This window comes from Gardnerella coleohominis, from assembly GCF_002896555.1.
GTDB lineage: Bacteria > Actinomycetota > Actinomycetes > Actinomycetales > Bifidobacteriaceae > Bifidobacterium > Bifidobacterium vaginale_F.
Genome location: NZ_MNLH01000005.1, coordinates 1 through 57,671 on the forward strand (window position 1 = coordinate 1; position 57,671 = coordinate 57,671).

Genomic DNA, 57,671 nt, shown 5'->3' on the forward strand with positions numbered 1-57,671 from the left:
TGGCTCATAGTTTTGCCAGTAAGAACTTGGTTAACCATGCAAAGCTCTTGCACGGGATCCCAATACCTATGTTTTTTAAAACGTGGTTTAAGCACTTCAAACCCGTTAGCTTCTACTAAACGCGTCCAATACGCGACAGTATGACGAAAATTATTCCTACTAACAGCGTCAGGTGTTGGTAATTCCAGATTTTGACGATATAGTTCAACACACTTCTTTTTAAACTCGTAACTATATTTACATTTTGACATGCGTTACTCCTTTGACTAGCAGTCCAGAAAAAGGGGTACATATCAACCAGATAAGTACACAAAGTCGGGGGAGTGTTCTTGGTTTTGTTTACTTAGGTAAATGTAGTTTCGGCGTGTCGCGAGAGAGTGGCGATATTGCAACGGTTTTGCAGATGGTTGGGGGAGCGCGGAAGAGTTTCCTGAGAGTTTCCTGGGAAAATTCTTGAAAATTCTTGAAAATTCATTTTTTAATATAAAAACAAGTTTGATACTGTATTTTTTACGGTTTAGGGTTTGTTTATCGTGTTTTATTAAAATATTTTATTTAAATTGTGGATAAGTGTGGGTTGATTGGCTCTTGACTTTTTCAAACGGGGGGGGGTATCTTAAAAGCAAACGTCAGCCGCCCTAGATTTTAAGGCTGGCGATACCGCGAATTGTTTCAAGACAATCGTGGTGCAAATTTTTCTTCGCATACCCTAGTGCGAAGGAGAAGAAGAAAGGAAATTATTATGTTAAATAAGAAGGCTATCGCCGCTCTCGCTGCTGGCGCCACCCTCGTTTCTGGTTTGGCTTTCGCCACACCATCTTTCGCTGCTGAGACTCCAAAGCAGGCAACCTGCACTGTTGACCAGGATAAGGTCGATGATGCTAATAATGCTTTAGCTGAGGCTTTGGCAACTAAGTCAGCTAAGAAGGTTGCTCTTAACAAGGCTAATAAGGACTTGAAGACCGGTAATGAGCAGCTTGGTAAGGTTAATAATCTTAAAAAAACTAAGGAAGATGCTGATAAGGCTAAGGAGGATGCTGATAAGGCTGTAGCTGCTTCTAAAGCTGCTGATACTTCTGCAGAGAAGTTGGAATTGAAGGCTAAGGCTGCCGCTGCTGCTGAAGCTGCTACTAAGGCTCAAGAGAACTTGACTAAGGGTTTGTCTGATGCTGCTAAGGCTCTTGGTGATGATACCTTGGATGCTGTTGAAAAGGTTAAGACTAAGGTTGCATCGCTTAAGACTGCTGTACATGATGCAAAGGTTTCGCTCGACGAGGCTGAGCAGGATGTTAAGGATGCTCAGGCTGAGCTTGCTAAGGCCGAGTGCAAGACTACCCCAGCTCCAGCTCCACAGCCTGGTCCACAGCCAGGTCCAAAGCCTCTTCCAGATGTTCCAAGCATTCCATTGCGTGATATGGATCATGATCAGATTCGTGCTTTGACTCGTCTTGAGAACGCTTACGTTGTGTTGAAGAAGGATCAGGCTGCTTTCGAGTCCCTTCATAGCGAATATTTGAAGTCTAAGGCTAATTATTACTCTGCTCTTGCTAAGTACCAGGCTGTTGATAAGGAGTATGTTGCTGCTCAGCAGAAGGTAGCTGATCTTAAGGCTGCTGGTAAGGAAGGTACTGACGCTTATAAGGCTGCTCTTAACGATGAGCAGGCTGTTAGCGCTCGTTACACTGCTGCTCAAGCTTCTCTCGATGAGGCTGCTGCTGACTTCCAGGCTAAGACTGTGGCTGTGAATGCTGCTGCAGATAAGTTCAATGCTGATTTGGTTCTTTACCGCAACGCTTACAACAATGCTGTAGCTGTTCGCGCTAATGTTTCCGGCTTCCCGAAGCCAGATGATGTTGCTAAGGCTCCTACTTTCGGTGTTCCAAACCAGGTGAAGGAAGCTGCTAAGAAGGCTGAAGCTAAGAAGGGTGCTGTTAAGAAGAGTGGCGCTGCTGCTCCATCTGGTGCAAAGCTTGATACCAAGGCTGCAGCTGCTGCTTCTGCTGCTCCTTTGAGCAAGACTGGTGTTACCGTGATGTTCACTGCTTTGGCTGCTTCCATGCTCGCTGGCATCGGTGCTGCTGTTCGCAAGTTCCGTCACTAAATAGTTTTCACATTCAACTTGTGGCGTGGAGCGTGTGTTTCACGCCACTGCTCGGACTGTTCATGTTTTAAGTGTTTGCTGGTTTGCCGTTTACCTTTTCTTACTGGCGAGTGTTTAGAGTGTGGTGGTTTGAGTGTTGAGTGTTGATACTGGTTTTGTTTTCCGCTAGGGACGGGTAATGATTCCAGGTTTTGAAAGGCTTACTTCGGTAAGCCTTTCTTGTTTATATGCAAGCTTTTTGCTTATAGTCCGGCTTTTACTTTTGGGCGAGTGTTGGTAAGCGTTAGTAGGCCTTAGTGAATTCCATTCAAGTATTTGGCGTGTTTTCATTCATGTATTTGGCGGAATTCTGTTCCGACGTTTGGCGGGTTTTTATTCCGATGATTGGTGAGTTTTCATTCCGACGTTTGGCGAACCTTGTTTACTTACTGGGTACATAAGCGCGATGACCTGCTTGAGTGATTAAAGTTCCTTTGATGAGTGAGCTGACATAGAGCGGAAGTCCAGTGGACTCCCGCCGTCAGCGAAGTAATTAGTTTTTACTGTGGCGGTGAGGAATAAGGATTACTTGTCTCGCAGACGTTACGCTCTCGTACAGTACATGGTTTTTATGCTTGTGCTACTAGTCTTTAGATTCTTAGTTAAGTTTTGATTCCAAATAGGATTGGATTATGTGAAGGTCTGTTTAGAATCGCTCCACTCTTATATTGCTCGACCAAGCAATCCTTATCCCTCACTGCTACTTGGTATGCACACATGGGCGAAAAATCTTAAATCTCTGCCTAACTAATAGCATTGCGCTCTTTAAGGGTTATTTTGGGAATTAACCCTTTTTTAATTACGTCTTTTTGCAATAAAAAAGACGATAGATTTTATCTACCGTCCATATTTAAAAATAAATTTACTTATTTTTTATAACGTCATTTAACTCTTTCTCGTATTCCTTGAGAGCATCGATGATTTTATCAAATGGTATCTTTTCCCCAAACAACATATTTTTCATGCTGTCATAGTCTTTTGAAAAGACTTCTAGTCCTTCTTTTGATGGTATTAACTTTAAATTACCATTCATAATATCGTCATATTTCGCCCAGTTACTTGCATAGAATTTTTTCTTAAAATCAATGACTGTCTTTAATAGTTTTATGTTTTCAAAACTCTTTTCCCTAATATCAGTTAGGAGCATTTTATAAACATCGTAAAAGTGTCTCGAATATCTTGCGGGATAATTTCCATTTATTCGATTTGCTTCTCTATGAAGTATAGTAATTTTCTCAAAAAAGGTTCTTAAACTATCTACCGCAACAACTTCTATATCTTCATTGAATGCTTCCGGGTATGCTTCTTCGATATAAGTTTTTATCTTTTTATTGCTTGCAGGAATTGGTTCTGCTAAACTTCCAATTTCTAATCTTATTACTTGTAGAATCGAGCTATCTTTATGATTTTTAGGATAGTTAAAACATATTGTCTGCCCGTCAAATTCGTCAATATAAAAACTATATGTTTTATTATCTAAAATTTTTTTAAAATCATTTTGTAGAATAGGAAGAAATTCATCGCGAAGAAAAACTTTTGTATCATCATTTAATTTATCATTGAATTTTTGTTGCTTTGTATTGCTTCTATCTTCATAAGGTTCTGTTTTTCCATATCCTAAAACCTTCCAATCCAACGCAAGGTCTATATCTTCTGAAAATCTTTCTATCAGTTTATAAACTTTAGATAGGCTCGTTCCTCCTTTAAAGAAAATAGAATTCCTGTACTTAAACTCGCTAAACAGGTATTTTAAAATCACACAAACCCACAAGTCCTTTTCTACAATAGCTTTTGACATGTTGAGTTTATCTGAAGTATTTTGTATAACAGAATCTAATTCATCATCTGATATCTCTAATAGTTTATTCATGGTTAACCTCCTGTATCTCTTCTAAAACTTCTTGTATCCAAAAAGGTAATCTTAAGGTATCTTCCTTTAAATCTTCTTTAATATTTTGGGAGAATGCAGCTAGTTTTTTAATATGTTTTTTATTGATATTATCTTTGCCCAATGTCTTAATTGCCTGTATGAGAATAGATAACTCTTTGGAATAAGATGTTATGTTCCTATTTGTAGTGTGTTTAAAGATAATCTTTTTTCCCCTATATAAATACTCTCTGTACGCTCCATCTGAAATATAAATATACTCGTTTGAAATTTGAGTTGATAGTCCTGTATAGTTTAGTGCTATATCTCCTGTAGGAGCTATTGTCCAAGAAAATTTATCTGCAAGTTTTTCAGCAACCTCGTTTGCATCCGGATAGGAATATTCTTTTAAAATCTTGCTATATTTTGGTTTGATATACAGTCCATCTATAAGCCTTGCAATTTGATTTTCTTCATTTAATCTATATAAGACAGACTTAATTGTGTTCTTTGTTCCAAGATTATAAAAATCATTAATAGAAAAGATTTTCCCCTGATTTTCTGACATAATATTTTCTATTTGATTGGTTATACGAGCCATATAAAACACCTCCTTGCACCCATAATTATACACTTTTGGGTGCAAAACTCAACTTTAAGTTACTCAGTAGGAAGAGATTTAAGATTTTCGCTCTGAATATGACTTTACTGACTTCGTCGCGCTTGATTTTGTGGACTTACATGCCGAATAAGTAAACGAATTCGGGGAAGGGTTCTTGATTTTGTGGACTTATGTGGCGTGTTGGTAAACAAATTCGGGGAAGGGGTATTACTTTTGTGGAACTACGCAAATGGGCTATCGTATGTTGCATAAAACGGCGATATTGCAAGGGTCTGAAGGAGTGATGAGCAGGGTTGGGGTGGGGGAGAATAAGAGAAACCTTAAAGAAAGCTGGGAAATTCATTAAAAAATTCTATGTACGGCGTGTTTTTAATAATTTCTTGTTTATTTAAAGAGATTCAATAAATTATAATGAAAATTAGCGTGCGTTCTATAAAATTTTGTAAAATATGCTAATTTAAAGCTGGAAGTAAGCTGGGAATTTCTGTTGAGTTTTCTTAAAGCATAGAGTATCTTATAACTCAGCAACCGGTTGAATCCCTAGTTCGACTGGTGCTAGCGGGAAACCGCAAAAGGCAAATTGTTCTTCGCATACCCTAGTGCGAAGAAGAAGAAGAAAAGGAAAAATATCATGTTAAATAAGAAGGCTATCGCCGCTCTCGCTGCTGGCGCCACCCTCGTTTCTGGTTTGGCTTTCGCCGCCCCAGCTATGGCTACTTGCCCAGTGCCTGCACCACTCATGAGTGTTGCTAAGGCTGCTACTAAGACTGCTTACGATAAGTATACTACCGCTAAGGCTGCTTTGGATGCTATGACTGTAACTCCTAAGCCAGAAGCGCTTGCTGGTGCACTTAACACTTACATTAATGTAACTCCTGATCCTAAGACTGGTTTAATTTCTCTTAAGCCAACCGCTACATCAAGTACTCTTACATACGATGTTTATGTAAAGGTTAGTGGATATGTTGAGGCTTTCAATGCTAACGTTAAAGAAACTAGGGCTAAGGAAGCTAAGCAGGCTGAGGTGAATGAGCTTCGTGATAAGTATCTCGAGGCTAAGGCTGCAGAGGCTTGCGCAACTCCAGATCCAACTAAGGATGAGCTTAATCGTGCTGAGATTAAGAAGGTTTACGACGCTAAGCAGGACTTGGATAATAAGGAAGATATCCTTAATAAGAAGCAGAAGGCTTTCGATGGTGCTTTCAAGGCTTTGAATGCTGCTACTGCTGAGTTTAAGGCTCGTAAAGCTGCTGTTGATGCTGCTAAAGCTGCTATCGATAAGTTCGATGCTTCTGGCGTGAATGATTCTGCTGCTCGGGATCATTTAGTTGATGTTTACAATCGCGCTGTCGCTCATCTTACTCGCGTTACTGCAGCCCTTGGAGATGCTCAGAATGCTTACGATGATGCTTTGAAGGATGTTAAGAAGGCTGTAGCTGATTACAATACTGCTTTAGAGTATTACAAGGCTGTTTACAATGAGGCTATTGCTATGGGTATTAACCCAGCTGCTTTGCCACCAGTTGTAACTGCTGATCCTTTGGCTCCAAACTTCCCAACCGTTCCAGGTGCTCGCGATCTTTATTCTAAGTCTTTGAGCGGCGAGTTCGGTAAGGATGTTCAGGCTGCTGCTAAGAAGACTCAGAAGGCTGCTCCTAAGAAGGGTGAAGCTAAGAAGGAAGCCGGTAAGAATGGTGCCGCTGCTCCAGCTGGTGCAAAGCTTGATACCAAGGCTGCCGCTGCTGCTTCTGCTGCTCCTTTGAGCAAGACTGGTGTTACCGTGATGTTCACTGCTTTGGCTGCTTCCATGCTCGCTGGCATCGGTGCTGCTGTTCGCAAGTTCCGTCACTAAATTTAATTATTGCAAACATAAACATTTAATTTATTAATTTACGTTTTGCGTTTGCTTTAATCTAATTAGCGTGTGGTATGAAACTATTCAGTTTTGTGCCACACGTTTTTATTATTTCCGTAGCCAAAGTCAGCATCCAAAGTGCGAATATCGCTCAGCCAAACTTCCAAGTCAAACTCCTCAATATCTCCCTATCTTGTGTTTTTATGATGTGTTAACAAAGATATTTTGTAGAATATATTTAATGCAGGCAAATTGTTGCGTAATAAAAATTGTTGCGTAATAACCCTGATAGACCGTTGAATCCGTAGCCCCTCGTAACTAATTGCAAGGAGGTCGTATTATGAGCAGAAAGCCTGTTGTGCCGCGTTTTACATTAACGCAATCTGAAGCTAATTTACTTATTGCAGAAACTAAGCGTGCTGTTGAGAAGGTTGTTAATATGCCTGCGCAGGGCGTGCATAATGCTGAGTTTCATGTTAAATCAAAAGAAAACTCGTTTACTATCGCTTTGTATAGGGGAAGAATAAATGCAAATAAGCATACTTTATCAGCGCGTACTTCATCAGCGCGTACTTTATCAGCGCGTATTAGTGTTTCTGGTATACCGCTGATTCGTTTGTGCGTGAATGGTTCTACGCATACTAATCCAGATGGAACAAGGGTTGGTGGCACGCATTGGCATATTTATCGTGAAGGATTTGATGATTCTTTTGCAGTTGCAGCGAATATAAATTCGCCTGACTTCGTTCGTGATACAATACTGTTACTCGATAAATTCAATGTAATTCAAAAGCCAAAGTTCCAAGGTGCATTATTATGAGTGCAAGTAGTGTAGCGTTTGATGTTCCCGCTCTTCTTGATGACTATACGTCATGGTTGCGTAAGTCTTCTGCCGTTGAGCGAGTTGGCGAATGGAATGAGGTCACCTTGCCTTTTCTTGATTGCTCTGGCGACGACCTTGTTTTTTATGTGCGTATTGATCGTAGTAACAGTGTTGCTTTTACTGACGATGGTTATACTTTTGCTACTTTGAATCATAAGGGTGTGAGTATTACTGAAAAGCGTTTAGAACGTATGCAGTGCTTGGCGCGCAGGTATGGTGTGAGTATCACAAATAAAGGTGAAGTTACTCTTGATGCTGAAGATAGTTACGCTAATGCTTTGAACCGTTATGCTCAGGCTCTTTTGTCGTTGAATTCTATGACTGAAGTTTCTCGTAGGCATGTGGCTGAGTATTTTGCTGATGATGTTGCTAAAGTGTTGGAATCTTGCAATGTTTATTGCACCGCAAATGTGATTATTCGCGGTGTTTCTGGATATGAACATAGTTTTGATTTTTTGTTCCAGCGTAGCGCAAAATATCCTACTAGATTCTGCCATGCTCCTAATAAGTTTGATAAAACTGCTGTTCGCGATATTATGTGGAGTTGGCAGGATACTTGTAAAGCAAAAGAACGTGAAGGTTCTAAGCTATTTGTGATTGGCGATGATAGGGATCATCCTTTGCAGACTGCTGCTTTGGAAGCTTTTGAAAACTATGGCGTGGAAGTTATTCCTTTTTCTAATCTTGAGGAACGAGCTTACTTATTGCGCGCGGCTTAATACTGCATTTTACTTCTACTCTAAACTTTAGGCTGTAACGCTGAACTTTAGATAAATAAAAACGCTGGCGGCTCAAAGCAACCAGCGTTGATTATTCTTAGTAACTATTTAAGTAACCATTTAATAACTATTTAAGTAACCATTTAAATAGTTACCCTATAATCCAAATATTTTAGCTAAAATTCTCAGCCTTCTACAATATCCGCATTAAGGCAAGTCTTAAAGTGACGCAAAGCCCATTCGTGACCTGCAGGATCAAAGCTTGCAACTGCATCTTTGTGAACCACAATCTTAAAACCAAGATTATACGCATCAACCGCAGTGTGAAGCACGCAAATATCCGTGCAAACTCCCACCAAATGCAGCTCCTCAATATGGCGTTCGCGCAGCTTAATCAGCAAATCCGTGCCATTAAACGAAGAGTAGCGAGTTTTATGAATGTAATACACGTTGCTTTTATCTTTATTCGCCTCATAAAAATCACCAAGCGTGCCATATAACTTCTGGCCGTGAGTTCCGGCGATATTATGAGGTGGGAAAAGCTTAGTTTCAGGATGATACGGATCGTTCAAATGATGCGTATCAATAGCAAAAACCACGAACTCGCCAGCGTCAAGAAATTCCTGTGAAATCTCAGTAATACGCTTCTCGAGCTTTTGCGCAGGCTCGCCTACAGTCAGCGAACCGTCGCTTGCCACGAAATCATTCGTATAATCAATGTTAATAAGGGCTTTATTCATACCTACTCCTTGTATGAAATTTGCAGAATAATCGCTAGCACAATTATCGCTAATAGCATTACTTCTGGCAGTATTACTGCAAATAGCACAATCGTTTTAGTTACAATATTCCGCATTCTTAATTGCTTGATTTTATTTCAATTGATAGCCCAATTATCAACTCAATTGTTGGCCCAATTGCAATCGGCGCAATCCTTAATACTCAAAGAATACTCAAAGCTCACTTGCTTCTGCGCCGATTACAATTATTTAATCACTACCTTGCGGCAAATGTTGCGCTTTAGCGATTTCTCGTCAGCTCGCTTACGACACGCTACCTAAGTACACAAAACCAAGCAACCCTTCTTGCTTTTGTTTACCAACACGCTACCTAAGTAAACAAAACCAAGAATACTTCCCCGACTTTGTTTACTTAGAGCACTGATAAGTACACAAAACCAAGAATACTTCCCCGACTTTGTTTACTTAGAGCACTGATAAGTACACAAAACCAAGAATACTTCCCCGACTTTGTTTACTTAGAGCACTGATATGTACCCCTTTTTCTGGACACATATCCCTTTTTACTTAATCATATCGTCTGCGTGGATGCTTTCCTGCATTTAACAGGAGGCACCCACCCAGTCTTCTTCTGTATTCTCTCGTTATTGTAATAATAAATATATTCCCTCATTGCTCGATCAAACTCTTCAAACGAAGCATACTCATGCTCATGCCCGTAATACATCTCGTTTTTAAGCCTACCGAAAAATGATTCCATAATACCATTGTCATAACAGTTAGCCTTACGACTCATAGACTGAATAACCCCATGTTTTTTCAAAACACTCCTAAAATAATCATGCCTATACTGCCAACCCTGATCAGAATGAAATATAAGCCCTTCAACCATTCGGAAACGTTTAAAAGCCTTATCTAACATGCGTCTAATCTGATTTAAATCAGGATGCAATGATAAATCGTAAGCAATAATCTCATTCGTATGCATATCAAGTATTGGCGAAAGATAACACTTACCCCACGAGAAATTAAACTGTGAAACATCAGTAGTCCACTTCTGCAAAGGAGCAGTAGTAGTAAAATCACGGTTAATAATATTATCCGCGACTCTACCAACCTCACCCATATACGAGTTGTACTTCTCTTTTGGCCTTTTTCCAACTAACTGCATGACATGCATTAAACGTTGAACACGTTTACGATTCACCTTATACCCACGGTTTACTAACTCCTTATGCACTCTTCTAACACCATACCTGCCTTTATGATGCTCGAATATTTGCCGTATAACCTTCATTAACTCTTTATTTCTTATCTCAACCGCGTCTACTTTCCCTATCTCGAAATAGTAAGTAGATTTAGCCATTCCAATGATAATAAGAAGATATTTTAATTTATGTCCTTGCTCACGGAGTTCTTTGATAACTTCTGCTTTTTCGCCTTGAGTAGAGCAGCTTGTTTGGCTCTCCTCAAGGCGCTTAATTTTTTTAGTACTTCAATCTCTGTTCTAATAAGCTCGTTTTCTTCACGAAGAGACTTAAGTTCTTCACGCTCACTCATTGTTAAAGGATCATCATTTTTCATGTTTTTACGGTTCATACAAGGCTCTTTTACTGGTTTTTTACGAGTATGTTTTACTAAACCACTATAACCTTCCGTTTCGTATATTCTCACCCATCTTCTTAATTGGCCTTCCAGTAACCCGTTCTCGATTGCGACCTGGCTCATAGTTTTGCCAGTAAGAACTTGGTTAACCATGCAAAGCTCTTGCACGGGATCCCAATACCTATGTTTTTTAAAACGTGGTTTAAGCACTTCAAACCCGTTAGCTTCTACTAAACGCGTCCAATACGCGACAGTATGACGAAAATTATTCCTACTAACAGCGTCAGGTGTTGGTAATTCCAGATTTTGACGATATAGTTCAACACACTTCTTTTTAAACTCGTAACTATATTTACATTTTGACATGCGTTACTCCTTTGACTAGCAGTCCAGAAAAAGGGGTACATATCAGGGTACATAAGTAAACAAATTCGGGGAGGTGTTCTTGGTTTTGTTTACTTAGAGGGTACATAAGTAAACAAATTCGGGGAGGTGTTCTTGGTTTTGTGGACTTACGGGGTACATAAGTAAACAAATTCGGGGAAGGGGAAGCTCGCTTGTAAGCCGATTTATAGGGCATTGGTAAAGGAATTTTTACGATTATTGTTATTTTTGAGAAAGTAATATTTTTTGTAAAGTATGTAGCGTTTTTTGGGTCATATAAGACTATTTTGTAATATTATACTGTCTTTACCTCATTGTTTCAACGGTAATAAGTATCCAAATAATGGAATTTTTTTCGTATATTAAGTAAATTAAATGTTAACAAAGTATTTTTTAATCATTTCTTAATTACATACATGTTAGTAGAAATTGGCTAAAATACGCCATTTTGAAGTAATAAATCCCGTTTAATGATATTTTTGCAATGACCAAATATTGGACTAGAAAATTTTCTTCTTAAAGATTGGTGCTATTGTTCCGAAAATATATTTTCATAACTGATGTGGGTGCGACTTTCGAAGTGTTGTTTAGGTTTTGTACGAGTAATGCGAAATTGTTTGCGATACTTCCGCTGGTTTCGCTGATTAAGCAAATAAGCCAGAATTAGCCTATAAGCCAGAGCTAGCTAGTACTAGTCGGAGTTAACTAGCTGTAAGTCATAGTTAGCAAATAAGCCAGCATTTCGTTATGAAAATATGTTCATACCCATTCGAGAGGAGATTGCTATGAAGTTCAAACGAACGTCATATCTGACTCGTTTAGCAGCATTAAGTGTGGCCGCGGCGACGCTTATGGTGCCGCTTGCTGGATCATCGGCTTATGCGGCAAATGCTAAAGACAATAGTGCTGAGAAAAATAATCTCACGCAAGTCGTAAACCAAAAAAATAAGAAGAATAAAACTACTAAATATCTTGATCCTAAGATTGTTAGCAGAATAGTTAATAATCCGTTTAATAGGACTGGTTCTTCTAATAAGCCTGTAACTGTTATTGTTACTTTGAAGAAACAGCCAGAACTTCCTTCGAAACAATCTGAAAGCAGTAATAAAGCTGACCAGAATCGTCTTATTGGAAAATGGTCTTCAAAATATGGCATGACAGTACGTCGCCAATTTGGTTACCTGATGAATGGTTTTGAAGCAACATTACCAGCTAACAAAGTTGCGGCTTTACGCCACGAACGCGAGGTAGCTTCTGTTGCGCAAGAACGTTTGTATTACCCTCTTGAAAATTACGCTCGCGGATTGCAGGGTGTGAATGAAGAATTTAAGAAGCGTGGACTTGATGGAACTGGAATGCTTGTGGCTATTATCGACACTGGTATTGATCCAAGTCACCATGATATGAAGCTTGATTTTAAAGCTGAAAAAGTTCGTAAGATTAAGAACACGTTCCCGTCTAAAGGTGTAAAGTTCACTAATAAAGTTCCTGCTGGCTTCAACTATGCTGATGAAAACTACACTATTACAGATAGTGGTGCAGAGCAGCATGGTATGCACGTTGCTGGTATTGTTGCCGCTAATGGTGATGATGAGAATAAGCCAGCTGATAAAAACGGTCATATTAACGGCATTGCTCCAAATGCTCAGTTGCTTGCAATGAAAGTATTTTCGAATAAGCCGGGAGCGCGCGGAGCTCGTGATGCTGATATAGTTGCTGCAATCGAGGATTCTGTAAAGCTTCATGCAGACGTTATTAACATGTCTCTCGGCTCAGATAACGGTTTCGGCGGAACTTCTAACGCTACATCTCTTGCTTTGAAGAAAGCTCGTGAAGCTGGTGTGCTTCCAGTTATTTCTGCAGGAAACTCCGGTTTAAGCTTCTCTACATCTGGAGGAACTAATGATGCGTTAGGAAAGTGGGATGATGCAACTCTTGGTTCACCATCTTCTTATCCTGCTGCTTTCAGCGTTGCTTCTGTAGAAAATTCTTATATTATTCAAACCGCTGGTTCATATACAGATAAAACTAATAAGAAAACTGAGATTCCTTACTCTATAGCTACAGGTAAAGCTGATGGTAAAGAACATGAGATTGTGAATATCGGTCTTGGTAAAAAAGCTGATGTTCAGAATTTGGATCTTCACGGAAAGTACGCTTTAGCTGAACGTGGCGAAATAACATTTACTGAAAAATTCCAGAATGCTATTGATAAAGGTGCTGAGGGTGTAATCGTTTATAACAAAGCTGGCGATTCAGCACAGTTCCTTGGCATGGCCGGAATTGAAAAGTTCAAATGCTTTGGAGCATCAATTCGTCGTGAAGATGCTTTAAAGATTGTTGATGCACTCAAAGCTACTCAAAGTGGTACAGTTAAGGTTTCCTTCTCTGATAATACAATGAGCATTGCAAATCCTGATAAGTTGCATCCTTCTAACTTTACTTCTTGGGGCCCAACGCCAGAACTTGATTTTAAGCCTCATATCGCTGGTATCGGCGGTAACGTGTGGTCAACTCAGAACAACAACAAGTACACCAATATGTCTGGTACTTCTATGGCTGCTCCAAACGTTTCCGGTCTTTCAGCGTTGGTAATGGAAAGCTATAAAAATCGCTTCCCTAATCTTTCTCCAAAAGATCGTGCTACTCGTGTTGAACAAGCCTTGATGAATACGGCTGAGATTCTTAATAATTCAAGCAATGTACCATTTGCTCCTCGTCAGATCGGCGCTGGTTTAGCTCAGGTCGATAAAGCTGTTGCTACTAATGTGATTGCAACAGTCGACGGCAATTCGTACGTGGCTTTACGTCAGGTTAATGGAAATCGTAAGTTCACTGTTAAATTGCACAATTATGGGGATAAACCTGTAACTTATGAAGTTCCTAAGCAAAATGTTGTTAATGAATCTAATAAAGCTGGTGAAGAAACTACTACTTCTATTAGCTCAGAAACATTAGTTTCTTCGACTAATACAGTTACAGTAGATCCTAAGTCAGAAAAGGAAGTAGAGTTTACATTAACTCCAGACGTGACTCGCGACCATTATGTTGAAGGTTGGGCGCGCTTCACTTCAAAAACTGACGGAGCACCAGATTTGGCTGTTCCATATCTTGGATTTGTTGGCAATTGGGTTAAGGAGCCAATTCTTGTAAAGCCTGGTGAAGAGTATCTTCAAGATGCAATTAATATGACTACTTCGCTTATTGCCGAAAGTTCTTTCGGTGATGTGCAAGTTAATGATGAAGCTCCTGGTCATTTAGAATTTTCTCCAAATAGTGATGAGTTTTTCGATAAGATACGACCATCATTAGCATTATTCCGTAATGCAAGTTTAATACAGTATTCTGTTTTGGATAATTCTGGTAAGACTGTTGCAGAAGTAGGTGAGGAACATAACGTTTCTCGTTCTAATTTCTCAGAATTATTACATGATCCAAGAACTTACGATAGTTCTATTGATTTTGATGGAACTATTTATAATAAGACATCTACTGATATTGCGCATTGGAGCAAGAATCTTCCTGATGGCAAATATATTTATCGAGTAAAAGCTTGCTTGACTAAGGATATGTGCCAGACGACTGATATGCATTTTAACCTTGATACTAAAGCTCCAACCGTTACAATTAGCGAGCCTGATCAAAATGGTGAAATTACCATTACAGCTCATGATGAATTAAGTGAAACGTTGAGTGAGCCAGGTGTAAGAGTTAATGGTAACAGTGGCTATGTCAAGGTTGATGAGAAAGACTGCAGTGAAACTCATGACGCAAATGGCTATACTCGCACTTGCAAAGTTAATGTAGGTAAGGATGCTTATTACGTCAATGTCAGTTCGCATGATGGCGGTTTCAATGAAACCAGCATTTCCAAAGTGTTCAAGGCATTTGCTAATAAAAAGATTCTCATAAATAATGAGGTTAATCTTAAGCATGTTGGCATTAGTGATGTTACTGCTAAAAAAGATAACGGTGTGACTAAATACAGCATCGGAATCTCTGGACGCATTGCTGATGGTTGCAAGGATGTGAAAGCTTATGTTCAATCAGGAACCGATACAGAAAAAGAATTAGCTGTTAACATGTATGGTTCTGAATTTAGCTTTACTGCTCCTATTAAACCGGGTGATAATACAATAAAAGTTAAGGCAAAAGGTTCTGATGATAAAGAAGTAGTTGAAACTCTTGTAACTAATTTCGACGAAAAAGCACCGACAATTAAACTAACTAATGCAGATAGTAATGGGAATGTAACAATTGACCAAACTGGTGCAGTAGAAGTTAAAGGTGAAGTTAAGGACGAAACTACTCCAAAGCAGAATCTCACGCTTACTGTTAAGTATAGTAAGGATGAGGTTGTTGGCGGTGAAGTCCAGACTGAACAAGTGGAAGATCCTGTAACTGTTGCTACTGATGGCTCATTTACTGTCAAAGTTATTCCATCTGCTACTACATATTCAGTTACTTTGGTTGCTACTGATGGAGTTAACACCACTACTCAGAATGTAGGTTTCGCTAATCGCGTTATGCCAACAAAGCCAAAGCCTTATAAGATTTCACTGAGTAATGCTAACAGCATAGGATCATACAACTGGATTGTTCCTGGAAATAGTGGTACTTCGCTCAATTCATTTACCGCAAAAGGTAAAGTAAGTAACAAAGCTACAGAACTGCTATTTACAAAAGCTAATCGCGTTAAAGATGATGGCTCTGGGTATGAGGATTATGATTCTATAGCGGCAACAATCACTAAGTCCACTAGTGCAAATGCTGATTCTACATTCACGGTAACTCTGCCAATGCATCCTGGAATAAATGACTTTAGGATGATTGTTAAAGAGGGAAGTGATGTGGTATTAGATACTCCTGTTGCTTTCTATTTCGACAGACAGGCTCCTGAAGTAATGTTTAGTACTCCAAAGTTGTATGGCGGAAGAATATTCACTAATAAAAACACTGTGAAATTCAAGGGTGTTATTAGTGATGATTTTGCTGGCTATACTCTTAAGATTAATGATCTTATTGCTTCAGACAACTTCAGTACTGACTCTAAAGGCAAAGAAACTAATTCTCAGAGCTTCGATAGAGATGTTGAAGTTAAAAATGGAGAGTTTGTGTTAATCCAAGCCATCGATCAGATGTCTAGTGCACTGTATGGTCGTGCTCCTGTTGTTGTTGATAAGGATGCTCCTTCTGTGACACTTGGAATAAAGGACAACGATCATGTTGAAGCAAATCGTAAGATTTCTGTGACAGCTAAAGATGATCATTTGAAGTTATTGCGAGTTAATGTTGATGGTAAAGAAGTAAATCATGCAAGTAAAGGTCTTAAAGAAACGGATATTAAGCTGAGTAAGAATAATCCTTACGATGCTACTTTTGCCAATCTGAAAGATCTGAAGGATCCGCTGAAGGTAGATGTTGATTTCAATTCACTTGCTGCCGGAAAGCACTTAATCACAGTTGAAGCTGTTGATTATGCTGGTAACGTTGCAACGAAGAATACTTCCGCAGAATTCGTCGTTGAAAAGAAGCCGAATGATAGTCATGAAAACGATCATGGTTCCTCTTCTGTAACTGTCAATCCTCCTTCCGCTTCAACTCCAGCGCCTACAGCTCCTGAGTCTACTGCAAAGCTAGATCAGTCGCTTGAGGGAAGCCTTGTTGCTGGTGAACATATGAATGATGTTGTTCGCGCTGGTAAGAGCAATCCTGTGAAGTTGTATTTCGCTGGCATGGATGCTGCTAAGGGTGATGCAAAGGCTGGCTCTAAGGCTGGCTCTAAGTCTCACAAGGTTAAGTCCTCTTCTGCTACTAGCGAGTTCATCAAGGAACTTCAGAAGAACAAGGTTGCCTACGCTTATGCTTACATGTATTCTTCGCCTGTGTTATTGAAGGGTGCAGATGGATCTAAGTATGTGAAAGTAACTTTGGATGAGAATGGTCAACCTCAGTTTAATGTTGTGATTCCAGCTGGTTACACCGGTAAGCATACGATTGTTTTGCTTAACGATAAGGGCGATCAGCTTGCTTGGGCTGATGTGTGGGTTGTTCCTTCGGATGCTACAGCATTTGATGAAACAGTTGCAGAGATTAACCTGAAGTATTCGGAGAATCATTTTGGAACTGGATCTGGTAACGGACTTGGAACTGGATCTGGTAACGGATTTGGTACTGGTTCTGGATTCGGCACATTTACTGGTACTACTTACGTTGGCACAGACGGCGATGCTTCTGACGGTTCCGCTGACGCAAACGGTACTGCCGCGAACGGTGCCAATGCTAATTCCGCTGACGCGAACTCTTCTGATGGTGGTAAGTCTGCTGCTGCTCAGAGCGCTAATAATTCTGCGATGGGCAAGACTGGTGTTGATTTGATTCCAGTGTGCATGCTTGTTGTAGCGTTGTTTGCTGCCAGTGCAGTTGCTGCGATTTCCCGCCGCGTGAAGGTTCATGCCGGTAGCGAGAAGTAATCAAATGGGTATGAACAGTTAATCAGATAATTTAATAAACTAAAATGCTCCCCACTTTCAATCGAAAATGAGGAGCATTTTAGTTTTGTTTTTGGAGAATAACCCGTTCTTGTTCCCGTTCTTGTTCTTGGTTTTGTTTACCAACACGCACCCTAAGTCCACAAAGTCGGGGGAGAAGCTTGTTTGTTCACTCGCTTACGAAACTCGCGTTGTAAGTCTAAATGTACCGCTAGTGTATTCGATCGCGTGTTACAGCGCACCACTAAGCAACAACAGTGTCTTTGTCTGGCTCTGGCTTCTTCGTTGGGTCAAATCCTGAAACAATAAACACAACCTGTCGCGCAGCTGCAACGCAATGGTCGCCAATTCGCTCAATAAATCGACTAAGCAGTACAACGTCAATTAGCTGTCTGCGTGTGCCGCTCCAATCTTTGCTTTCTACGAGTTCAAAAATCTTTTCATGCAACTTATCAAGCTTGTCATCGCCTGCAATAATCGACTCCGCTATTTTCACATCGCGCTTAGAAATCATGGTTGTTAAGCGTCCGGAAAGCTCTTTCAAAAAGTCAATCATCTCCACTATCGTTTCGCGCGATTCTTCTGAGATTGCAGAATCTGGCCATGTTCGTCTTGCAATTTGTGCTATGTGACTCGTTAAATCACCCATGCGTTCAAACGTCGCCGCCAATCGCATAGTAGCCACGACTTCTCGTAAATCTGTTGCAACTGGGTTCTGTCTTGCTAGCAAAACCAGGCATTGGTCAATAGTGTTTGCTTCCAAAGCGTCTAAATCTGCATCCCTGTCTATTACGGTTTGCGCGGCGTCCAAATCTTCATTGACTAACGCGCTTCCGGCATCATTCATAGCACGCGACACAAGCTCAGCCATTTGTTCGAGGTTTGTAGCTACTGCTTTCATCTCTTCGTTGAAAATCACTCGCATGGTTAGTCCTTTCTTTGGTTTGCAAACATCCTTATATGCAGACGTACTTATTCATTATAAACTAAGCTTGCAATATGCGACGTGTATTGCCATGACGCACATTACTATTCTGTACAATGTGATAGCAAGTGATAGCAAGTGATAGCAAGTGATAATTAATCAATAGCAATATGAAAAGAAATATGAGATTATTATATTATGCCTATTGATTCTTCTACATTGGTTTTCATAGCATTCGCAGTGCTTGCTTTATGCGTGCTGCTTGGGCTTTTTATGCTGATGGCAGATTACGTTGCTGGCATTTTCCGTGGCATTTTTTGTTGGATTTTTTGCAAATTCTCCAAAATTAATGTGCAGAATATAAAATTTAATAATTTATTTAGATTTATATCAGTTAGGCGCACTAAATTATCTGATCGCGATAATGTTTCAGATGATGTGAGTAATGATGCGCAATTTGTTCTCGCTATGTTGCATACGGCGACAATTGTTGTTGATTCAGATGATGAAGTTATTCGCGCTAGCTCCCAAGCTTATACTCTTGGAGTTGTGGTTGATGATGCTATCGTACAGCCGCGCGTTCTTGATGCAATAAGCGTTGTACGTAAGAAAGGCGGAAGTGAGCGTTTTTCGATTGTCACTTCTACTCCTGCTAAATATATTACGATTGAGGAAGATTCGACTTCTGCTTTCTTGTCTAATACGTCTAATTCTCCTAATTCTAATTCTTCAGATTCGTCTAATTCTTCAGATTCTTCTAACGCAGATTCTCCTTTAAATACAGCAAACTCCTTAAAAACTAGCGCTGCCACAATCACAAGACCTAATTGGCTTACTGTTACCGTTGGCGCGGTCGGCAAAGGTATTGTAGTCGTAATTATTGAAGATACGAGTGCAGAACATCGTTTTGCGCAAACACGCGAAGATTTCATTGAGAATGTTTCCCAGCAGCTTATTAGTTCAACGCGCACGCTTTCTAATCTGACTAATGTTTTACAAAATGAAAATGTTAGTACAGAAAAAATAAAGGATATCGCTCGTTCTACTGGCAAATCTTCTAAGCGACTTGAGCATATGCTGGAAGATTTACTGCTCTTAATGCGAGCGCAAAATCCTATAAATCCAGATGATTCCAATGTTTTGTCTATTGAAAACGAGTTGAATGAAGTTCAAAAGCAAGTTTCACCTTTGGCCTTAGATTGCAATGTAAAAGTGAAGATAGAATCTGATTCTTCTTTGAAAGTTTCAGGTTATGCTGATCAAATTTGTGCTGCTATTCGTAAATTAGTTGAGAATGCGATTATTTATTCTCGTGAAAATAGTGTTGTTTCTGTTTCTGCAAAGAAATCTAGCGATGGAAACTATGCTGTTATTAGAGTTGTTGATTGCGGAGCTGGTATTCCTTTAGAGGATCAATCGCGTATTTTTGAACGTTTTTATAGATCTAATAATCAAAATAATCGTAGTCAAGAAGGAGTTGGCTTGGGTTTGGCGATTGCAAAGCATGTAGCTTTAACTCATAACGGTAGCATCACTTTATGGAGTAGGCCTGGGCAGGGGACTACTGTGAGCCTTGCTTTGCCTTTGTATTCGCGATGAGTGAGATTGAGATTGATTCAAAAAAAGTAAGCTCAGGCAAGTTGGCGCGAGTAATTCGTGGGTGCTGCCCAAGCAGTTAGTATCATTTAGCTCAGGCAAGTTGGCGTGTATGTTTTTTATTTGCTACGCTATATCTTTAACAGATAGTCCAATGATGCGGTAGTCCAATGATTAGGGGACCCAATTGTTAGGTAGCCCAATGGTGGTAGCTGCTTAAAAGTTAGGAGGGTGATTGTGGCATTTGATAGCACGGATCTTAATATCGCGTCGGAAGATTTGCCTTTGTCTCATACCACTTTGTTTAAGCATGTTCCTTTGGATGAAGCTCGTGAGTTGTTCGAAAATTTGAGGCAATCTATTTATGAAAAAGGCGAAGTGATTTTTAGCGAGGGAGATAAAGATCACAGAATGTACTTGCTTGAGCGAGGTCGTGTTAAGCTAGTCAGACATTCTCGCGATAGTCGTGTCCAGTTATTGAGCATTCATACTAATGGCGAAATTATTGGTGAAATCCCGGTTTTTGATCCTGCTGGAGGTCCTAGAACTGCCTCAGCTATTGCTTTAGTGGATAATACGCGCGTATTGTGGGTGGAACACGATGTGCTTTTTGATTGGCTTGGCAAGCATCCTAAGGTTGCTGTGAGTATGTTGCAAGTTTTGGCAGCAAGACTTCGCGCTAATAATGAGCATATTTCAGATTTAGTTTTTATGGATGTTCCTGCACGTTTAGCTAAAACTATACTAAATTTGGCTTCTCGCTTTGGAAAGCCTGTTCGTGAAGGCTTGTTAGTTCCTTACGATTTAACTCAAGAAGAATTAGCTCAATTAGTTGGATCATCTCGTGAAACTGTTAATAAAGCATTGATGGATTTTGTTAATCGAGGATGGATTAAACGCAAAGGCAGGTCAATCATAATTTATGAGCCTGGAATGTTGATTCGTCGAGCTGAACGTTAGAGAAATTCAATGAAAGCGGAAAGTGGGCGATGAGGGACTCGAACCCCCGACATCCACCGTGTAAAGGTGGCGCTCTAGCCAGCTGAGCTAATCGCCCGCTTGAAATAAGATACATGAGGGTATGTACTAGAGTCAAGCTGGTGTCGAAATATTTTTTATTTCGTGTTTTGTTTTTAGTTTTATTTTTAGCTATATTTTTTACTTTTAGCTATATTTCGATTTCTATTTTTATTTATTACCTAATTTTTGAGCTGCAGGATGGAAGATTTTTCACATTTTTCCCAGATCTTATAGCTTCGAGAGCTTTCCACGCATCATCAAGTGTTGCTACTTTCACAACTCTTAATCCAGAAGGGATATGTCCTGCAACCTCATCGCAATTAGATTCTGGAGCCAAGAACCAAGTCGCACCGTCTCGTTTTGCTCCCAACATTTTTAATTGGATTCCGCCTATTGCTCCAACATTTCCTTTTTCGTCGATTGTTCCAGTTCCAGCGATTGTTTTTCCGCCAGTTATGTCGTATTTGTTTATTTTATTTAGTATTCCGAGACTGTATATCATTCCTGCTGAAGGTCCACCAATGTCTTCAATGTGTAAGGATATTTTCTTATTAGTAGTTGAAAGTCCTAATTTTTTCGCCTCGATTTTTGCCGCTTTTATTGCGGAATCTTGAGATGAAGTCATTTCTTCATTTGATTCTTTTTCATATTGCTCTTCTGTTTGACCGATTGGAACTATTGCTTCTCTAGGATCAAGTGTTCGTTCTGGATTCAGCCATGCTTTTATTGCGTTGAAAGTTGTTGTTTCGTATCCAGGAACTCCTGAAGTTCCAACTGTTACGAGTAATAATTTTCCAGTTTTTTTGGAATCTTCGATATAGGAATTTTTGATATCAGACTTTTTGGAGTCTGATTTTTTGGAATCTTTGATTTCTGACTTTTTTGTATCTGAATTTTCTATATCTATAATTTTTAATCCATTAATATCGCTTAAAACGTCTTGAGTTGGGCCAGGTTCTTCAATAACGTACGCGCTAGGAAGCATAAGAGCCAGTATTGCGACTGCTACAGCAATTATTCCAGCAAAATATCTAATTGAATGTTGAAAAATATATTGCGAAATTGATGTAATGCATGATTTAGCAATTATTATGCTTTTTTGCAATGCACGTTTAAAAATATTTACGAAAGACGGAAATTGAGCCATGCATACAATAATAGCCGACTGTGTGTTGTGGCGCGCGTCGAAACAATCGCGTAAAGTATAGCGATAGGATTATTTACGCAGGAGGTCAATCGTCGATGGCTCAGAAACCCAACACCGCTCGTAAGGTTTCAGGTATGGAACGAGTTGGAAAGCGTAAGTTTGGTTATAACGTATCTCAAGTTAATGAATTTCTTGAGCGTGCTCACAAATTGTACGTGAGCGACAATATGGACTTGACTCAGAAAGATATTCAAGAAGTATCTTTTGATTTAGAACGAGATGGTTATGTTATTTCGCAAGTAGACGCAACTTTATCTCGCTTGGAAAATGCAGTAGTCGATAAAGCTACAGAATACGATATTATGCATCGCGGCAGAGTCGTATGGAAGGCTGAGATTGAAGATATTTATAGGACTTTGCTTAAGCATGCTAAGCGTGCTGAGCGTCAACGTTTTGCCCCAGGCGAGCCAAAGCATCCTTCTTATGATCGCACTCAGGTAGATGAGTTAGTTAATCAAATCTTAGATAAGATTGCTATTTCATTAGGTCATCGCGCTTCGTGGGATACTGACGAGGATATTCTTAAAGAAATCACAGATGATTTTGTTTCAGATGTTGTTTTCACTCAGCGTGTTGGCAAGCGTGGATACGATGAGCGTCAGGTTGACTATTATTTGAATTCTTGCATTAGAGTATTAAGTAAGATTGAATCATATGAGCGCATTTCTAAAGATTTTGATATTAGTGCTTCTGATTTGCATAGTGCTTCTGATTCCTACAGCGCTTCTGATTCTGAAGAAAAACCGCAGTCTTCGTTTGATTTATCTTCTTTAGTAAAGAAAAATAATTCTTCTGATTTAGATTCTTTAGATTCTGATTTAAATAAAGCTAATTCAAATAATTCAGATTTACCATCGTTTGCCGCTACTCAAAGTGCTCAAAGTGCTGAAAGTAAGGAAAGTAAGGGTCATGCTGAGCCTACTATTCTCAGTACTTCTGCGCTTTTTGGTGATTCTGAATCCGACTTGTCTAAAGAAAATAATTCTGGTTCAGATTTGTTGAGCAGTTTTGCGCGTTCTTCCAGTGCTTCTGAATCTGCTTCTCCTGAAAAGCAAAGTATTTTTGCTCCAGTCAAACATGATGATGACGATTCTTCTGATACTGGTGATGACATGATTCAGAGCGCAACCGTTTTGTCTAATCTTCATAAAGCGTCTGCTCCGTTGCCTCCAGCATTCCCTCCAGCTCCTAAGAGGAGTTCAGTTTCGCATAATATTGATGAGAAAACTGTTAATAGAAATTCAGATTCTGCCGCAGCTTTGCCTCCTGAGTTTCCTCCAAGTTTCACTGCTGGTTCTGCTTTAGGTGCTGTTTCTGCTTCTAAGGCGGATGCTTCTAAGGATGCGTCTTCTGCTTCTGATGGATTGCATGATATCCCTGTTAGGAATTCCTTTGATTTTAACCAAAGTCAAAGTCTGAATTTAGATATTCCTGACTTGTCGTTCCCGATAATGAATAAGCTTGGATCATTTGATGATTCTTCTGATGATTCTGATTCAGATAGCGAGAACTGATAGGATTAAAGAATTCATATAGATTGGTATAGATTCATATAGTTTCCTAATAGTAATTGAAAGCGTTACTTAAGATAAAAAGTATTACTTGAGATAAAGCGTTACTTAAGAAGTAAGCAGAAAATATGCCATTATATAATGATGAAGCTGTAGTTCTTCGCACTTTTCCTCTTGGTGAGGCAGATCGTATTGTGGTTATGCTTACGCGCAATCATGGGAAAGTTAGAGCTGTTGCCAAAGGAGTTCGCCGCTTAAAATCGCGTTTTGGTGGAAGACTTGAGCCTTTTATGCGAGTAAATATGCTGATTGCTAAAGGCAAGTCTCTTGATGTGATTTCTCAGGCTGTTTCGTTATCTACTTACGCGGCGCCGATTTGCGCTAATTACGATTCTTATAAATACGCAAATTTAATGGTTGAAGTTATTGACTATATTGTTAATGATTCTTATCAAGATACGTCTTCGCAATATTCTTTGCTTATAGCTGCTTTGTCTGCACTTTCTAGAGGCGTGCATTCTCCTGAAGAAATAGGATTGTCATATGTAATGCGTGCATTATGTATTGCAGGTTGGTCGCCTCGTATTACTTCTTGCGCAGTTTGCGGAACGAATGAAAATCTTAAGTATTTTAGCCCAGCTTTAGGCGGTATTACGTGCGTGGCTGATTGTTCTGCTGAATCTTTGCGCTGTAGTGATGAGGCTCGTTGTAAAATTCGTGCGCTAATTCAAGGTGACTGGAATAATCTTGACGGCAGTGTTTTAGACGACGAAGTTGTTAATTGTGTGAAATGTTGGTGTGAATATTATCTCGAGCGTCCTATTCGTTCTATGAATTTTTCAGATAGTTTTTAGCGAAAATAGTAAGTAATAAGTAGTGTTTTCGCATGTTAAAAGTTTTGTATGTCATAAATTTACGTATTTTTGTGTGAATTAATTTATGCTTTGCTTACGTATAATATCTGACAGGTTCGTTAAACAATTTATGTCGGCTATCGCGTAGTCAGTTGTGCTGGCTGATTGTGCTGGCGATTGTTTATGTGTGATAGTTGATAGCAATATTTTAACGGTAAGTGTTAGGTTTGGAGGTTTGCTGTGAGTGATGTAAATAATGGTATTGGTGATTGTCAGAGCAAAATTTAGGTGAATAATAGTTTCGATGATAATATTGCGTACATCTTTTAATAATGCTTATAATGCATTGTTTCTAGTGTGTAGTTAGTTCTATGGAGTTGTTGAATTAATAATTATGGCTTTTGAAAATGTTGATTACGCTTCTCTGGAGATTCCTGCTGCTCCTTTTAGTGACACTTCTCGCATACCTGTTTTCCCTAAAAACAGTGTGCCACGTCATATTGGCGTTATTATGGATGGTAATGGTCGCTGGGCGCAAGAGCGAGGAATGGTTCGCACAGAAGGTCATAGAGCTGCAGAGCCTGTTGTATTCGATATTATTGCCGGAGCTATAGAAGCTGGGGTTAGATATTTAAGCTTGTATACGTTTTCTACTGAAAACTGGAAGCGTTCTCCGCAAGAAGTCCATTTTCTTATGGGATTTTCGCGAGATATTATTCGTAGGCGCGTTAAACAAATGAATGATTGGGGCGTTAGAGTTCGTTGGTCGGGTAGGCGCCCACGATTATGGAAGTCTGTAATAGACGAATTAGAATCAGCTCAAGAATATACGAAGGATAATTCCACTATCGACGTAGTGTTTTGCATTAATTATGGCGGTAGAGCAGAAATTGCAGATGCTTGTTCAGCAATTCTTAAAGAAGTACGCGAAGGAAAAATAAAAGGTGATCGAGTTACAGAAAAGATGATTGCCGATCACTTGTATAATCCGGATGTTCCTGATTGTGATTTAATGATTCGCACATCTGGCGAGCAGCGCACGAGTAACTTCTTGCCTTGGGAAGCATCTTATGCAGAGCTTGATTTTGTGCCTGAATTATTCCCAGATTTTAATCGTGAAGCATTGTGGCGTTCTATTGACCGTTATGCGCATCGCGATAGAAGATTCGGTGGAGTCGCAAATTAATGTGATTTGTTGATTTGCTAATTTGCTGATTCTTTGAGTTATTGAGTTGCTAAATTATTTGTGGATTGATTAATTTGTTAATTGATTAATTGATTGTCTTGTTGTTTTGTTGATTTGTTGGACTGAGAGTCGATATGTTAAATGCTTATAACACAAAATTTACAGTAGGAATTGTGGGATTAGGGCTTATCGGCGGATCTTTAGCAAAAAGATTAGTTAAACAAAATTGCACTGTTTACGCTTATAACAGACATACCGACATATATAGTCAAGCGCGAGAAGCTGGAATTATATGCGTAGATAGTGTTAAAGATCTAGCGTTAAAAAAACCTAATGTATTAGTTTTATGTAATTCGCTAGCGTCTATGCCAAGTGTTTTAAAACAATTAGAAAACAATATTGACCAATCTGTCACAACTCTAAGCGACGTTGGCAGCGTAAAAGATATAGTTCGAAATCAAGTTAAAGCTGCAAATCTTGGAGAATGTTACGTCGGCGCGCACCCAATGGCGGGAAGTGAGTTCACTGGATGGAAATCTTCTTATGCTGAATTGCTTGATAACGCTTTGTGGGCATTAACTGTTGATTCAAATACAAAGCTATGGCGTGTAGCAAACGTTTTACATATGATAACGAATGTTTGCAAAAATAGAGCAATAGTAATTAATGACGATATTCATGACAAGTCTGCAGCGCTAATTTCACACATGCCTCATGTTGTATCTACTGCGCTCGCGAACGTATTGTGTGATAATCAATACCGCAATATTGCAATTCAACTTTCTGCTGGATCTTGGAGAGATATGACGCGCGTATCTTTAACGGATCCTAATCGCACGCGTGCAATGGTAAGTGAAGATAGACATAATGTTGCAATATTATTGCGCTCGCTTATTAAAGAGTTAGATAAAGCTGCAACTATGTTAGAGGATTCTGCTGAGGATGCTGATAGCGCTGAAAAAGAATTCTTTGCGAAAGCTCAGCCGTGGCGAGAATATAAGTATGCTGTTAGGAATAAAGAATCTTCTTTGGATTCCGGGACTTCTGTGACTTTGGCTGATTCTGGTGATTCTGGGACTTTGACTGATTCTGCGGATTCTGCGGAGTATTCTGTGTATTCTGCAGATTCTGTATCGAATTGGCGTGAAAAACTTTTAGATTTGGCGAAAAATGGTGAGGAAATTATTGGAATTTCATCTAATTTAGATTATGAAAATGTCGATTTTTCTTCTGACAATGAATATTCTTATGATTTACGTTTGAAGAAAAATAATATTATGATGAAATTCATGGGTTAAATGGTGAATTTTATGCAATCTATGTGTGTTCCTATTGTTGAAGTGCCCATTCCGAATAAGATTCCTGCAGGATCTCGCATTGTGGTAAGAACTTGTAAAGTCAAAAAAACTTCAGAGAATACTAATTATGGCAAATTTGAATATTTTGATGTTATTGGGCATGTAATTGACTTTGATGGAATTACGCTTCATATAATGCGCGATCCGGCTGCGAATGGTTCCAGGGCTGCTCAGGAAATGTATATAAATGCGTCTGATATAGTTCGTTGGAAACCGATTCCTGAAAGACGTTTTCAAAAACCAATTAAGTAGTATATTCTTACATTAATAATCGATTGAATAATAGTTGAGTAAGTTGTTGAATAATAAGTTGAGTAATTGGTTGAATATTGGTTGAGTAAGTTGAGTAATTGGTTGAATAAGTTGAAAATATTAGAGTTAATCAACGGTGAGAACTATGGAAAATAATCAGCGTTTCTGCACGTTTGTTGACGATTATTGTGCGTATATTTCTAACAATAAAGGTTTAAGCGCGAATACTGTTAAGTCATATTGTGTAGATATAGAACAGTTTCTTGAATGGTGCGAAAGTCATGGATTTAATGACTTAAATAAAATTGTTACAGATGACTTGAGATTATGGATGGCTTATGAGTCGTCAAAGGTTGCGCGTTCTAGTTTAGCTAGGAAAGTAGTTGCTATTCGTGGATTTTTTGATTGGTGCGTGCATGAAAATCATATAAAATCTAATCCTTCAGAAATACTTGCAACTCCAAAAATCGCCAATGTTCTGCCAACTGTATTAGACGAGTCGCAAGCAGAAAAGCTAATGAATAGTGTTGATGAACAAGCGAGTAAATCTTATAAAAATATAAGCGAATATTATTCTAAAAATGATTCTGCTGATTCTGCTGATTCTGCTGATGGCGCGAGGGATATTGCTTGTGATGGTGCTTGTGATGGCGCTAGTGATAATGCATCTTCTTATTCGCCTAAAAAAGCGGCAATTGATTTGCGAAATGCAGCAATATTAGAGCTTTTATATGCAACTGGAATTCGTGTAGGAGAGCTTACTGGATTAAATTTTAAGGATATTAATTTTGAATCTCATACTATGAAAGTTACTGGTAAAGGCAATAAGCAGCGCGTTGTTCCTTTTGGGATTCCTGCTTATAAAGCATTATTGGCTTGGATTTCTAAGGATGGTCGGGCAATTTTATTGCAAAATCCTGCTGAAATTGCGCTATTTGTTGGATCTCGCGGTAAGCGAATTGATCAACGTTTAGTAAGGCAGATTGTGCATGATGCGGCTGCTCGCGCGAATGTACCAGATATTTCTCCTCATGCTTTGCGTCACAGTGCTGCAACTCATATGCTTAACGGCGGAGCTGATTTGCGAGAAGTGCAGGAAATGTTAGGGCATTCTTCGCTTACAACTACTCAAAGATATACTCATGTTTCTATTGAGGCTTTGAAACAGCGATATTCGCAAGCTTTTCCTCGTGCATAGATCATAAAAACTTCTGAATTAACATGTTTTTTACACTATCAAATTATTAATTTACATTTTTGTAATATGTTAATTCGTGTAAGAAGCCGCAAAAAACGATAGATAATATCGGAATATTTTCTTTTCTTATTCGAAAATAATATTTTGTTCGTCGATAATTTTGTAGTAAACCGAAAATTTTATATTTTCTGCATGTGCTTGCATTGTTCGTAAAAACACGTACCATTTAATTTTAATCAACGAAGAGGCCCCTTATTGGCTTTGCAATTTATCCATCTGGCAATAAATACTAGGTGGATTTTTTGTTAACGCTTGTAACTCGACTTTTCGTTTATTAATAAAATTTGGGTTTTGTCCCAAAAATTGCCTACCACACGTTAGGAGAATAAATATGAAGAATAAGGCTTTGGCTTTTGCCGCTGCAGCCTGCTCGCTGGCCATGTTACTTGGTGGCTGCGGCTCCTCTGATTCGAAGACTGCACAGACAAACGGTGGTAAGGTTATTATTACCGTTTCTAATTCTGAGCCACAGAACGAATTAGTGCCTGGCAACATTAACGAAAATGCTGGCGCACGTCCTGCCATGTTAGTCAATTCCACATTGGTCACTTTTGATGAAAAGGGCAATGCAGTAAACGAAGATGCTGAAAGCATTACTCCAAATAATGATGCTACTCAGTACACTGTGAAGTTGAAGGAAGGCAAGAAGTTCAGCGATGGTACTCCTATTACCGCTGAAAGCTTCACCAAAGCATGGAGCTTCGTTGCAAATGCTAAGAATGCTCAGAAGTGCGCTTCCTTCTTCCAGACCATTAAGGGTTATGATGACTTGCAAAAGGGCGACACCAAGGGTGACGAACAGCTTTCCGGTTTAAAGGTTGTTGATAAGAACACCTTCACCGTTGATTTGAAGCAGTCAGATTCAGTGTTCCCAATTAAGGTTGGTTACTTGGCATTCGCTCCACTTCCAGAATCCTTCTACAAGGATCCAAAGGCTTATGGCGAAAAGCCAGTTTCTTCTGGTCCATACTTGTTCAAGTCTTGGGATCACAACAAGCAGATTGAAGTTGTGAAGAACCCAGATTACGATGGCCCACGTAAGGCTCAGAATGATGGTGTTACATTCAAGGTTTACACTGATGGAACTGCAGCATATCGCGATGTTCAGGCTGGTAACCTCGATATGACTGATAACATTCCAGATACCCAAACTAGGACTTTTGAGAAGGATACTACTGTTAAGGCTTACAACCGTCCTGGCTCTGTAATTCAGCAGTTCACAATTCCTTCCAGCCTTCCACACTTCGATGTTAAGACTGAAGAAGGCCGCTTGCGTCGTCAGGCACTTTCTATGGCTATCGATCGTGCTCTTATCGTAAAGAAGATCCTCAGCTCTACCGCTTCTCCAGCAAACGAGTTCACTTCTCCTTTGACTCCAGGTTATAAGCCTGATCTTAAGGGTCACGAGAACGTAGAATTCAATGCAAAGAAAGCTAAGGAACTTTGGGCTAAGGCCGATAAGATTTCCAAGTACAACGATACTCTTACATTCTCTTACAATGCTGATGGCAATGCTAAGTCTGTGTTCGATGCTGTTGTGAATGCCCTTAAGAATAATCTTGGAATCAAGGCTGAAACTACTCCAATTCCAACCTTCCAGGAATTCCGTAACGCATGCTCTAAGCGTCAGATTAAGGGCGCATGGCGTGCAGGCTGGATGCCAGATTACCCAAGCCCAGAAAATTACTTGACTCAGGAATTTGCATCTGTTGCTGCTGATGGAAATGGTTCAAACGAAGGCGATTATAAGAATCCAAAGTTTGATGAATTGCTTACTAAGGCTGCATCTGCTAAGCCAGAAGAAGCTACTAAGCTTTATCAGCAAGCAAACGAAATCCTTCTTGCGGATCTTCCATCAATCCCATTGTTCTACTCGAACGCTAAGGCTGTGATGGTTCCTTCATTGCAAGGATTCGTAATGGATTGGCAGAATATGCCACTCTACTACCAGCTTCATAAGTAAAAATCTAAGATAAAAATCAAGCATCTTAGAAAAAATAAATCATAATTTAATAGCATGTAGAACGTGCGGCTGTCCCGGATCTCGAATTGAAATATTGAAATATTGAAATATTGAAATTGATTCGAATATTCGGGACAGCAATTTGCGTTTTGTATGTTCTAGTATGGGGTACAAGCAGATTAGTGAAGTTGGGCGTAGTAGTCTGCAAAAGTTTATTAAAAATTTTAATTAAGGTTTTAATTAAAAAATAAGTAAGGAGAAACCAATGGGTAAATACATTCTGCGACGCATTTTGCAGATGATTCCTGTTATTCTCGGCACAACTTTACTGGTTTACGCTTTAGTCTTTGCTTTGCCTGGAGACCCGGTAAAAGCAATGTTCGGCGAAAAACCAGTTAATCCTGCTGTTGCTGCGCATATACGCGCTGAGTATAACTTGGATAAACCATTTATTATTCAATATTTAATATTCTTAAAGAATGCTCTTACCCTTGATTTCGGTCATACTTTTTCGGGTCAGCCTGTAATTGACGAAATTGGTCGTGCATTCCCAGTTACGATCAAGCTCGCTATTATGGCATTCGCTTTCGAAACATTATTCGGTATTACTTTCGGAATTATCTCCGGTTTGAAAAAAGGAAAGTGGTACGATAGCGTAATTCTTGTTGTCTCGCTTCTTCTTATTTCTGTTCCAACCTTTGTTACAGGTTATGTTTCGCAATACTTATTCGGTGTTAAATGGCGCATATTACCAGTTACAGCTAGTAACAATCCTGGATTCTTAGATTTGCTTCTTCCAGCAATGGTTCTTGGATCTGTTTCAATGGCATATATTATTCGACTTACTAGGTCTGAAATCTCTTCGAATATATCCTTAGATTATGTGCGTACTGCTCGTGCTAAAGGCTTAAAAGAAAGTGTTGTTGTTATTAGACACATTCTTCGTAATTCCTTAATCCCTGTTGTTACATTCCTTGGTCAGGATTTGGGCGCTCTTATGGGCGGCGCAATGATTTCTGAAAGAATCTTTAACATTCAAGGTGTTGGATTGCTTACATTCAATGGCATTTTTAAGGGTGAAGGCAATCTTGTTGTTTCTGTAGTTACACTTCTTATGCTTATTTTTGTTGTGAGCAATTTGTTGGTTGATATATTGTACGCGGCTCTTGATCCGCGAATTCGTTACGAGTAGTGGAGCATTAATTATGGAAAATAATTTAGAAAAAAATTTGGCTGTAAATGCTTCTGTAAAATACGAAACATTGCCTGGACAAGAGCATTACGTTGCTCCTCTTAGTGAAACTCCTTTGAAAGAAGTTGATTCCGTAGATGAATCTGCTCCTGCTACAAGTATGTGGGCTGATGCTTGGCGTACATTGCGTAGAAATCCTTTGTTTATAATTTCTTCAATTGTTATTGCAATTATTTTCGTTATTGCGCTTTTCCCAAGCGCTTTCACTAAAGCTGATCCTAATAAGTGTTTAACGGAACTTGCTTTGGATCCTGCATCTGGCTCTAGTATATTTGGATTTAATTCGCAAGGCTGTGATACATACGCACGAGTTATATACGGAACTCGCACTTCTGTAAGTGTTGGCTTGTTAGCAACAATCTTAGTTGTAATAGTCGGCTCATTAATTGGCGCATTAGCTGGTTTCTTTGGCGGATGGATTGATGCAGTTCTTAGCCGTATCACCGATATCTTCTTAGCTTTGCCAATGCTTCTCGGAGCTATTGTAATTTTGCAAATGTTCCGTACTTCTAAGTCAATCTGGAAAATAGTACTTGTAATGGTACTTTTTGGTTGGGTTGGTGTAGCTCGAATTGCAAGAAGTGCCGTTATGGAGTCAAAGAATCTTGAGTTTAATACTGCTTCTACGGCTTTAGGTTCAACTCCAATACGTAATCTTTTCCGTCATATTATTCCAAATTCTCTAGCTCCAATCATTGTTGTTGGTACAACTTCGCTTGGCTCTTACATTGTTTTGGAAGCAACTTTAAGCTTCTTAGGAATAGGTTTGCCAACAACAACAGTTAGCTGGGGCGGAGATATTTCTGATGCTGCTCATGACGCTCTTAGTACAAATCCAGAAGTTTTGTTGTATCCATCTGCAGCACTTGCTATTACAGTACTCGCTTTCATTATGATGGGTGACGCTGTTAAGGATGCATTGGATCCAAAGAGCCGCAAGGCGTGAAATCATCGTGAAGGAATAGAAACTCATGAATACTACACGTAAAGATGTAAACATTCGCGCCATGCAATTAGAGCAAGGCCCTTTGTTGGAAGTTAAAAATCTTCAAGTTGATTTCACAACAGATTCCAAAAAAGCTGTTCACGCCGTTCAAGACGTAAGCTTCTGTGTTTATCCAGGGCAGTGGGTTGCAATCGTGGGCGAATCTGGTTCAGGAAAGTCAACTTCTGCAATGGCTGTTCTTGGTTTGCTTCCTGGGACAGGTCACGTTACTGGTGGATCTATAAAGCTTAAAGGCAAAGAAATAAGCAATCTAAAGCCAAAAGAATATGCAGCTTTGCGCGGTAATGCTATGGGCTTAGTGCCGCAAGATCCTATGAGCAACTTGAACCCTGTGTGGCGTATTGGTACACAAGTTAAAGAAGCATTAATTGCAAATGGAGTTGATGTTAATCACGAGAAGCGTTCCTCATTAGCTGAGGCACTTGCTGGTGACGCAGTTCAAGTCAAAAACAATGATGACGAAACATTCCTCGGCTCTAAAGAGCTTCCTGAACTTATGAAAGTTGCTGCAGGAGCTTTGAAGGAAGTTGGACTTGAAGGTCGTAGCAATCCTGCAAAGTTCAGAGAAGCCATGGAATACTACAAAAAAGAGTGGGTTCCTGGTTCTGAAACTCGCTGGCGTGTGGCTGACGATTTAATCAAGTATGGCGTGAATGACGATAAAGCTTGGGAAATTGCCAAAAAGTATGTTGTTGGCGCAACTATTGAAGATCGTATTGCAGGTTTGCTTGATGAGGCTGGTTTGCCAGATGCAGCAACTCGTGCGCGTCAGTTCCCACACGAGTTTTCTGGCGGTATGCGTCAGCGTGCTTTGATTTCTATTGGTTTGGCTTGCCGCCCAGATTTGCTTATTGCAGATGAGCCAACTTCCGCTTTGGATGTTACTGTTCAAAAGCGTATTCTTGACCACTTGCATACGCTTACAGATTCGCTCGGTACTTCTGTACTGTTTATTACTCACGACTTAGGCTTGGCTGCAGCTCGCGCGCAGCACGTTGTGGTTATGTATAAGGGTCGCGTTGTTGAATCTGGTCCATCTTTGGAAGTTTTGCAGCATCCTCAGCATCCTTATACAAAGCGACTTGTTGCCGCAGCTCCATCTTTGGCATCTCAACGCATTATTTCTGTTAAAGAACGCGGCGGTAATGTCGATAACTTGCTTGAGCATCACGTAGTAGGTGAGCAAACTCTTGAAAAGAGTGAGCATATTATTACTGTGAATAACTTAACTCGTGAGTTTAGGCTTCCGCGTAATAAGGTACTGTTCAAAGCTGTGAATAATGTTTCATTCTCCGTTAAGCGCGGAACAACTTTGGCAATTGTGGGTGAGTCTGGTTCCGGTAAATCTACTGTTGCAAATATGGTTTTGCGTTTGCTTAAGCCGACAAGTGGAACAGTGACTTACGAGGGCAAGGATATTGCTAACTTGAAGGGTGTGGATTTGCTTAATTTCCGCCGTCACGTACAGCCAGTATTCCAGAATCCTTATGGATCTCTTGATCCTATGTATTCTATCTACCGTTCTATTGAAGAGCCTTTGAGAATTCATAAGATTGGCGATAAGAAGAGTAGACAGAATCGAGTTCGCGAGCTTTTAGATATGGTTCAAATGCCTGCTTCTGTTATGACTCGCTTCCCGAATGAGCTTTCAGGCGGTCAGCGTCAGCGTATTGCAATTGCGCGAGCTATGGCTTTGAATCCTGACGTAATTGTTTGCGATGAAGCTGTATCCGCTTTGGATGTGCTTGTGCAGGATCAGGTTTTGCGTTTGCTTAACGACTTGCAAGCCGAGCGTGGTTTGAGTTATTTGTTCATTACTCACGATTTGGCTGTGGTTCGTCAGATTGCAGACGAAGTTGTTGTTATGCAGCACGGAAGACTTGTTGAACATGCAACTACAGACGAAGTGTTTGATCATCCGCGAATGGCATACACTCGTGATTTGCTCGATGCAATTCCAGGTAGAAACTTGGAGCTTGGCTTGGACTAGTTGCAAGCTGGTTTATGAGCCTTAAAACTAGCGTCTTATAAACTATAAATTTAAAATAAATTTAAATTTAAAATGAAGGTGTAGGAGTCAAAACTTCTGCACCTTTATTTTTGTGTAATGGTGCTGTTTGTGTTGTGCGCATATTAGAGTTGATTACATGATTACAATTACGACTTCGAATTTAAATGGTATTCGTGCAGCTGAGCGCAAAGGTATGCTTGACTGGTCTGATGCGCATACTCCAGACGTGTGGTGTATGCAAGAAGTGCGCGCTCCGCAGGATGCAATCGACCCAATCATGACAAAAATTGAAATGGGATATCGCGCGTCTGAAAATATCGCAAATCCTATAGAAAACGATAATTTTACCTATACAAATGAAGTTTGCCGTGTAAAAGGTCGAGCTGGAGTAGCTTTAGTTACGTCTCTTCCTGTAGTTGAAAAACGCTACGGTTTGCCCGGATTAAGCGAGGATGTTGATTCTGGGCGATGGGTTGAAACTGACGTGCGTACCCCTGAAGGGTATGAAATCACTATTGCCTCTGTGTATGTTCATGCTGGGAACGTGGACGATCCGCAAAAAATGCAACAAAAATTCCGATTCTTAGACACAATGCTTATACGTTTGGGGGAGCTTCGAGACTCTGCGGCAAGTGGCGGAAATCAGGCGATTTTGTGCGGCGATTTTAATATTGCTCATACGCCGTTAGATATTAAAAATGCTAAGGCTAATGAAAATAGCGCAGGATTCTTACCAGAGGAACGCGCGTATATCGATCGCTGGATTAACGAGTACGAGTTTGTTGACGTTATGCGCATGCTTGCAGGAGATATTCAAGGACCGTACACTTGGTGGAGTCAGCGCGGTAAAGCCTTCGATAATAACGTTGGCTGGAGATTAGACTACCAGTTCGCAACTCCTGAAATTGCGGAAAGCGCTCGCGGATTTGTAATCGATCGTGCTGAAAGCTATGATGCGCGATGGTCTGATCACGCTCCGTTAAGTATAAAGTATGACGTGTGATGCGTTAAGTGTGAATCGTAAGAATTAATCTGCATAATGTGAAATAACTAAGTAATCGCATGCGTATATGTATGTAGCGTTTGCTCAAATTTTTCAGTGCTTTGCTTGTGATATTCTAGTGAAGTTAAGCAATTTACAATAATCAATAGTGTATTGCTTATTGTTGAGTTGTAATTATAAGAAACGAGGAATAATGGGCTGGTTTGGTTTTAAGCGCGGATCTCATGTTGCTAGCGCAAAGTCCACTAAGGAAGTGGCGGAATCGCGTAAAGAACAGCAAGATTTAAATCCTGAAGAAGATAATTTTAATAAAATCAACGATTATTTAGATTCTTTAAAAAATTCTGATAATTCAACGAATGAAAATAATGGTTTGAATGAAATTAATCATGGTCCTTGGGATATAAGCGACGAAAACGTGCCAGACTATAGCAATTACTTAGATTTAGGTGCTTTCTATCTTCCATTCCTTCAAGGTATTTCATTGCGATTAAAAAAGCACAGTGAAACAAATCAAGTAATTGGCGCAATAGCTACATACGGATCTTCAAGCGTAGAAATAGAAGCATTTGCTGCACCTAAATCTACTGGAATTTGGGATGAAGTTCGTAAAGAACTATTGGAAAATAATAATGAAATCACTGAAACTGACGGTGTTTTTGGTAAAGAATTGCTTTTGCCTGTACAGATTGAAGGAAAAACAATACAAACCAGATTTGTTGGCGTGGATGGTGTTCGTTGGATGATTCGCGGAGTATTTTCTGGAACGGCAGCAGACGCATCAATGAAAGATAGCGATGAAACAGTAGCTCTTAATAAATGGTTCGCTTCAATTGTTGTAGATAGAGGTGAAGAACCAATGGCTCCGCGTGATTTTATTCCTATGCATGAGCCGACAATTGCTAAAAATAGTGATGAAAATGAAGATGCTTCAGGAGTTTCTGAGGCAAATGCTGGAGCAGAAAGCTCTAAGACGGATGCGTCTGCGGATTCGTCTGCGGATTCGAATTCTGCGGATTCGAATGAAGATAATTCTGCGGAGTCTGCTCTTAAGCGTGACAATAGGCCGTTGGGTTATGATCAGCAAGTAGAAGTAAAAACAACTCTCACTCGCGGACCGATGTTCTCTGAAGTTCGATAGTGAAATCTGTGAAAGCTGGTAGTGAAAACTGTGAAAGCTGGCAGTGAAAGCCGATAGTGAAATCTGTGAAAGCTGGCAGTAAGCCCATATAGTAAGTCCATTTAGTTAAGACATTTAGTTAAACCATATAGTTAAAACCATATAGTAAAAGGCAGCAAAGGATTTCGTCTTGGAAAATAGTGCGCGTAGCAAAAAACGCTCAGGTCTTGCCTCACTTGCATCTATCGGTTCCGATGGAAGCAACTTTTCTGTAATTGATTCCATAGGTGGTATTCGAGGAATAATCGAATCCATGCTGCCGGGCTTGCTGTTTGTTATTTGCTTTGTTGTAACAAACAATTTGCAGACAACTGTTATTGCATCCGCTGCTCTTGCTGTTTTGCAAGTTGTGATTCGTCTTATTCAGAAGCAGTCGCTTATGGGAGTAATTAGCGGACTTGTTTCCATTGCAATATGCCTTATTTGGGTTTGGACGAGTCATAAAGCTGGCGACTATTACATGTTGGGATTTATTACCAATGCCGTTTACAGTGTTTTTCTTGCCATATCGCTAATCGTGCGAGTGCCTGCTTTAGGGCTTGTGATTGAGTCTATTCGTAAAATGCCTACTGAAAACTTTGGTGCGTGGCTTCACGAATGGCTTGATTATAAGCCGCTTAAGCGAGCGTATATGTATGTAACAGGATTGTGGATTGCTGTTTTTGTGCTGAGGCTCGTTTTGCAAGTTCCGCTGTATTTGGTGAATAACGTTGCGTGGCTTGGTACAGTTCGATTGCTTATGGGTTTGCCGTTCTGGGCGCTCGCGATTTGGGTTTCTTACTTGATTATTGCAACGCCGTTTATGCGTCTTCATCATAAAAATCACGAAGAAAAACAGGTTGGTGAGAAGCAGGACGAAGGTAAGCAGGTTAACGAGAAGCAGAATGAAGAAAATTCTAGCGAAGAAAAACAGAGCGAAGAAAAACAGGTTGAAGAAAATCAAAACGAAGTAAATTCTAGCGAAGAAAAACAGATTAACGAAAAGCAAAGTGAAGAAAAGCAGAACTAAGGGGTAGTACATGCAAGTGACGATGCGAATCGAGAGATATGCGGATCAAGGAAGATGCGTAGGTCATCTTGACGGGCGCGTTGTATTCGTGCGATTTGCGCTGCCTGGTGAGCTGGTTGTTGTGCGCATGGATGAGCCGATGCGTGCAAAAGCGCACTTTTTCACCGGTGAAGTTGTAGAAGTTTTGGAGCCTAGTGCGGATCGCGTGGAGCCGCAATGGAAACTCGCTGGTCCTTTGGCTCAGGGTGGCGGAGTTGGCGGCGCGGATTTAATTCACGTTTCTTTGCCTGGGCAGATTCGTTGGAAGGCGTCCGTGATTGCAAATCAATTCCAGCGTTTAGCGCATATGGATGTTGAAGAAGGCGATGTTAACGTTGAGCGCATGCCGGGGGATGAGGAGCTTAACGGATTTAATTGGCGCACGCGCATGGAGCTGGTGGCGGATGATGAAGGCCGATTGTCTATGCGTAAGCGCGAGTCGCATGATCGCATTGCGATTGATACTATGCCACTTGCATCCCGCGCTGTTTTAGCAGTTGCGGATTCTTTGGATTTGTGGAATCGAGAATTTGAGCCAAATTCGCAAATTCGTCTTGCTGTTCCAGAGCCTAGGGTTGAGGGTTTGGATTTTGGTGTTTCGGGTGACAAGACTGCGCTTCTTGATGCGATTGGCGAAAATTATGCGCTTATAGTAAATGATGAGCTGATTGCAGGCTCGGCTTTGTTGCGAGAGCGCGTGCGAGTTGCGGTTGATGGTGATTCATCGCGTATGCGTACTTTTGATTATGATGTTGACGCGCGCGGTTTTTGGCAGATTCATCGCGCAGCTCCAGAGCATTTGGTGGGCTACGTTTTGGGATTAGTCCGTTCTGCGCTTGGTGGGCGTAGTAAGAATACGGTTTTGTGGGATTTGTATTCTGGATCTGGTTTGTTTACGATTCCGCTTTCGACTTTGGCTAATGTTGGCGGAGATTTATCTAGTTCTGCTGGCGCTTTTGGTGCTGCTGAACCAGCTCGCGTGCTTAGCATTGAGGGTGCGCCGATTGCTGTAAAGAATGCAAGGCGAAATATTGGGCGCGCGGGTCTTAGCAGGGATGTTGTTGAAGCGCTTGAAGGTGATGTTGCGCAAACGCTTGAATCGCAGGTGTTTAAGGCGAGTAAGTCGTCTAAGATTGTGCGACGCTTTGCGCATCCTGATGTTGTTGTGTTAGATCCTCCGCGCGCTGGTGCTAAAGCTCAAGTTTGTAAGCAGATTGCGAAGTCTGGAGCAAGAAGCGTTGTGTATGTTGCTTGCGATCCGACTAGTCTTGCTCGCGATGTTGGCACGTTTAAGGAGCTTGGCTACAGCGTTCAGTCTTTGCGCGCGTTCGACATATATCCCAACACTCATCACGTCGAGAGTGTTGTATTGATGTCTAGGGCTTAATAGGTGGGTGCATTTTTGCCCTTATGTAGCAGGGGTTTGCGAGGGCTATCGTTAAAAGGTTTAGTGTGTGGCGGCTTTAGGCTGGGTTCTTGCGGTTTTTGAGTGTGTTTTGGCTGTATGAGGGAACATGTCTACGTTCTAGGGTCGAGTGCACAAGATGGATAACGTTAAAAAGTGCACCCACCTTGCACCCAGCTGGTGAAGTGGGGATATACAGTATTACAAGCATAATATAGTAAGAAATAATATGATGTTCTAAATCAAAGTTTCAGAGTACAGAGCAATAGTTTCAGAGTTCAAAAGCAAAGCTTCATTGTATACAACACGTAATGAAGCTAGATTTCAAATTATCATGTGAAGAATCATGGAAGATATTATCTGAAATCATAAAATCATCACCTTCAAACCTTGTATATTTTAAAACCCGCGCGACTAATCAGCTAAATCCGCTAATTTAGGAGACTTAGTAGGCTCATGGTCTTGCAATCTAAAGCTCGAATTAATGCGAGGCTGAGATTATGTGAAATTGCAGGTAAGCCAGTAGGTGATTTACATCCAGTTTGCAATGGTATTAGTGAACTGCGTTTCGCTTTTGGACCAGGATATCGTGTGTATTTTGCACAAAAAGGCTCAAAGTTAATGCTATTACTTGCTGGTGGGGATAAAAGTAGTCAAAGTAAAGATATTAAGCAAGCGAAGATACTTCTTGCACAGTTAATTGAGGAGAAGAAATGGTAAATATAAGTAAATGGGATGCGAGTGAGTATCTTGAGGACGATGATGATGTTATTGCATATCTCAATGCTGCAGCAGAACTTAACGATCCTCGCTTGTTGCAAGCTGCTATAGGTGATATTGCAAAAGCTCGAGGAATGAAAGAGATTGCTCAAAAAGCTGAGGTTGGTAGGGAAAGCCTTTATAAAAGCCTAAGACGAGATGGCAATCCTAGCTTTCAAACTATTGCGAAGGTTGTTCAAGCGTTAGGTGGACGCATTGCAATAGAACCAGCAAATGCGTGACACACACAGTTATCGTGGCAAAAATCGCAAATCTAGCAAAATCTGCCACGATAACGTGCGTCCTGTTTACAGCGTCATGCAACAATTACAATGACTGAATTGTAAGGCGTAAGACTAGAATTACATACATTTTTAATACATTTAGTATATTAAATATATTTAGTTGATATTTGAAACAAAATGGCACTTATAGCAACAGAACAACAATTCCATATACATAAAACATCGTTTTATGATTTTATTGACATCCATATAAATTCAATAGTAGAATTTCTAATGTGTTGTTTAGTTGCACCGTAAAGATGCATGCAACTAGCGCTTTGCTAGTTTCTTTTATCAGTACGGTTGCTGATCATCATGGTTAATTAGGAGAGAAGATAAGATGAAAATTTGTTATAAAATGATAGCTACATGCTTTGCCTGTCTACTGATTGCTAATGGATTAGTAAATGTAGCATATGCCGATAATAATTCTGGCGTTACAACTCAAGAAAGTAGTTTTGTAAAAGTACGAAATTATATAGCATTCCAAGGTGAGCGTTTCAGATTACTAGATACATTCCAAGACCCAAATTCAGCAAAGCAAAACTTTTTATCTAAACATTTTAGTGTTATCAACAAGGCTAAGAAAAGTTATTCATTGCCTGAATTAACTGAAAAAACAGCAACAATTTATAAAAGCATTCTTTCACAAGAGGATGAAAAAAATACATTGAGAACAGACGCGACAGAATCTGTTGAATTTTTAGATTGGTATGAAAATAGATCTGAGAATGATGCAATACTTGCTGAACTTGAAAAAATAAATAAACAAATTTCTAATGGATTTCTATCTAAAGAAGAAGGCATAGAAAACGCTTATCTACTTTTGCCAACATTACCAGAAAATCATAATGATAAACCATATTACGCAGACCGTAGTTTAGGGATTAATGTTTCTGCCGCGAAAAAATATGCTGCAAAATATGCTGTAAAACCTAATCCAAAATACGGTTATAAAAAAAGAGGCTGGTGGATTTGGGAACGCGATGAAGATTGCACAAATTTTGCTTCTCAAATTTTGTACGCCGGTGGCGTATCAATGGATATGTATAATAATCCATCTAAAGGTTGGTGGTGGAAGGCACAGAATGACACTTCTATCTCTTGGGTTAATGCTAATACTTTCAAAAATTATATGGGAAGTGGCTACAATACAAAGCATTGGAAACAGCTTGTTCATTCTGTTGCTGACGGTGATTTTATCGGCGTTGATTATAACCAAGATGGAGAAGTTGATCATATCGGTTTCGTGTATCAAAAAGGTCGCGATGGTTTGAAGATTGCACAACATTCCACGAATTATTTAGCGTGGGATGGTGGATGGCCAAAACATGACGGAAAAGCTATTTATTATAGAGTACGTCGATAAATAGTAAAATTTTGTAACATTTTCATTTAAGAAGAATGTAAATAATGAATTTGCTAAAGAATATTTGTAAACGCAAGTGTGCGTGGTTATTGTTTATTCCACTTGACACTATATGCCTACTTACTCTGGCATATAGATATTTTATTAACACATCGAATGGGTATGTTTTATATGACGGTCTTGCATGGACTAGTGTAGTAAGTCTTGTATTGTTGGTTTGCGTTATTGCATTTTGTCGCGAGCGCAAACGCTGGATAATGTCAATAACACTAGTAGCGCTTTTCGTTATATCTACGCTTATTTGCATGTATGCGCAATCATTAGCAGAGCTATTACAAGTTCCTATGGTAAATTATGCATATTATCCCGGCTCTGAAGTAAATACAGTTCTTATATGCCTGAATTTTTGCGTACATAGTGTATTGGTTATGCTTCTTGCATTTAATAGTTATAAGACTTTCATCGAGAAAGAACAATCAGAAAATAGTGCATCTTGCAATATTGTTCCCGAGGAGAAAAAATTTAAAAATATTCATTCTTTCTGTGCAAAATATTTGTGGATTATTTTAGTAGTGATTGATGCTATAAGTATTGTATTACTTCTTCGATTTTGGTTTACAGGATTGCATGATGCAGTTAATTCAACATTGTATAAGGCAGTACAATTGTCTGGATTTTATGTGCCAATTTGCTTTGCAATTGCTGTGTTATCTTTGCGCAAAGATTCAATGCGATGGAAAGCATTAATACCTATTGTAATTATTATTTTTGATACATTAGGTACATTGCTATGGTCAAGTGATACAGAACTATTGTATGGGTATTCAATCAATCCATACCCTGGACCTCATATTTTCACTCTTGTTACTACGTGGAATTTCTACCTAATCACTTGTACAGCTTTTGCTTTAATGTTGCACAAATATAAGGAAAATGTACGATTAAAATCAGTTGATAGCGTTCAAAATAAAAAAGATTAGATGCTGATTCAATCTGCGCAATAATCGCGATTGTGCCTTGCAATTATTGTGCGGATTGAATTGAAGCCTCTTGGCGAGCAACATCAAGCGCTTTATTGAATGCGTCGCTAGTCCAACTTGCTCCAGCAACAACTGAAATATGCAAATCTTTCAACGGCTTTCCAACTATTTTACCTGGAATAGCGCCAGCAAAAGCATTCATGTGCTTTTTTGAAATCGGCGTAAACGGATGAGGAGTCATTTGCACATCGCTAATATTCCCATTTGCGACGCTTAAGCGCACATCAAAACTATCTTCTGCAACCGGACCATACGTAGCTTTGATTTTGTAATCGCCATCTTTGTAATTGCCAGTATCGGTTTTAGACTGGTTTTTAGAATCCCCAGAATCTTCACTTTGCGCAGAAGACTGAGATTGCTGAGCGCCAGCATCGTACTTCCCTGAAGGATTACCGCCATCATCCGCGCTTTGACCAGAATTGTCAGCGAACTCATCGTTCATAGGAACAGCTTTTGGCTCTCCACAAGCGGACAACATAGCAGATGATGCAGCTATAACAGCAAGCGCAGCAACAGTTTTGCAACTTTTTTGGATTCGACATCCTTCAGGGTGGATGCCCTATATCTAGCGACTGGCTAGGATTTCGACTCCAATTTCCCTTTTTTCAAAGGTAAGATACAGAACAAGAGAATAGTTTGAACTTAGACCAGCTTTGGGCTCTTTTAGTTTCATCATGGTTTTGAGTGATGCAGACTCAACGACGTATTCTTTGATCGCAAGTGTATCGCTTACCTCACTTCGGTCACATAAATCTAATATTGTCAGAAAGACGGGTGCATATATTATGCGAGTTCAGATAATCCAGAACTGCTAAGTTCGAGCCATCTTGTGATTGAGAGGCTCTCTAAAAAGTCGCGATCATGACTTATTACTAGCAGAGCGCCTTCAAACTGCGACAGCAAATCTCTCACCTCACGGAGGCTTTGAATATCTAGACTATTAGTAGGTTCATCTAAAACAATGAGTTGTTTTGGTGGGGTAGCTAGTAGGAGCTTCGCGAGTGAAAGTCTAAACTGCTCGCCACCCGAGAGTTCAGATACAAGGCTGTCAGGCGTTGCGCTGCTAAAATCAAGCCGAGCAATGACAGCGAATACTCGTTGCCGTTCAAGGTTGGGTATCCCTTGCACAAGCTCGTCCCAGATCGTTTTTGAGTGATCAAGATGTAGTGAGTTCTGAGAGAGAATACCAATACTTTCAAGATCAGGGGTCAAAGGTTCTGCCCAAGCCGGACCAGAGCACCTCAAGGAGCTATTGTTAATGCTTGCTATGAGGCGCGACTTTCCAACACCGTTAGCACCAACAAGTGCAACGCGATCGTCACCACCGATAATGGTTTGCCAGCCAGTGCATGAAGACAAACATATAATCTGACGCCTACTGCCCTCTTGATCTGACAGCAAACCGTCGAGACGCATAGTATGTTCTTTTTCGATGTTATTTTTTGCGGCCAATTCGGTCTCAGCGGCATCTTGGCGTTTCTCTGTTAACTGTGATCGTTGTCTGCTTAAGGTACCCTCAGACTTACTTTTGAGACCGTTCATAGACATTTTAGAGCCGCGCTTCTGAATCGATGCACGTTGATTACCGTTCCTACGAATTGATTGCCGTTGCTCTAATTCTCTAAGAGAACTTTTCAGCCTTTTTACCTCTTTTCGCGCTTTGTTAAGCTCGTGAGTGGCCTCAGCTCGCCTATTCTTTACATGGTTCAAGTAATCAGCGAAGGATCCATCTATCTGAGTCAATCTACCATCACGGATTTCCCAAATCTTGTCAAAGCAATCCATGATATTTCGATCATGTGTTGCCACGATAAGGGTGTATTTAAAGTCGGCAATAAAGCGCACCAGCCGCTCTCTTCCAGCGAAATCAAGGTTATTCGATGGTTCATCAAGCAAACAGATTCTCGGCTTGGCAATCTGAGCTCGCGCTAACCCCAAGTTCGCGAACTCACCACCAGAGATTTCTGAGATCAACCGTGAATACTCTAGTTGTGGGAACCATTCTTCTTTAACAGACTCAAGCAGGCTCGCAAGTTCCCATTTATCACTTAAATACGCTAAGTCCTCCTCATTATAATTACCTTCCTCAAGTCTTTCGGAAGACCTCAAGAACCACTCAACACCAAGAAACTCGGCAACCGTGCGATTATCATCAGGGCTACGATTCTGTGCCATGAAATACGGTGCGGATCCTAGGACTACGGAGCCATGAGATGGAGAAATCGTGCCTGCGATGATACGCAAGAGCGTTGACTTGCCACTTCCATTATCACCGACAACTGCGATACGTGTATTAGAAACATGGCTTGAGATGTCGTTCAATACGAGCACATCTCCATCAAAACTGTGACTCACGCCATTCAAACGTACAGCACTCTGATCCATATTCTTACCTCACAGAGAAATAATAAAGATGAATTAAGGTCGTGCTATTAAGGAAAAGCGCATCGGACTTTCTGTAACATGCTCACAGTCTGTGAAACCCGCAGCTAGAACAAGTGACCGAACATCTTCAGGTTCTCTGACCCGTCCTTGAACAGCACAAGCTAGCGCCAGTTTGCCTATAGCATCAACATGTGATGAAGAAGAAAATCTGATCGCCTCGGAGATAACCAAGTTCGCCCTAGATTGGCGAATCGATCGAAGAATATTTCTTAGTATTTTTGTACAACAGTCATCATCCCAATCAGCTAAAATCGAATCCAACAGAACGACATCTACGCTCGGAAGACTGTCGTGGAAAAAGTCCAGTGGCATAAACTCAATGGTTTTATTGGCTTCAATTCCGTATATTTAGTTTTTACCTGTCTATTTAGTTTTTACTGTTTTTATCCGTTTCATTCTTACTTGAATGAGATTTTATGTGTGTTATTAAATCTCTTAGGAACGAAATTGCTGGTAATGCCAATGGCGTCCATGACCATTGGTTATTTGTAATAAGGAAAGCTATTAGTCCAGAAAGCAAGCATAAAACAAATAGTACAGCGCTTATCCATGTATTTCTTTTAGATGTTTCTATTTCTGCTTTAACAAGTTTGTCTTGTCGTTTAGACTCATCGACCGTAAAAGCATCTGCCTGATTAAGTATTCTTTCTTGTACATTCGTTGGGTACAAATTAAAACTTTCTGGATCTGGCAGTATTCCGCTCCATTCGTCGCTATAACCTAGAGTCTTGAGTGCAAATATAAGTGAAGCAGCTTGTTTTTCTTCAAAGGTAGTTGAATCTATTGTTTCGTTAATGTCATTTGACGTAATTCCGTCGACACTCCCAGCAGTATTCGAGTCATTCTTCGATTCATGATTTGTTTTTGAGCGTTCTTCATTGACGCCTGGCGATATTGTTCCAGCTTCTGAGTCTGATTCGCGCTCGGAATCGTCGGCATAATTGAAATCATTTTTCACAAACTCCTACCTTTTGCTAGTGCGGTTTGATTCTCAAATGAGAATTTAATAGTTTACGCAATATAAAACAGTCTACACAATATAATGAAACTATTTTACATTATTGTTTATTGCTTAGCTAGTGTATAACAAGATTGTTTTTGATTAAAGCAGTAATGTTTATTGAGTTATAAAAGTGATTGTGTTTTTGTTTTAACATTTTTATCTCTGGTTTGTGTTGGCGTTGGTTGCGTATGCGTGTGTGTTTTGAGTGTTGAGTGTGTTGCTTTCGGTTTTGTTTGCTACTAGGGACATTCAAAACCGAAAGCTTTTTGTTTTTCACTCTTTTTGTTTTGAACTGTTTTAGTCTATGATCCCTGTTTTTTTGTAGTGTTTTTGTTGTTTTGTATTATTATTTGTTGTTTTTTGGCCAAGGGTATAGTGTTATCAAATTTGTCAAATAAGCTATTGGATTTGTGTAGTTTGTAGTGAATTATTTAAGTTTGGTAGCGATTTGAAGGTAGTTATGTAAGTTTGCATGTAAGCCTGCGTGTAAGTAGTTATGTAGTCTTGCATGCAAGTTTGCATTGTTTGGAGAGAGTTTTAGGGGAGAGCTGGTTGCTGTGAAGTCAATATTTAGTAAGAATAATATTTTTATTCGCATGAGATCTATTAGTCCGGCATTGCGATGGGCTCTGGTTGGCTTATGTTTTTCTATGCTCGGCAATCAAGCGTATGAAGGATCGGTTTTGCCTATACTCGCGCTGATTTTTACCGCCGGTCTTCTTGTTGTTTTGCCGCAGCTACCAAACACGAGCTACGCTACAGACTAGGGATGTAGTTGTGATTTTGAGTATTCTAATTGTAGTCTATTTGCATAATTTAGTATTTGGGGGGGGGATAACCCTATTCCTATTTGTTACAAGTAAAACTGAGAACACCTTATACATTTTATATATTATCAAAAATAACAACAACAATTGTATGGCAAAAAATTATGGAATAAGATGAGTACTAAACCTAATGATAGGTCTTTTATATATTGTAATTACAAAGGAGAATTTCTATGAAATGTCATATTTTTAAGTCTATTGCTGTAGTTGTTGCAGCATTATCAACCTGTATTTCTCTGGTATCAACTGCTCAAGCTAGTGAGATAGTGGATAATGGACCAAGTGTTGTAGAAAGTAATGTCAGTGATGCGAATATAGATAATTATGCTAAGCGTCTTGAAATTATTTTTTCAAGGTATCTCAAGTTTAATAAAATTAATAAAAAATGGACTATAACACAAGCAGGGGAGTTTTCTCATGTTCCGAAAGAAGTGCTTGAGAATTTAATTCATAAGCTCAATGCAAATGCATCTGTTGATAAGATTTCGTCTAATGATAATCATGCAGTGCGTTCGAAGGATTATGCTAAATGTGTACTTGAAACTACTGGTCTAAGCAGCCTTATTGGAATATTTCATGGTGCTTTAACAAAGTTACTTGAAAATCAGCTTTGGAAGCAAGCTGCTATGTATATTTTAAAGGCAGTTGGTCCAGCCGCATTTAGAGGTGGAGCTGTGGCCCTAGCTGCAAGTTTAGCAGCTTCTGCTATTTGGTGTGCGACTCCGTGGAGTAAGTGAGGAGAATATTCTTATGTACAAGGTTCTTATGTTCGTGCTGAAGTTGGTTCTGTTTACAGCTGTGAATTTTATGTTCCTTTACTTGTCGATGGTGGTATTCGGCCATGATTTTGGTGTGATGTTCAAAACGTATGGGAATGCGCTCGGTCCGCTTATGTTCATGCTTGCTTTGATGACAACGATGTCGTTGCCTAATGAAGGAACCATTTTTGAGGATAAGCGGCAAAAAAGTGTGTCTAAAAACCCGAGTTATCGTTGAAATACCACGGAAAACTCGCTGTTATTAAGCTAAAAAAGCTTAACATTCAGCATTACTTGACATTGAAAACAAAAGGGGCTTAAAAGATAATCGTGCTATTACTGCATAAAATACTTAAGAAATTATCATAAGCCCCTTTTCGGCCTATAGACCTTCTTTTTAGTTTTAATGCAATAAATTTAATATTCCTAATTTTATTTTCAAAAATCACTAGATTGGTTTTATATATTTTTTGAAATAAAAACTATTCTATACAAAGCTTAAAATGCACTCATCTAATCATCCCTTGAATCATCTCACGTGCTACGAAGCATCATCAGAAGATGACTGGACGAACGAGTAGGTATTGAAGAAAGCCAACCAAGCTTGTGTTGGCTTCGCCTTGTCGCTGCCATCATTGCGTTGAACCGCACCATCAGATGCGGCAATTAACCAACCGAGCAAAGCGTCTAAAGCAGCAATGATCTACTAATACTGTGACATTTTGACATTCAAAGAAGTTTGTGTATAATATATAATTGTGTTGTTGTAATTAATTCAAAGGAGTAATATTATGAAACACAAATCCACAGTAAAAATGTGTGCATTTTGCCTATTGTTTACAATTGGAATATTTCCATCAATGGCATCCGCATCCCCGCCTCACAGTGAAGACTTTCTTGCCAATCAAGAAACTGCAACTAATACTGTTAAGTTCCAAGGGAAGACTTTATATTTATTAGATACCTATGTCAATGGCGATGCTGCCAAGGCTAAATATGTTGCTCTCTACGCGAGTGACCTCAGAGCTGCTCAAACCAAATATTCTCTACCAGAACTAACCGTCGACACAGCATCTATGTACAAACAGATTATTATTACTGAAGTTTTGGATGGCCGTCCAGATTTACAACCATTGGTTCAATTTCTTGATGTTTATGAAAACCCTAAAGAGAACTCACAAATTATCGAACAGTTAGATGCGTTCAATCTTAAGATTTCCGAAGGTGAGCTTTCTAAAGACGATGGTATTGCTCTCGCAAAAATGTGGATTCCAACCAAGCCTAAAAATGGGAATGATAGACCAGTTTATGCTTTGCGAAATTCCGGTATCGACCTTAGTAAGGCTCGCGCTTATGCCGAGAAGTGGGCAACAGGGATTAATGGCAAATATGGTGAGGAAAAGAAATGGTATGGTGCCCCTGTTGACTGCACTAATTTTGCTTCGCAGATCCTACACGCCGGTGGTGTACCAATGGATACCTATAATGATCAAAATAAAGGATGGTGGTGGAAATCGAAGGGAGATCGCTCTACATCATGGGTGAATGCCAATGTTTTCAAAAACTACATGGGGTCTGGTTATAGCACAAAGCACTGGGATAGTTTCGTGTCTAATGTGCGTAGTGGAGATTTCATTGCTGTAGACTTCACAAGTGATGGGACTGTAGATCATGTGGGCTTCGTCCACACCAAGAGCGGTAGAAAGTTGCGGATTGCACAACATACCAACAACTACCTTAAATGGAATGGCGGATGGCCAGATTCAAATGGCAGAGGAACGTACTATCGTGTCCGCCGCTAAAGGTAATAGGCTACAGCTAATACCCCTAATAGCTGTGCTAGCAGGCCTAGGAATACTAGTTTATCGCTTCTGGTTGAACACCTCTGCTCTGTACGCTCCATTCTACGCTCTCATGGCGTGCGGGGTTGTTGGTGCGTTGATTCAGTTATTGGTTGCAATAACAACTACTTGTTTGTACCGCAGAAAAGTTATAGCTATCGTGGATGTGACAGTGATTATAATTACATTGTTGATTATTCTATTTGGCGATTATATAGCATGCAGTGTGCTGAAATTGCCTGTTGTTAGCTATGCTTGGAGCCCTGGAACGCAGATTAACACCGTTGCTACAATCTTGTCCGGTGCTGTGGTGACATTCCTAGCATTCTGGGAACAACGCAAAATAAAGTGACAGTAAAACCATATGAAAAATCTACAGTTAGGTATATTCTTGCGCATTCGATGACTAGTTTTTCTCATAAGGGAATGTAGTACCGATTGCTATATACCTGCCAGATTCTAGGCGAATAACCTTTGTGCTATTCGCCTAGATTTTTATATATTCTCATCACTGCGAGTGCTATTGCGTCTCATGAGATATAGGCCAAAAGGGGCTTAGGACAGTTTTTAGACATTTTGTGCAACTATAGCACGATGTTCCGTAATTGTCTTTCCATTAAGACCTGTTTTAATTCTGTGGTTGTTGTAAAAATCAATGTAAGTATGAATAGCTTTACGTAATTCTTCTGTACTATCCCAGTTAAGTGGATAATACATTTCTGTTTTCATTCGTCCAAAAAAGCCTTCACAGGCAGCATTATCTCAACTGTTTCCTTTTCTTGACATGGAGCGTGTAATACCAAGACCTTCTAATCTCTCAATCCACCTGCCACCTCTATAGTGATTTCCTCTATCGGTATGAATAGCTAAGCTTTTACATTCTGTAGTGTCGAGGGTAGATAAAGACCCTTCTAACATTTCATCTTCAAGACACTGATATGGGTGGTTTGAAAGAGCGTAAGAGACCACTTTACCATCAAAACAGTCAATCATAGGGCTTAAATAGAGTTTTGACTCTTTTGCTGAAAACTCAGTAATGTCTGTAAGCCAAATCTTATTAGGTGAATTTGCATGAAAATTATTATTAACGATGTTACTGCATGCGGGAGTAATTTCTCCTATGTAACTTGAATAGCGTCTTTTACGCCTGGCATATCTAATCTCAATTAACTCTTCTTTCATGAGCCGTCTTACTACTTTTTCAGATACTTTAATACCTTTAGTTCTCAACACTAACCATATTCTAGGAGAGTCATAAGTAAAGAAGTTTTCTTCTGCAATCTTGTGTATGCAACCTCGTATATGTGCGTATTTGTCAGTTTTTTTTTGAAGAGCCTTTTTAGCATAGTAATAACTTGAACGCTTTATCTGAAGTGTTTTAATCAGAAGCTCTAAAGGTAACACTAAAAGTAGTTAGGCCTATAACACTTTTTGCGGAGTGAGGATTTCTGATATTAATACGGTTGGGATTATATTAGATTTGTTGGGATTGTATTAAATACAGTTGGGACTTTATTAGCCACGGTTGGGACTCTATTAGAGCGTGGCTAATGCTCGTTTTGTTTTCTAAAACGAGTGTTGTTTAACGAGAAGGGGGGTGAAAACATTGTTAACGCTTAAACCTCAAAGCACGTAGCTTTCAAGGCAAGTGTGGTTTTTACATGTCAAACTGTTATAAAAACGAGATTATTCCACTCTTTTTTACACTCATGATACGGGTTTTAAGAAAGAGCGGGTAAATGTTATAAGAATTTTTGGAACAATTAACAAGATTGTGGTTAATGATTAATCAATAAGACACTACTAATAAACAGTTAAAGCCTGATTAGCTATAGGGCGATGAGATACGTCAATAGGATCCTCATGGTTTTTTCATGACTCCTATGAAGTACCTCTATTCTACTATGGCTGTTTTTCAGGTATTAGAGTCGGTACTTCATAAAGTATCGGCTCTTTTTTGTATGTGTCTTCACCCTACCGCTGCAGGCGGGAAGGGTGAGCATGAGGACTCGCAAAACTAATAGCAACGATCGAGCAACATATAAGTATACAAGTTGTGTTCGTAATGAAGATGGTAGTTATAGTGAAGAAACTATCGAAATCAAGCCGGGCGAAAATGGTGTCACTCAAGCGGATATTAAAATGCTTCACTCAATGGATGACAGTGAGGTTTACTACAACAATAAGAACCTGCGTCCAGGTAGAACTGCTGAAGAAAAAGCTGAGATTAGGGCGTGGAAAGAAGAATATATCCGGCGTTTTAATCTTAAGCACGGTTATGAGCCTAACAAGGATGATGTTGAGTATGCTGCTGAAGAGCATTTTCCACGTAACTATAATCTTTCGCTTGACTTCGATGCAGATGGTGAGCTTGAAGTAGATAAAAGTCATCTTGCTGAAGCTCTCAGTACTACTGATGATTATGGTTTTATTACCAACGATTATGGTTTTGAAATGTCAGAGAGAACAGAATCTATGCTTTCAGTGCTGACAGATAAGCAGAGTCAAGTAGTAAAACTGATGTTTGTTGAAGGATACACTCAATCAGAGATTGCGAGCATGCTTGGTATTTCGTCTGCTGGCGTGAAAAAGCATTTGGATAAGGCTCTCGAAAAGCTTAGAAAAACGCGTTAAAAAATTCTAGAAATTTTTTAGGAGGAGGTTAAAAACTCCTCCTTTTTCTTTGCCTGTGATGTGTAAGGAAGAAACCCCTTACAGAAAGGAGGCAAAACTCGTGAAACACAAGATCGTTATTAACGTCACCGGTGAAAACGGTGAGAAGAAACAGGTTCTACGTGGAGCTGTGATGCGATTACCTAAGCGTTTTATCCGCTGGCTGTTTGGTGATTACTCGCAAGTCTACCTATTAGATCCCGGAAAGAGCGTTCAGTCAGTTGATGTCAAAGAAGTTTAAGGAGGAAAACCGTGAACAAGGAAATATTGAGAGAAGTCATCAAAGACTTGGAAAACTTAACAGCTCATCTTAAAGCACTATTTGATGATGCTGGTGCTTCTGGTGCTGGTTGTAAAGAAACAGCTCTTAATAATAAGGAGTCTGTTAAAAAGGTGAGTTTAGAGGATGTGCGAGCGGTTTTAGCAAAGCTTAGCCAGATGGGAAAGACAGCTGATGTGAAGAAACTCATCGTTAAGCACGGTGCGCAAAAGCTATCGGATGTTCCTGAAAGCGAGTATGAGAGCCTATTGCATGAAGCGGAGGGAATTAAAGGTGACTAAGCATGCTTTACTTTCACCGTCTTCTGCTCACAGGTGGATTAAGTGTACTCCTAGTGCTGTTTTAGAAGAAAAGTTTGAAAACACTACTTCTGCTGCAGCAAAGGAAGGAACGGCAGCACACGCGTGGTGTGAGTACAAGCTGAATAAGTTTCTTAACCGTCCGTGTGAAAAACCGTTAACCGAGTATGACTCAAGTGAGATGCAGGAATGCTCGGATGCTTACGTGGATTTCGTGTTGGAAAAATACGAGCAGGCAAAACTTAACTGTCAAGATCCTATTATTCTCATCGAGCAGAAAGTTGATTTTTCAGCTTACGTGCCGGACGGGTTTGGTACAGCGGACTGCATTATTGTAGGCGAAAAAACTCTGCAGGTTATCGACTTTAAGTACGGTCAAGGCGTGCTGGTTGATGCTTACGAGAATCCTCAGATGAAATGCTACGCTCTTGGAGCTTTAACGCTTTTCGACAGCTTGTACGAGATTCAAACTGTTGAGATGAGTATTTTTCAGCCAAGACGTGACAACGTATCAACTTTCACACTACCTGTCGCGGAGCTTATTTCTTGGGCTGAAAGCGTGCTTAAACCTAAAGCAGAGCTTGCTATTAAAGGCGAAGGCGAATTTGAAGCCGGAGACTGGTGCAGATTTTGCAGAGCAAAAGCCACGTGCCGTAAACGTGCGGAAGAAAACCTTAAACTTGCAGAACTTGAGTTCAAAGAGCCATCTGTTTTAACAGATAGTGAGATTGAAGAAGTGCTCACGCTTATCCCACAGTTAACAAAGTGGGCTGATGATGTTTTAGCTTACGCCACAGATTCCGCTATAAACCATGGTAAAGAGTGGTCTGGTTTCAAACTCGTAGAAGGCAGATCAGTTCGCAAGTTTAAGGACGAGACAGCTGTTATTGAGAAAGCAAAAGCTCATGGCTTTACCGACATTTTCAAAACTAGTCTTATCGGTTTAACAGAAATGCAAAAGCTGATGGGCAAGAAAAAATTTGAGGATATTCTGGGCGACCTCATTATAAAACCGTCCGGAAAACTTACGCTCGTACCAGACTCGGATAAGCGGGCAAAAGTTAACGTAACAAATGTAAACCAAGAATTCAAAAAGGAGAATTAGTACTATGTCTAAATTAAATAACACGAAAGTTATCACCGGTAAAAACACGCGTCTTTCCTATTTCAACGGTTGGGAGCCAAAATCTATTAACGGCGGCCCTGAAAAATACAGTGTTTCACTGCTTATCCCTAAAAGTGATGTTGAAACGATTACGGCTATTGAGAAAGCTATTGATGCTGCGATTGAGGAAGGTGTCGGCAAGTTCGGCGGTAAAAAACCAAACAAGGCTGCTCTTAAAACACCACTGAGGGACGGGGATATTGAGCGTGATGATGAAGCGTATAAAGGACATTATTTTATTAACGCGAACTCAACCACGGCTCCGCAGATTGTAGACAAGCAGGTAAAACCAATCATGGATCGCAGTGAAGTGTATTCAGGCTGCTATGCGAGGGTTTCCATCAACTTTTACGCGTTTAACTCTAACGGTAATAAGGGAGTTGCTTGCGGTCTTGGCAATATTCAAAAGATTCGAGACGGTGAGCCACTCGGCGGACGTAGTCTCGCAACCGATGATTTTACGACTTTAGAAGATGATGATTTTCTAGCATAAGGAGCGTGAGTTAATTATGGAAATTGTTATAGCGGTTTTTATTTCAGTGTTTATAGGAGTATTACTTCTTGATTTCACGGTAAAGAAACTCGTGAGTCTTTACGTTGATATTAAACACATTCTAAATAGGAATTAGAAGATTCCTGAAAATAGGATTTAGAAGATTCTATAAGTGGGGTGGCAGGTTTTCTGTCACCTCTTTTATTAACTTGGAGGTGATGTAATTTGGAAAATTTGAGTGTGGATTTGGAAACGTTTTCGAGTGTAAATCTTGGTAAATGTGGGGTTTACAAGTATGCAGAATCGGATGATTTTGAGATACTGCTTTTTGGCTACAGTGTGGACGGTAGTGAAGTTAAAGTCGTTGATTTAGCGCAAGGTGAAACCATACCCGAGGTTGTGCTTTCCGCTTTAACAGATGAAACAGTAACCAAGTGGGCGTTTAACGCTCAGTTTGAAAGAGTCTGCTTATCACGCTACCTGCGAGATAAAGGCATCAATGTTAACCCTGGTCAGACAGTGAAAAGTGAAGGCTTGTTTTTAAACCCAAGCTCCTGGCATTGCACAATGATCTGGTCAGCCACACTGGGGCTTCCCATGTCTTTGGAAAGCGTGGGAGCAGTACTGGGGCTTGATAAGCAGAAACTCACTGAAGGTAAGAATCTTATTAAATACTTCTGCCTACCGTGTAATCCTACGAAAGTAAACGGTGGAAGAACAAGAAACAAGTATTTTCACGATAAGGAAAAGTGGGAGCTGTTTAAATCGTATAACAAGCGTGATGTGGAAGTTGAGATGAGTATTCAAGAAAAGCTCTCACGCTTTCCCGTGCCAGACTTTTTATGGCAGGAGTTTTATCTCGACCAAACTATTAACGATCGTGGGATTGAAATAGATTCTCTTTTCGTTGATTCAGCTATAAAACTCGACCAGGAGGTGAAAACGCATCTCGTGAGTGAGATTAAACATGTTACAGGTTTAGAAAACCCGAATTCAGTGTTACAAATGCGCTCTTGGCTTAAAAAGCATGGTCTTGAAATGGAGTCGCTTGGTAAAAAAGAAGTCGCTAAAGAGCTTAAAACAGTGGGTAAAGAGTTGGCGGAAGTGTTGCGGCTTCGTCAGCAGCTTGCTAAATCATCGGTGAAAAAGTATACGGTGATGAAAAACGCTGCATGCATGGATTATCGGGAGCGTGGCATGTTTCGCTTCTATGGTGCAAACCGTACAGGAAGGTTTGCGGGAAGGCTCGTGCAATTACAAAACCTGCCACAAAACCATTTTCCTGATCTAGCGGAGGCTAGAAGTCTTGTTAAACAAGGAAATGTTGAAGCGTTGGAAATGCTTTATGAGGATATTCCGGATACTTTATCCCAGCTTATTCGCACTGCTTTTATTCCACGCACGGGATTTAAGTTTATTGTCGCGGACTTTTCAGCAATCGAAGCTAGAGTCCTTGCCTGGCTTGCAGGTGAAAAATGGCGTATGCGAGTATTCGCGGAAGGTAAAGACATCTACTGCTCGTCAGCCTCTCAAATGTTTGGCGTACCTGTTGAAAAACACGGAGTAAACGGGCACCTGCGGCAGAAAGGTAAGATAGCGGAACTTGCTTGTATTGCTGAAGGTGAACTTGTACTCACAGATGAAGGGCTTGTTCCAATTGAAGAAGTCACTACAAAACAAAAAGTGTGGGACGGAGAAAACTGGGTCAACCATAACGGAGTTGTTTTTAAGGGTGTAAAGGAGGTAATCGAGTATGAAGGACTTAGAGCAACACCAGACCATCTCGTCTGGGTTAAAGGGAAACCGAAGCCAATACGGTTTATTGAATCCGCCATCTGCAAAACACATCTCATACAAACCGGAGATGGTCGGAGAACAATACGGCTGGGTGAAAATCATAAGTGCAGAGAAACACTGGAATCAAAAGCAAAACCACTGTTATGTATTGACACAATGCGTAGGGTGCGGAAGCGTTCAATGGCAGGACTTAAACAGTCTAAAGTCGGGCAAATCAAAAGGGTGTCAAGCTTGCTCGCAGCCGAAACAAATACCAATATGGTTAGAAAAGCGGCTAAGTGCTGCGAAACAGCGATGCATCAATCCAAGAGATCCAAATTACAAAAACTATGGTGCAAGAGGGATAAAGTGGTGCTTCCATTCTGTTTTAGAAGCAGGCTTGTGGATTTTACAAGAGGTAGACAATGTGCGAAAAGACTGGGAATTAGATCGGATAAATACAAACGGCAACTACGAAAAAGGAAATATCCGCTTTGTTCCAAGAATAGTCAATCAAAACAACAAGCAGAACGCTATCCTAACACGGTGGGAGCAACAATATTGGCCATACGCAAGATCGGTAGTTACAAGAATGCTATCGAAAGGAATGGGCAGAGAAGAAATCATATCAAGAGCAAATACAGCTGTAGAACAACACAGAAAAAACTGGCGTTTAATCGAAGCAAGGCTCGAGTTTATGACATACGAAATGCCGGACCAAATCATCGTTTTACCGTATCGGGGAAGCTCGTGCATAACTGTGGCTACGGTGGTGCAGTAGGAGCATTAAAGGCAATGGGTGCTCTTGATATGGGTTTACATGAAGATGGTTTGCAACAGTTGGTTAATGATTGGAGATCTGCTAATCCGCATATTGTTTCATTGTGGTGGGATGTGGACAGAGCGGTAAAACAGTGTGTGCGCGAACACGTATCTGTGCGAACACACAATATTGTGTTCACTTATAAGAGTGGGTTTCTTATCATCGAACTGCCTTCGAAAAGATGCCTTTACTATGTGAAGCCACGTGTGGAAGAAAACAAGTATGGTGGTGAATCAGTCACCTATGAGGGTGTGGGGTCTACTAAAAAATGGGAGCGGCTGGAAAGCTACGGTCCTAAATTTGTGGAAAACATTACGCAAGCTATAGCTCGTGACATTCTCATCTATGCTATGCAAACGCTGAAAGAATATCGCATCGTCGCGCACGTGCATGATGAAGCCATTATCGAAACCGATAAGAATGTGAGTGTTCAAAGCGTGTGTGAGCTCATGGGAAGAACACCACCTTGGGCGGAAGGGCTTGTTTTACGAGCTG

46 protein-coding genes, 1 tRNA gene and 4 pseudogenes (1 of these 51 running past the window's edge) are annotated in these 57,671 nt (G+C 40.0%); 36 read left to right on the forward strand and 15 right to left on the reverse strand.

Translation table 11 applies throughout. From position 1 onward, the window contains the following. Positions 1-251 (reverse strand): annotated as a pseudogene (locus BFS05_RS05105) (helix-turn-helix domain-containing protein); the annotation flags it as partial. Between the two features lie 491 nt (positions 252-742). Between BFS05_RS05105 and BFS05_RS05110 the strand changes: the two are divergent. Next, positions 743-2,101, forward strand: a complete 1,359-nt coding sequence (locus BFS05_RS05110; RefSeq protein WP_103084913.1) for a hypothetical protein — start codon at positions 743-745, stop codon at positions 2,099-2,101. A 901-nt stretch (positions 2,102-3,002) separates the two neighbouring features. Here BFS05_RS05110 and BFS05_RS05115 read toward each other — a convergent pair. Together BFS05_RS05115 and BFS05_RS05120 are read right to left on the reverse strand one after the other, a co-directional pair. Next, on the reverse strand, positions 3,003-4,010 hold the full coding sequence (locus tag BFS05_RS05115; protein WP_103084914.1) for a nucleotidyl transferase AbiEii/AbiGii toxin family protein: 1,008 nt from the start codon (positions 4,008-4,010) through the stop codon (positions 3,003-3,005). Then, on the reverse strand, positions 4,003-4,608 hold the full coding sequence (locus tag BFS05_RS05120) for a DUF6088 family protein (protein WP_103084915.1): 606 nt from the start codon (positions 4,606-4,608) through the stop codon (positions 4,003-4,005). The genes BFS05_RS05115 and BFS05_RS05120 overlap by 8 nt, the downstream gene beginning before the upstream one ends. 652 nt (positions 4,609-5,260) lie before the next feature. Between BFS05_RS05120 and BFS05_RS05125 the strand changes: the two genes are divergently transcribed. The 3 genes from BFS05_RS05125 to BFS05_RS05135 all read left to right on the forward strand — a co-directional run bounded on the left by BFS05_RS05125 (position 5,261) and on the right by BFS05_RS05135 (position 8,086). After that, a complete protein-coding gene (locus BFS05_RS05125) occupies positions 5,261-6,481 on the forward strand; it encodes a hypothetical protein (RefSeq protein ID WP_103084916.1) in 1,221 nt (406 codons plus the stop codon). Positions 6,482-6,824: 343 nt separating this feature from the next. Further along, positions 6,825-7,304: a DUF6978 family protein gene (locus BFS05_RS05130; protein ID WP_103084917.1), complete on the forward strand. Its 480-nt coding sequence runs from the start codon at positions 6,825-6,827 to the stop codon at positions 7,302-7,304. Beyond that, positions 7,301-8,086, forward strand: a complete 786-nt coding sequence (locus BFS05_RS05135; RefSeq protein WP_103084918.1) for a DUF1829 domain-containing protein — start codon at positions 7,301-7,303, stop codon at positions 8,084-8,086. The genes BFS05_RS05130 and BFS05_RS05135 overlap by 4 nt, the downstream gene beginning before the upstream one ends. Positions 8,087-8,271: 185 nt before the next feature. On the opposite strand, the gene BFS05_RS05140 is transcribed toward BFS05_RS05135, so the two are convergent. From BFS05_RS05140 to BFS05_RS05150, 3 genes are all read right to left on the reverse strand, one after another. Further along, positions 8,272-8,826, reverse strand: coding sequence for a cysteine hydrolase family protein (locus tag BFS05_RS05140; protein ID WP_004118531.1), 555 nt, complete (start codon positions 8,824-8,826; stop codon positions 8,272-8,274). Positions 8,827-9,397: 571 nt separating this feature from the next. Beyond that, complete coding sequence (locus tag BFS05_RS05145) at positions 9,398-10,309, reverse strand: IS3 family transposase (RefSeq protein ID WP_146026734.1); 912 nt, start codon at positions 10,307-10,309, stop codon at positions 9,398-9,400. Next, positions 10,216-10,797, reverse strand: coding sequence for a transposase (locus tag BFS05_RS05150; protein ID WP_103084920.1), 582 nt, complete (start codon positions 10,795-10,797; stop codon positions 10,216-10,218). The genes BFS05_RS05145 and BFS05_RS05150 overlap by 94 nt, the downstream gene beginning before the upstream one ends. Before the next feature lie 803 nt (positions 10,798-11,600). Between BFS05_RS05150 and BFS05_RS05155 the strand changes: the two genes are divergently transcribed. Beyond that, a complete protein-coding gene (locus BFS05_RS05155; RefSeq protein WP_103084921.1) occupies positions 11,601-17,288 on the forward strand; it encodes a S8 family serine peptidase in 5,688 nt (1,895 codons plus the stop codon). 262 nt (positions 17,289-17,550) lie between these two features. On the opposite strand, the gene phoU is transcribed toward BFS05_RS05155, so the two are convergent. Beyond that, positions 17,551-18,231: a phosphate signaling complex protein PhoU gene (phoU, locus tag BFS05_RS05160; protein ID WP_103084922.1), complete on the reverse strand. Its 681-nt coding sequence runs from the start codon at positions 18,229-18,231 to the stop codon at positions 17,551-17,553. Positions 18,232-18,429: 198 nt separating this feature from the next. Between phoU and BFS05_RS05165 the strand changes: the two genes are divergently transcribed. Continuing rightward, positions 18,430-19,830 carry a sensor histidine kinase gene (locus BFS05_RS05165; protein ID WP_103084923.1) on the forward strand — a complete coding sequence of 467 codons (1,401 nt, stop codon included), beginning with the start codon at positions 18,430-18,432 and terminating at the stop codon, positions 19,828-19,830. Positions 19,831-20,064: 234 nt separating this feature from the next. Continuing rightward, positions 20,065-20,787, forward strand: coding sequence for a Crp/Fnr family transcriptional regulator (locus BFS05_RS05170; protein ID WP_180978614.1), 723 nt, complete (start codon positions 20,065-20,067; stop codon positions 20,785-20,787). Between the two features lie 23 nt (positions 20,788-20,810). On the opposite strand, the gene BFS05_RS05175 is transcribed toward BFS05_RS05170, so the two are convergent. Beyond that, positions 20,811-20,884 (reverse strand) — tRNA-Val (locus BFS05_RS05175). A 138-nt stretch (positions 20,885-21,022) separates the two neighbouring features. Continuing rightward, complete coding sequence (locus tag BFS05_RS05180) at positions 21,023-21,994, reverse strand: YlbL family protein (RefSeq protein WP_103084924.1); 972 nt, start codon at positions 21,992-21,994, stop codon at positions 21,023-21,025. A gap of 95 nt (positions 21,995-22,089) precedes the next feature. On the opposite strand from BFS05_RS05180, the gene BFS05_RS05185 reads away from it, so the two are divergent. From BFS05_RS05185 to BFS05_RS05275, 18 genes and pseudogenes are all read left to right on the forward strand, one after another. Beyond that, entirely contained in the window at positions 22,090-23,568 is a 1,479-nt protein-coding gene (locus BFS05_RS05185; protein WP_103084925.1) for a DivIVA domain-containing protein, read from the forward strand. A gap of 125 nt (positions 23,569-23,693) precedes the next feature. Beyond that, a complete protein-coding gene (gene recO, locus BFS05_RS05190) occupies positions 23,694-24,419 on the forward strand; it encodes a DNA repair protein RecO (RefSeq protein ID WP_103084926.1) in 726 nt (241 codons plus the stop codon). A gap of 394 nt (positions 24,420-24,813) precedes the next feature. Then, positions 24,814-25,605 carry an isoprenyl transferase gene (locus tag BFS05_RS05195; protein WP_103084927.1) on the forward strand — a complete coding sequence of 264 codons (792 nt, stop codon included), beginning with the start codon at positions 24,814-24,816 and terminating at the stop codon, positions 25,603-25,605. A gap of 134 nt (positions 25,606-25,739) precedes the next feature. Further along, entirely contained in the window at positions 25,740-26,903 is a 1,164-nt protein-coding gene (locus tag BFS05_RS05200; protein WP_103084928.1) for a prephenate dehydrogenase, read from the forward strand. A 21-nt stretch (positions 26,904-26,924) separates the two neighbouring features. Further along, positions 26,925-27,215, forward strand: coding sequence for a DUF6725 family protein (locus BFS05_RS05205; protein ID WP_103084964.1), 291 nt, complete (start codon positions 26,925-26,927; stop codon positions 27,213-27,215). Between the two features lie 145 nt (positions 27,216-27,360). Continuing rightward, positions 27,361-28,413: a tyrosine recombinase XerC gene (locus BFS05_RS05210; protein WP_103084929.1), complete on the forward strand. Its 1,053-nt coding sequence runs from the start codon at positions 27,361-27,363 to the stop codon at positions 28,411-28,413. Positions 28,414-28,804: 391 nt separating this feature from the next. Beyond that, complete coding sequence (locus BFS05_RS05220) at positions 28,805-30,436, forward strand: peptide ABC transporter substrate-binding protein (protein WP_103084931.1); 1,632 nt, start codon at positions 28,805-28,807, stop codon at positions 30,434-30,436. 265 nt (positions 30,437-30,701) lie between these two features. Further along, the gene (locus BFS05_RS05225) at positions 30,702-31,628 is read left to right on the forward strand and encodes an ABC transporter permease (RefSeq protein ID WP_103084932.1); all 927 of its coding nucleotides are present in this window, start codon (positions 30,702-30,704) and stop codon (positions 31,626-31,628) included. Between the two features lie 13 nt (positions 31,629-31,641). Continuing rightward, positions 31,642-32,634 (forward strand): ABC transporter permease, encoded by a 993-nt coding sequence (locus BFS05_RS05230; protein ID WP_103084933.1) that lies wholly within the window; start codon positions 31,642-31,644, stop codon positions 32,632-32,634. Between the two features lie 25 nt (positions 32,635-32,659). Continuing rightward, complete coding sequence (locus tag BFS05_RS05235; RefSeq protein ID WP_103084934.1) at positions 32,660-34,684, forward strand: dipeptide ABC transporter ATP-binding protein; 2,025 nt, start codon at positions 32,660-32,662, stop codon at positions 34,682-34,684. Positions 34,685-34,841: 157 nt separating this feature from the next. Then, positions 34,842-35,708, forward strand: coding sequence for an exodeoxyribonuclease III (locus BFS05_RS05240; protein ID WP_103084935.1), 867 nt, complete (start codon positions 34,842-34,844; stop codon positions 35,706-35,708). Positions 35,709-35,901: 193 nt separating this feature from the next. Beyond that, the gene (locus BFS05_RS05245; RefSeq protein WP_103084936.1) at positions 35,902-36,849 is read left to right on the forward strand and encodes a DUF3710 domain-containing protein; all 948 of its coding nucleotides are present in this window, start codon (positions 35,902-35,904) and stop codon (positions 36,847-36,849) included. Positions 36,850-37,018: 169 nt separating this feature from the next. Then, positions 37,019-37,804, forward strand: a pseudogene (locus tag BFS05_RS05250) (DUF3159 domain-containing protein); the annotation flags it as partial. 103 nt (positions 37,805-37,907) lie between these two features. Further along, on the forward strand, positions 37,908-39,323 hold the full coding sequence (locus tag BFS05_RS05255) for a class I SAM-dependent RNA methyltransferase (RefSeq protein ID WP_103084938.1): 1,416 nt from the start codon (positions 37,908-37,910) through the stop codon (positions 39,321-39,323). 474 nt (positions 39,324-39,797) lie between these two features. After that, the gene (locus BFS05_RS05260; RefSeq protein ID WP_103014080.1) at positions 39,798-40,061 is read left to right on the forward strand and encodes a type II toxin-antitoxin system RelE/ParE family toxin; all 264 of its coding nucleotides are present in this window, start codon (positions 39,798-39,800) and stop codon (positions 40,059-40,061) included. After that, positions 40,055-40,342: an addiction module antidote protein gene (locus BFS05_RS05265; RefSeq protein WP_004109873.1), complete on the forward strand. Its 288-nt coding sequence runs from the start codon at positions 40,055-40,057 to the stop codon at positions 40,340-40,342. The genes BFS05_RS05260 and BFS05_RS05265 overlap by 7 nt, the downstream gene beginning before the upstream one ends. A gap of 382 nt (positions 40,343-40,724) precedes the next feature. Further along, a complete protein-coding gene (locus tag BFS05_RS05270) occupies positions 40,725-41,753 on the forward strand; it encodes an amidase domain-containing protein (protein ID WP_103014079.1) in 1,029 nt (342 codons plus the stop codon). A gap of 257 nt (positions 41,754-42,010) precedes the next feature. Next, complete coding sequence (locus BFS05_RS05275) at positions 42,011-42,733, forward strand: hypothetical protein (RefSeq protein WP_103084939.1); 723 nt, start codon at positions 42,011-42,013, stop codon at positions 42,731-42,733. Between the two features lie 43 nt (positions 42,734-42,776). Here the strand turns inward: BFS05_RS05275 and BFS05_RS05280 are convergent, their stop codons facing one another. The 4 genes from BFS05_RS05280 to BFS05_RS05295 all read right to left on the reverse strand — a co-directional run bounded on the left by BFS05_RS05280 (position 42,777) and on the right by BFS05_RS05295 (position 46,196). Further along, complete coding sequence (locus BFS05_RS05280) at positions 42,777-43,349, reverse strand: FMN-binding protein (protein WP_103014077.1); 573 nt, start codon at positions 43,347-43,349, stop codon at positions 42,777-42,779. Positions 43,350-43,576: 227 nt separating this feature from the next. Continuing rightward, positions 43,577-45,178, reverse strand: a complete 1,602-nt coding sequence (locus BFS05_RS05285; RefSeq protein WP_103014076.1) for an ATP-binding cassette domain-containing protein — start codon at positions 45,176-45,178, stop codon at positions 43,577-43,579. 33 nt (positions 45,179-45,211) lie between these two features. Further along, positions 45,212-45,586, reverse strand: a complete 375-nt coding sequence (locus tag BFS05_RS07150) for a methyltransferase (RefSeq protein WP_374703773.1) — start codon at positions 45,584-45,586, stop codon at positions 45,212-45,214. A gap of 19 nt (positions 45,587-45,605) precedes the next feature. After that, positions 45,606-46,196, reverse strand: a complete 591-nt coding sequence (locus BFS05_RS05295; protein WP_103014074.1) for a hypothetical protein — start codon at positions 46,194-46,196, stop codon at positions 45,606-45,608. Positions 46,197-46,798: 602 nt separating this feature from the next. Between BFS05_RS05295 and BFS05_RS05300 the strand changes: the two are divergent. The 5 genes and pseudogenes from BFS05_RS05300 to BFS05_RS05320 all read left to right on the forward strand — a co-directional run. Further along, positions 46,799-46,945, forward strand: a pseudogene (locus BFS05_RS05300) (MFS transporter); the annotation flags it as partial. Positions 46,946-47,241: 296 nt separating this feature from the next. Continuing rightward, positions 47,242-47,805: a hypothetical protein gene (locus BFS05_RS05305; protein WP_103014073.1), complete on the forward strand. Its 564-nt coding sequence runs from the start codon at positions 47,242-47,244 to the stop codon at positions 47,803-47,805. Positions 47,806-47,818: 13 nt separating this feature from the next. Beyond that, entirely contained in the window at positions 47,819-48,064 is a 246-nt protein-coding gene (locus BFS05_RS05310) for a hypothetical protein (RefSeq protein WP_004573997.1), read from the forward strand. 838 nt (positions 48,065-48,902) lie between these two features. Then, the gene (locus BFS05_RS05315) at positions 48,903-49,628 is read left to right on the forward strand and encodes an amidase domain-containing protein (protein WP_158245255.1); all 726 of its coding nucleotides are present in this window, start codon (positions 48,903-48,905) and stop codon (positions 49,626-49,628) included. Beyond that, positions 49,594-50,019, forward strand: coding sequence for a hypothetical protein (locus BFS05_RS05320; protein ID WP_103014072.1), 426 nt, complete (start codon positions 49,594-49,596; stop codon positions 50,017-50,019). The genes BFS05_RS05315 and BFS05_RS05320 overlap by 35 nt, the downstream gene beginning before the upstream one ends. Before the next feature lie 215 nt (positions 50,020-50,234). On the opposite strand, the pseudogene BFS05_RS07155 reads toward BFS05_RS05320, so the two are convergent. After that, a pseudogene (locus BFS05_RS07155) lies at positions 50,235-50,417 on the reverse strand (IS3 family transposase); the annotation flags it as partial. Between the two features lie 12 nt (positions 50,418-50,429). Then, entirely contained in the window at positions 50,430-51,071 is a 642-nt protein-coding gene (locus tag BFS05_RS05330) for an IS3 family transposase (protein WP_103084941.1), read from the reverse strand. A 597-nt stretch (positions 51,072-51,668) separates the two neighbouring features. Between BFS05_RS05330 and BFS05_RS05335 the strand changes: the two genes are divergently transcribed. The 6 genes from BFS05_RS05335 to BFS05_RS05360 form a co-directional block, all read left to right on the forward strand. Beyond that, entirely contained in the window at positions 51,669-52,301 is a 633-nt protein-coding gene (locus BFS05_RS05335) for a sigma-70 family RNA polymerase sigma factor (RefSeq protein WP_103084942.1), read from the forward strand. Between the two features lie 100 nt (positions 52,302-52,401). Further along, positions 52,402-52,581 (forward strand): hypothetical protein, encoded by a 180-nt coding sequence (locus tag BFS05_RS05340; RefSeq protein ID WP_258004265.1) that lies wholly within the window; start codon positions 52,402-52,404, stop codon positions 52,579-52,581. An 11-nt stretch (positions 52,582-52,592) separates the two neighbouring features. Further along, positions 52,593-52,901: a hypothetical protein gene (locus tag BFS05_RS05345; RefSeq protein ID WP_103084944.1), complete on the forward strand. Its 309-nt coding sequence runs from the start codon at positions 52,593-52,595 to the stop codon at positions 52,899-52,901. After that, positions 52,894-54,024, forward strand: coding sequence for a DUF2800 domain-containing protein (locus BFS05_RS05350; protein WP_103084945.1), 1,131 nt, complete (start codon positions 52,894-52,896; stop codon positions 54,022-54,024). The genes BFS05_RS05345 and BFS05_RS05350 overlap by 8 nt, the downstream gene beginning before the upstream one ends. A gap of 4 nt (positions 54,025-54,028) precedes the next feature. Continuing rightward, positions 54,029-54,577 (forward strand): DUF2815 family protein, encoded by a 549-nt coding sequence (locus tag BFS05_RS05355; protein ID WP_103084946.1) that lies wholly within the window; start codon positions 54,029-54,031, stop codon positions 54,575-54,577. 225 nt (positions 54,578-54,802) lie between these two features. Further along, a protein-coding gene (locus BFS05_RS05360; RefSeq protein ID WP_103084947.1) for a DNA polymerase crosses the window boundary here: on the forward strand, positions 54,803-57,671 show its 5' portion. The gene runs 35 nt beyond the window's last position; only the first 2,869 of its 2,904 coding nucleotides appear in the window; it begins with the start codon at positions 54,803-54,805; its stop codon lies off the right edge, out of view.

Coding starts and splice junctions, on each gene's coding strand:
- BFS05_RS05110 (WP_103084913.1), top strand. CDS start 743: ATGTTAAATAAGAAGGCTATCGCCGCTCTCGCTGCTGGCGCCACCCTC.
- BFS05_RS05115 (WP_103084914.1), bottom strand. CDS start 4,010: ATGAATAAACTATTAGAGATATCAGATGATGAATTAGATTCTGTTATA.
- BFS05_RS05120 (WP_103084915.1), bottom strand. CDS start 4,608: ATGGCTCGTATAACCAATCAAATAGAAAATATTATGTCAGAAAATCAG.
- BFS05_RS05125 (WP_103084916.1), top strand. CDS start 5,261: ATGTTAAATAAGAAGGCTATCGCCGCTCTCGCTGCTGGCGCCACCCTC.
- BFS05_RS05130 (WP_103084917.1), top strand. CDS start 6,825: ATGAGCAGAAAGCCTGTTGTGCCGCGTTTTACATTAACGCAATCTGAA.
- BFS05_RS05135 (WP_103084918.1), top strand. CDS start 7,301: ATGAGTGCAAGTAGTGTAGCGTTTGATGTTCCCGCTCTTCTTGATGAC.
- BFS05_RS05140 (WP_004118531.1), bottom strand. CDS start 8,826: ATGAATAAAGCCCTTATTAACATTGATTATACGAATGATTTCGTGGCA.
- BFS05_RS05150 (WP_103084920.1), bottom strand. CDS start 10,797: ATGTCAAAATGTAAATATAGTTACGAGTTTAAAAAGAAGTGTGTTGAA.
- BFS05_RS05155 (WP_103084921.1), top strand. CDS start 11,601: ATGAAGTTCAAACGAACGTCATATCTGACTCGTTTAGCAGCATTAAGT.
- phoU (WP_103084922.1), bottom strand. CDS start 18,231: ATGCGAGTGATTTTCAACGAAGAGATGAAAGCAGTAGCTACAAACCTC.
- BFS05_RS05165 (WP_103084923.1), top strand. CDS start 18,430: ATGCCTATTGATTCTTCTACATTGGTTTTCATAGCATTCGCAGTGCTT.
- BFS05_RS05180 (WP_103084924.1), bottom strand. CDS start 21,994: ATGGCTCAATTTCCGTCTTTCGTAAATATTTTTAAACGTGCATTGCAA.
- BFS05_RS05185 (WP_103084925.1), top strand. CDS start 22,090: ATGGCTCAGAAACCCAACACCGCTCGTAAGGTTTCAGGTATGGAACGA.
- recO (WP_103084926.1), top strand. CDS start 23,694: ATGCCATTATATAATGATGAAGCTGTAGTTCTTCGCACTTTTCCTCTT.
- BFS05_RS05195 (WP_103084927.1), top strand. CDS start 24,814: ATGGCTTTTGAAAATGTTGATTACGCTTCTCTGGAGATTCCTGCTGCT.
- BFS05_RS05200 (WP_103084928.1), top strand. CDS start 25,740: ATGTTAAATGCTTATAACACAAAATTTACAGTAGGAATTGTGGGATTA.
- BFS05_RS05205 (WP_103084964.1), top strand. CDS start 26,925: ATGTGTGTTCCTATTGTTGAAGTGCCCATTCCGAATAAGATTCCTGCA.
- BFS05_RS05210 (WP_103084929.1), top strand. CDS start 27,361: ATGGAAAATAATCAGCGTTTCTGCACGTTTGTTGACGATTATTGTGCG.
- BFS05_RS05220 (WP_103084931.1), top strand. CDS start 28,805: ATGAAGAATAAGGCTTTGGCTTTTGCCGCTGCAGCCTGCTCGCTGGCC.
- BFS05_RS05225 (WP_103084932.1), top strand. CDS start 30,702: ATGGGTAAATACATTCTGCGACGCATTTTGCAGATGATTCCTGTTATT.
- BFS05_RS05230 (WP_103084933.1), top strand. CDS start 31,642: ATGGAAAATAATTTAGAAAAAAATTTGGCTGTAAATGCTTCTGTAAAA.
- BFS05_RS05235 (WP_103084934.1), top strand. CDS start 32,660: ATGAATACTACACGTAAAGATGTAAACATTCGCGCCATGCAATTAGAG.
- BFS05_RS05240 (WP_103084935.1), top strand. CDS start 34,842: ATGATTACAATTACGACTTCGAATTTAAATGGTATTCGTGCAGCTGAG.
- BFS05_RS05245 (WP_103084936.1), top strand. CDS start 35,902: ATGGGCTGGTTTGGTTTTAAGCGCGGATCTCATGTTGCTAGCGCAAAG.
- BFS05_RS05255 (WP_103084938.1), top strand. CDS start 37,908: ATGCAAGTGACGATGCGAATCGAGAGATATGCGGATCAAGGAAGATGC.
- BFS05_RS05260 (WP_103014080.1), top strand. CDS start 39,798: ATGGTCTTGCAATCTAAAGCTCGAATTAATGCGAGGCTGAGATTATGT.
- BFS05_RS05265 (WP_004109873.1), top strand. CDS start 40,055: ATGGTAAATATAAGTAAATGGGATGCGAGTGAGTATCTTGAGGACGAT.
- BFS05_RS05270 (WP_103014079.1), top strand. CDS start 40,725: ATGAAAATTTGTTATAAAATGATAGCTACATGCTTTGCCTGTCTACTG.
- BFS05_RS05275 (WP_103084939.1), top strand. CDS start 42,011: ATGTCAATAACACTAGTAGCGCTTTTCGTTATATCTACGCTTATTTGC.
- BFS05_RS05285 (WP_103014076.1), bottom strand. CDS start 45,178: ATGGATCAGAGTGCTGTACGTTTGAATGGCGTGAGTCACAGTTTTGAT.
- BFS05_RS05305 (WP_103014073.1), top strand. CDS start 47,242: ATGAAATGTCATATTTTTAAGTCTATTGCTGTAGTTGTTGCAGCATTA.
- BFS05_RS05310 (WP_004573997.1), top strand. CDS start 47,819: ATGTACAAGGTTCTTATGTTCGTGCTGAAGTTGGTTCTGTTTACAGCT.
- BFS05_RS05315 (WP_158245255.1), top strand. CDS start 48,903: ATGTACAAACAGATTATTATTACTGAAGTTTTGGATGGCCGTCCAGAT.
- BFS05_RS05320 (WP_103014072.1), top strand. CDS start 49,594: ATGGCAGAGGAACGTACTATCGTGTCCGCCGCTAAAGGTAATAGGCTA.
- BFS05_RS05335 (WP_103084942.1), top strand. CDS start 51,669: ATGAGGACTCGCAAAACTAATAGCAACGATCGAGCAACATATAAGTAT.
- BFS05_RS05355 (WP_103084946.1), top strand. CDS start 54,029: ATGTCTAAATTAAATAACACGAAAGTTATCACCGGTAAAAACACGCGT.